51 protein-coding genes and 1 pseudogene (2 of these 52 cut by a window edge) are annotated in these 57,671 nt (G+C 68.6%); 21 read left to right on the top strand and 31 right to left on the bottom strand.

Annotated elements, in window-relative coordinates; all coding sequences use genetic code 11:
• Together B141_RS0108285 and B141_RS0108280 are read left to right on the top strand one after the other, a co-directional pair.
• Positions 1–103 carry the end of a hypothetical protein gene (locus B141_RS0108285; protein ID WP_020574692.1) on the top strand. Its footprint begins 875 nt before the window's first position, so only the last 103 of its 978 coding nucleotides appear in the window; the start codon falls outside the window, past its left edge; its stop codon occupies positions 101–103.
• A gap of 100 nt (positions 104–203) precedes the next feature.
• Positions 204–1,094, top strand: coding sequence for a carbohydrate kinase family protein (locus B141_RS0108280; protein WP_020574691.1), 891 nt, complete (start codon positions 204–206; stop codon positions 1,092–1,094).
• Between the two features lie 25 nt (positions 1,095–1,119).
• On the opposite strand, the gene B141_RS0108275 is transcribed toward B141_RS0108280, so the two are convergent.
• Entirely contained in the window at positions 1,120–2,199 is a 1,080-nt protein-coding gene (locus B141_RS0108275) for an aldo/keto reductase (protein ID WP_020574690.1), read from the bottom strand.
• A 262-nt stretch (positions 2,200–2,461) separates the two neighbouring features.
• Between B141_RS0108275 and B141_RS0108270 the strand changes: the two genes are divergently transcribed.
• Positions 2,462–3,859: an Nramp family divalent metal transporter gene (locus tag B141_RS0108270; protein ID WP_020574689.1), complete on the top strand. Its 1,398-nt coding sequence runs from the start codon at positions 2,462–2,464 to the stop codon at positions 3,857–3,859.
• A 350-nt stretch (positions 3,860–4,209) separates the two neighbouring features.
• Here B141_RS0108270 and B141_RS0108265 read toward each other — a convergent pair whose 3' ends face one another.
• Entirely contained in the window at positions 4,210–4,866 is a 657-nt protein-coding gene (locus B141_RS0108265) for a class I SAM-dependent methyltransferase (protein WP_020574688.1), read from the bottom strand.
• A gap of 216 nt (positions 4,867–5,082) precedes the next feature.
• Here B141_RS0108265 and B141_RS0108260 point away from each other — a divergent pair, with 216 nt between their 5' ends.
• A complete protein-coding gene (locus B141_RS0108260; RefSeq protein ID WP_020574687.1) occupies positions 5,083–7,308 on the top strand; it encodes an anthranilate synthase component I in 2,226 nt (741 codons plus the stop codon).
• Positions 7,309–7,511: 203 nt separating this feature from the next.
• On the opposite strand, the gene B141_RS0108255 is transcribed toward B141_RS0108260, so the two are convergent.
• Positions 7,512–8,474: an ornithine cyclodeaminase family protein gene (locus B141_RS0108255; protein WP_020574686.1), complete on the bottom strand. Its 963-nt coding sequence runs from the start codon at positions 8,472–8,474 to the stop codon at positions 7,512–7,514.
• A 14-nt stretch (positions 8,475–8,488) separates the two neighbouring features.
• On the opposite strand from B141_RS0108255, the gene B141_RS0108250 reads away from it, so the two are divergent.
• The 3 genes from B141_RS0108250 (at position 8,489) to B141_RS39545 (ending at position 13,178) form a co-directional block, all read left to right on the top strand.
• Positions 8,489–11,497: an FAD-binding and (Fe-S)-binding domain-containing protein gene (locus B141_RS0108250; protein WP_020574685.1), complete on the top strand. Its 3,009-nt coding sequence runs from the start codon at positions 8,489–8,491 to the stop codon at positions 11,495–11,497.
• Positions 11,498–11,571: 74 nt separating this feature from the next.
• Complete coding sequence (locus B141_RS0108245; RefSeq protein WP_020574684.1) at positions 11,572–12,522, top strand: phosphotransferase enzyme family protein; 951 nt, start codon at positions 11,572–11,574, stop codon at positions 12,520–12,522.
• Positions 12,523–12,650: 128 nt separating this feature from the next.
• Complete coding sequence (locus tag B141_RS39545; protein ID WP_020574683.1) at positions 12,651–13,178, top strand: hypothetical protein; 528 nt, start codon at positions 12,651–12,653, stop codon at positions 13,176–13,178.
• A gap of 29 nt (positions 13,179–13,207) precedes the next feature.
• On the opposite strand, the gene B141_RS45385 is transcribed toward B141_RS39545, so the two are convergent.
• Positions 13,208–13,762 (bottom strand): Uma2 family endonuclease, encoded by a 555-nt coding sequence (locus B141_RS45385; RefSeq protein WP_020574682.1) that lies wholly within the window; start codon positions 13,760–13,762, stop codon positions 13,208–13,210.
• Complete coding sequence (locus B141_RS0108230; protein WP_020574681.1) at positions 13,759–17,100, bottom strand: S41 family peptidase; 3,342 nt, start codon at positions 17,098–17,100, stop codon at positions 13,759–13,761. Before B141_RS0108230 ends, B141_RS45385 begins: the two co-directional genes overlap by 4 nt.
• A 104-nt stretch (positions 17,101–17,204) precedes the next feature.
• Here B141_RS0108230 and B141_RS0108220 point away from each other — a divergent pair, with 104 nt between their 5' ends.
• Positions 17,205–18,335, top strand: a complete 1,131-nt coding sequence (locus B141_RS0108220) for an amidase (protein ID WP_020574680.1) — start codon at positions 17,205–17,207, stop codon at positions 18,333–18,335.
• A 15-nt stretch (positions 18,336–18,350) separates the two neighbouring features.
• Here B141_RS0108220 and B141_RS0108215 read toward each other — a convergent pair whose 3' ends face one another.
• Genes B141_RS0108215 through B141_RS0108205 form a run of 3 tightly spaced genes read right to left on the bottom strand, consistent with a single transcriptional unit; the run spans position 18,351 to position 20,309 of the window.
• Entirely contained in the window at positions 18,351–19,172 is an 822-nt protein-coding gene (locus B141_RS0108215; protein ID WP_084678172.1) for an SGNH/GDSL hydrolase family protein, read from the bottom strand.
• A gap of 28 nt (positions 19,173–19,200) precedes the next feature.
• Positions 19,201–19,620, bottom strand: a complete 420-nt coding sequence (locus B141_RS39535; protein ID WP_020574678.1) for an ester cyclase — start codon at positions 19,618–19,620, stop codon at positions 19,201–19,203.
• Positions 19,621–19,673: 53 nt separating this feature from the next.
• On the bottom strand, positions 19,674–20,309 hold the full coding sequence (locus tag B141_RS0108205) for an NAD(P)-dependent oxidoreductase (RefSeq protein ID WP_020574677.1): 636 nt from the start codon (positions 20,307–20,309) through the stop codon (positions 19,674–19,676).
• 137 nt (positions 20,310–20,446) lie between these two features.
• On the opposite strand from B141_RS0108205, the gene B141_RS0108200 reads away from it, so the two are divergent.
• The gene (locus B141_RS0108200) at positions 20,447–21,085 is read left to right on the top strand and encodes a TetR/AcrR family transcriptional regulator (RefSeq protein ID WP_051114007.1); all 639 of its coding nucleotides are present in this window, start codon (positions 20,447–20,449) and stop codon (positions 21,083–21,085) included.
• A 35-nt stretch (positions 21,086–21,120) separates the two neighbouring features.
• On the opposite strand, the gene B141_RS0108195 is transcribed toward B141_RS0108200, so the two are convergent.
• Entirely contained in the window at positions 21,121–21,867 is a 747-nt protein-coding gene (locus B141_RS0108195) for a GntR family transcriptional regulator (RefSeq protein WP_020574675.1), read from the bottom strand.
• A gap of 72 nt (positions 21,868–21,939) precedes the next feature.
• Complete coding sequence (locus B141_RS39530; protein WP_020574674.1) at positions 21,940–23,178, bottom strand: RNA-guided endonuclease InsQ/TnpB family protein; 1,239 nt, start codon at positions 23,176–23,178, stop codon at positions 21,940–21,942.
• Between the two features lie 82 nt (positions 23,179–23,260).
• Here B141_RS39530 and tnpA point away from each other — a divergent pair.
• Positions 23,261–23,608 (top strand): annotated as a pseudogene (gene tnpA, locus B141_RS51340) (IS200/IS605 family transposase); the annotation flags it as partial.
• Between the two features lie 69 nt (positions 23,609–23,677).
• Here the strand turns inward: tnpA and B141_RS0108185 are convergent.
• Genes B141_RS0108185 through B141_RS0108175 form a run of 3 tightly spaced genes read right to left on the bottom strand, consistent with a single transcriptional unit; the run spans position 23,678 to position 26,877 of the window.
• Positions 23,678–24,739: an N-acetylglucosamine kinase gene (locus B141_RS0108185; RefSeq protein ID WP_020574673.1), complete on the bottom strand. Its 1,062-nt coding sequence runs from the start codon at positions 24,737–24,739 to the stop codon at positions 23,678–23,680.
• Positions 24,740–26,041, bottom strand: coding sequence for a family 4 glycosyl hydrolase (locus B141_RS0108180; RefSeq protein WP_020574672.1), 1,302 nt, complete (start codon positions 26,039–26,041; stop codon positions 24,740–24,742).
• Positions 26,042–26,052: 11 nt separating this feature from the next.
• Positions 26,053–26,877: a 6-phosphogluconolactonase gene (locus B141_RS0108175; RefSeq protein WP_020574671.1), complete on the bottom strand. Its 825-nt coding sequence runs from the start codon at positions 26,875–26,877 to the stop codon at positions 26,053–26,055.
• Positions 26,878–27,042: 165 nt separating this feature from the next.
• Here B141_RS0108175 and B141_RS0108170 point away from each other — a divergent pair, with 165 nt between their 5' ends.
• Positions 27,043–28,278 (top strand): acyltransferase family protein, encoded by a 1,236-nt coding sequence (locus tag B141_RS0108170; protein WP_084678171.1) that lies wholly within the window; start codon positions 27,043–27,045, stop codon positions 28,276–28,278.
• Positions 28,279–28,295: 17 nt separating this feature from the next.
• Here the strand turns inward: B141_RS0108170 and B141_RS0108165 are convergent, their stop codons facing one another.
• The 3 genes from B141_RS0108165 to B141_RS0108155 all read right to left on the bottom strand — a co-directional run bounded on the left by B141_RS0108165 (position 28,296) and on the right by B141_RS0108155 (position 29,579).
• The gene (locus B141_RS0108165; protein WP_020574669.1) at positions 28,296–28,703 is read right to left on the bottom strand and encodes a VOC family protein; all 408 of its coding nucleotides are present in this window, start codon (positions 28,701–28,703) and stop codon (positions 28,296–28,298) included.
• 62 nt (positions 28,704–28,765) lie between these two features.
• Positions 28,766–29,107, bottom strand: a complete 342-nt coding sequence (locus tag B141_RS0108160) for an ArsR/SmtB family transcription factor (RefSeq protein ID WP_020574668.1) — start codon at positions 29,105–29,107, stop codon at positions 28,766–28,768.
• 25 nt (positions 29,108–29,132) lie between these two features.
• Positions 29,133–29,579, bottom strand: a complete 447-nt coding sequence (locus tag B141_RS0108155; RefSeq protein WP_020574667.1) for an SRPBCC family protein — start codon at positions 29,577–29,579, stop codon at positions 29,133–29,135.
• A 126-nt stretch (positions 29,580–29,705) separates the two neighbouring features.
• Here B141_RS0108155 and B141_RS0108150 point away from each other — a divergent pair, with 126 nt between their 5' ends.
• Both B141_RS0108150 and B141_RS0108145 read left to right on the top strand, forming a co-directional pair.
• On the top strand, positions 29,706–30,104 hold the full coding sequence (locus B141_RS0108150; RefSeq protein ID WP_020574666.1) for a YccF domain-containing protein: 399 nt from the start codon (positions 29,706–29,708) through the stop codon (positions 30,102–30,104).
• 96 nt (positions 30,105–30,200) lie between these two features.
• Entirely contained in the window at positions 30,201–30,737 is a 537-nt protein-coding gene (locus tag B141_RS0108145; protein WP_020574665.1) for a DUF6886 family protein, read from the top strand.
• A gap of 51 nt (positions 30,738–30,788) precedes the next feature.
• Here the strand turns inward: B141_RS0108145 and B141_RS0108140 are convergent, their stop codons facing one another.
• From B141_RS0108140 to dnaB, 4 genes are read right to left on the bottom strand one after another with little or no spacing between them, the layout of a single operon-like run.
• Positions 30,789–32,024 carry an MFS transporter gene (locus tag B141_RS0108140; RefSeq protein ID WP_020574664.1) on the bottom strand — a complete coding sequence of 412 codons (1,236 nt, stop codon included), beginning with the start codon at positions 32,022–32,024 and terminating at the stop codon, positions 30,789–30,791.
• The gene (locus B141_RS0108135) at positions 32,021–33,079 is read right to left on the bottom strand and encodes a DNA polymerase III subunit beta family protein (RefSeq protein WP_157180876.1); all 1,059 of its coding nucleotides are present in this window, start codon (positions 33,077–33,079) and stop codon (positions 32,021–32,023) included. The genes B141_RS0108140 and B141_RS0108135 overlap by 4 nt, the downstream gene beginning before the upstream one ends.
• Positions 33,080–33,113: 34 nt before the next feature.
• Positions 33,114–33,542 carry an NUDIX domain-containing protein gene (locus B141_RS0108130; protein ID WP_020574662.1) on the bottom strand — a complete coding sequence of 143 codons (429 nt, stop codon included), beginning with the start codon at positions 33,540–33,542 and terminating at the stop codon, positions 33,114–33,116.
• A 30-nt stretch (positions 33,543–33,572) separates the two neighbouring features.
• Positions 33,573–36,380: a replicative DNA helicase gene (gene dnaB, locus B141_RS0108125; RefSeq protein ID WP_084678170.1), complete on the bottom strand. Its 2,808-nt coding sequence runs from the start codon at positions 36,378–36,380 to the stop codon at positions 33,573–33,575.
• Positions 36,381–36,862: 482 nt separating this feature from the next.
• On the opposite strand from dnaB, the gene B141_RS0108120 reads away from it, so the two are divergent.
• Positions 36,863–38,209, top strand: coding sequence for an MATE family efflux transporter (locus B141_RS0108120; protein WP_020574660.1), 1,347 nt, complete (start codon positions 36,863–36,865; stop codon positions 38,207–38,209).
• 98 nt (positions 38,210–38,307) lie between these two features.
• Here the strand turns inward: B141_RS0108120 and B141_RS39525 are convergent, their stop codons facing one another.
• The 8 genes from B141_RS39525 to B141_RS0108080 all read right to left on the bottom strand — a co-directional run bounded on the left by B141_RS39525 (position 38,308) and on the right by B141_RS0108080 (position 44,857).
• Positions 38,308–39,705: a serine hydrolase gene (locus tag B141_RS39525; RefSeq protein WP_157180875.1), complete on the bottom strand. Its 1,398-nt coding sequence runs from the start codon at positions 39,703–39,705 to the stop codon at positions 38,308–38,310.
• Between the two features lie 124 nt (positions 39,706–39,829).
• Complete coding sequence (dacB, locus tag B141_RS0108110) at positions 39,830–41,452, bottom strand: D-alanyl-D-alanine carboxypeptidase/D-alanyl-D-alanine endopeptidase (protein ID WP_020574658.1); 1,623 nt, start codon at positions 41,450–41,452, stop codon at positions 39,830–39,832.
• A gap of 348 nt (positions 41,453–41,800) precedes the next feature.
• Positions 41,801–42,247 carry a 50S ribosomal protein L9 gene (gene rplI / locus B141_RS0108105; RefSeq protein ID WP_020574657.1) on the bottom strand — a complete coding sequence of 149 codons (447 nt, stop codon included), beginning with the start codon at positions 42,245–42,247 and terminating at the stop codon, positions 41,801–41,803.
• A gap of 16 nt (positions 42,248–42,263) precedes the next feature.
• The gene (gene rpsR, locus B141_RS0108100; RefSeq protein ID WP_020574656.1) at positions 42,264–42,500 is read right to left on the bottom strand and encodes a 30S ribosomal protein S18; all 237 of its coding nucleotides are present in this window, start codon (positions 42,498–42,500) and stop codon (positions 42,264–42,266) included.
• A gap of 77 nt (positions 42,501–42,577) precedes the next feature.
• Entirely contained in the window at positions 42,578–43,099 is a 522-nt protein-coding gene (locus B141_RS0108095; protein WP_020574655.1) for a single-stranded DNA-binding protein, read from the bottom strand.
• Between the two features lie 17 nt (positions 43,100–43,116).
• On the bottom strand, positions 43,117–43,407 hold the full coding sequence (gene rpsF, locus B141_RS0108090) for a 30S ribosomal protein S6 (RefSeq protein ID WP_026257015.1): 291 nt from the start codon (positions 43,405–43,407) through the stop codon (positions 43,117–43,119).
• A gap of 185 nt (positions 43,408–43,592) precedes the next feature.
• A complete protein-coding gene (locus tag B141_RS0108085) occupies positions 43,593–43,967 on the bottom strand; it encodes a GntR family transcriptional regulator (RefSeq protein WP_020574653.1) in 375 nt (124 codons plus the stop codon).
• Positions 43,967–44,857, bottom strand: a complete 891-nt coding sequence (locus B141_RS0108080; RefSeq protein WP_020574652.1) for a hypothetical protein — start codon at positions 44,855–44,857, stop codon at positions 43,967–43,969. Before B141_RS0108080 ends, B141_RS0108085 begins: the two co-directional genes overlap by 1 nt.
• 170 nt (positions 44,858–45,027) lie before the next feature.
• On the opposite strand from B141_RS0108080, the gene B141_RS0108075 reads away from it, so the two are divergent.
• The 7 genes from B141_RS0108075 (at position 45,028) to tyrS (ending at position 53,025) form a co-directional block, all read left to right on the top strand.
• Positions 45,028–45,834 (top strand): deoxyribonuclease IV, encoded by an 807-nt coding sequence (locus tag B141_RS0108075; protein WP_020574651.1) that lies wholly within the window; start codon positions 45,028–45,030, stop codon positions 45,832–45,834.
• Positions 45,835–46,006: 172 nt separating this feature from the next.
• Positions 46,007–47,134 carry a lipid II:glycine glycyltransferase FemX gene (locus B141_RS0108070; RefSeq protein ID WP_020574650.1) on the top strand — a complete coding sequence of 376 codons (1,128 nt, stop codon included), beginning with the start codon at positions 46,007–46,009 and terminating at the stop codon, positions 47,132–47,134.
• A gap of 9 nt (positions 47,135–47,143) precedes the next feature.
• Positions 47,144–48,208, top strand: a complete 1,065-nt coding sequence (locus tag B141_RS0108065; RefSeq protein WP_020574649.1) for an alanine racemase — start codon at positions 47,144–47,146, stop codon at positions 48,206–48,208.
• A 414-nt stretch (positions 48,209–48,622) separates the two neighbouring features.
• Positions 48,623–49,456, top strand: coding sequence for a hypothetical protein (locus tag B141_RS0108060; RefSeq protein WP_020574648.1), 834 nt, complete (start codon positions 48,623–48,625; stop codon positions 49,454–49,456).
• A 37-nt stretch (positions 49,457–49,493) separates the two neighbouring features.
• Positions 49,494–50,645 (top strand): sensor histidine kinase, encoded by a 1,152-nt coding sequence (locus tag B141_RS0108055; protein ID WP_020574647.1) that lies wholly within the window; start codon positions 49,494–49,496, stop codon positions 50,643–50,645.
• Positions 50,642–51,247, top strand: coding sequence for a response regulator transcription factor (locus B141_RS0108050; RefSeq protein ID WP_020574646.1), 606 nt, complete (start codon positions 50,642–50,644; stop codon positions 51,245–51,247). The genes B141_RS0108055 and B141_RS0108050 overlap by 4 nt, the downstream gene beginning before the upstream one ends.
• A gap of 527 nt (positions 51,248–51,774) precedes the next feature.
• Positions 51,775–53,025, top strand: coding sequence for a tyrosine--tRNA ligase (gene tyrS, locus B141_RS0108045; protein WP_020574645.1), 1,251 nt, complete (start codon positions 51,775–51,777; stop codon positions 53,023–53,025).
• An 18-nt stretch (positions 53,026–53,043) separates the two neighbouring features.
• Here the strand turns inward: tyrS and B141_RS51335 are convergent, their stop codons facing one another.
• The 3 genes from B141_RS51335 to B141_RS39515 all read right to left on the bottom strand — a co-directional run.
• Positions 53,044–55,356 (bottom strand): mannosyltransferase family protein, encoded by a 2,313-nt coding sequence (locus B141_RS51335; protein ID WP_237742647.1) that lies wholly within the window; start codon positions 55,354–55,356, stop codon positions 53,044–53,046.
• 156 nt (positions 55,357–55,512) lie between these two features.
• Positions 55,513–56,886, bottom strand: a complete 1,374-nt coding sequence (locus B141_RS39520; RefSeq protein ID WP_020574643.1) for a glycosyltransferase family 87 protein — start codon at positions 56,884–56,886, stop codon at positions 55,513–55,515.
• Positions 56,887–57,181: 295 nt separating this feature from the next.
• On the bottom strand, positions 57,182–57,671 hold the end of the coding sequence (locus B141_RS39515) for a transglycosylase domain-containing protein (protein WP_020574642.1). The gene runs 1,832 nt beyond the window's last position; the window shows 490 of its 2,322 coding nt (coding positions 1,833–2,322); its start codon lies beyond the right edge, outside the window; the stop codon is at positions 57,182–57,184.

Raw genomic sequence — 57,671 nt, 5'->3', positions numbered from 1 at the left:
CGACCGCGGGCGCACGCTGCGGGACGAGTCGGTCCCCTACCTGCGCGAACTCTCGGCACTCGTGTCCACCAGCGCGCGTCCCTGGACGGAGGTCGGCTCATGAGCGAGCGAATCGTTCAGCACAGCGCCGTGAGCGAGCGCAGCGAGCGCAGCGAGCGAATCCTCAAGCACAGCGCCACGCCCGGAGCGGAGCGAGGACGCTCATGAGCCGACTTGTGTTCGTGGGATCGGTGAACGCCGACACGATCGCCGTCGTACCCCACCTCCCCGCCCCTGACGAGCGTTTCCTCGCCCGCGCCGTCGTCCACGCGGGTGGCGGCAACTCCGCGACCGCCGCGGTGGCCGCCGCCCGGCTCGGTGGTGACGTGGCCTTCATCGGACCCGTGGCCGACGACGAGACCGGCGAGCGCATCCGGGCCGACCTGACCCGTGAAGGCGTCGACCTCTCCGGCGTCGTACCCGTGCCGGCCGGCTCCGGCGGGGCGAGCGTGGTCCTGGTCGACCAGTCGACGGGTACCCGCGCCATCTGCACCCGGCCGATCCCGGCGTTCGACCTCCCCGTTGGCCGCGCCCGGGAGCTGATCGCGGGCGCGGCCTGGGTGCACGCCGACCACATCGGGTGGCCGTTGGTCCACGCCCTCGTGGCCGCGCACCGGGGCCCGCAACTCTCGGTTGACGCGGGCAATCCGATCGACGGCTTCACACCAGCGGGCGTCGATCTCTACGGGCCGACGATCCCGTCGCTGCGCCGGGCGTACGGCGAGCTGCCCGCCCCCGATCTGCTCGCCCGGGCGCTCGCCGACGGTGCCCGCCGCGTGGTCGCGACCGACGGGCCAGACGGAGCGTTCGTCGCCGAGCATGCGGGAACGCACGTGCGGGTGCCGGCGTTCACCGTCGACGTGGTGAGCACGCTCGGTGCCGGGGACGTCTTCCACGGGGCCCTTGTGCTCGCCGTCGACCGAGGGCTCGGGTTGCCCGACGCGGCGAGGTACGCCAATGCGGCGGCTGCGCTCTCCTGCCGCGCCATCGACGGGCGGTCAGGTATCCCGACCGACGATGAGGTCCGCGCTCTGCTCGAGAGTCCGCTGCCCTGAGCCGCGGCGGGGACCCTTTGCGGCCTTACGCGGTCGTCTCGGCAAGCAATTCGGGTGGGATTACCGGCCGCGGACCGATGGTGCGGCTGCGCTGGAAGCTTCCGAAGGCGCCGTACGGATAATCGGCGGCCGCCGGCTCGCTCACGCTGTCGAGGCGAGCCGTCTCCTCGGGGTCGAGATGGAGTTCGGCGGCGCGGAGGTTCTGGTCAAGCTGGTCGAGCGTCCGCGCGCCCACGATCACCGCGGAGACGCCGGGCCGGTCGGCCACCCACGCCAGCGCGACCTCGGCCGGTGTGACCCCGCGTTCCGCGGCGACCTCGCGCAGCGTGCCGAGGATCGTCCAGGTTCGTTCGTCACCGCTGTAGGAACGGAAGTAGCTGCCGAACCCCGACGCCGCCTCAGCGGCGAAGCGGGTCCCCTGCGCGGGAGCGACCGATTGTTCGTACTTCCCCGTCAACAGGCCGCCCGCGAGCGGTGACCACGGCAGCAGCCCGAGCCCCGCGTCCGTGGCGGACGGCGTGATCTCCCACTCGACCTGGCGAGCCAGCAGGTTGTACTGCAGCTGCAGGGTCACCGGACGTTCCAGCTCTGACCCGGCGGCCCGCTCGACGGTCTTCTGCAGCTGCCACCCGGTGAAGTTCGAGAGACCGTAATAGCGGATCTTGCCCTGGCGTACCGCGGCGTCCAGGAACGCCAGAGTCTCCTCCAGCGGTGTCAGCGGATCCCAGGCGTGCGCCTGGTAGAGGTCGATGGTCTCGACTCCGAGGCGGCGCAACGATGCGTCCAACGCACGCGAGAGATGCTGGCGCGACAGGCCACCGGCGGCGGGGTCGTTGGCGGCCCACGACGGATACCGGCCTTTGGTGGCGATCGTGAGGCGGGTCGTCACGTCAGCTGGTCGGCTGGCGAGCCAGCGACCCACGACCTGCTCGGACCGGCCGTCGCCGTAGACGTCCGCGGTGTCGACCAGCGTGCCGCCAGCGGCGACGAACCCGTCGAGCAGGGCGAAGGCCGTCTCCTCGTCGGGGTCGTCACCAAACCCCATGGCACCCAGGCCGAATCTCGACACCACGGCGCCGCTTCGCCCCAGCAGTTCGTACTCCACGACTGACCTCCCTCAATGGCGCGCGCAGTCGGCGCCGCGACGTTCGTCCTTGACGAGGAGTGTCAAGCTACTTGACGCGATGTGTCAAGTAGTAGCTTGAGCGGGCGAGTCCGGATGGCGGGAACCCCGCAGCTCCGTCCAGGCTGGTGACCAACCCCGGTCGTCAGACGTGCAGACGTCGGAGGTGCTCACCTAACGTCGTTGGTCACGTCAGGGCAAAGCCGCGGCAAAGGCAGTGTTGTCTTCCGAGCGGAGGCTTTCCATGGCCATCGACACCCGGCCCGCCGCCGATCCGTACCACCTCACGGCCGACGGGATCAAGGAACCGCCGAAGGGCTGGGGAGCGAGCCTGCGGTACCTCGGACCCGGCCTGATCGTCAGCGCCTCGATCGTCGGATCAGGTGAGCTGATCGCCACCACGACGCTCGGAGCCCAAGCAGGCTTCGCACTTTTGTGGATGGTCATCGTCTCCACCACCGTCAAGGTGGCCGTGCAGATCGAGCTTGCCCGCTGGACGATCTCCACCGGACAGCCCGCACTCACCGGCTACAACCGGATCCCGCCGCGCTTCGGCCGAGTCGGGTGGGTCAACCTGCTGTGGATCCTGCTGGCGCTGTCGAAAGTCCTGCAACTTGGCGGCATCATCGGCGGCGTCGCGGTCGCGTGCAGCGTGCTCCTGCCGTTCGGCGAACCATTGGGCGCGACGTCTCTGGCCATCTGGACCGCCATCATCGTGGTGGGCAGCATCGCGATGCTGTACTCCAGCCGCTACAGCCTGATCGAACGCGGCGCCTTCGTCATGGTGGTGATCTTCTCCGTCCTCACGGTGGCGATCGCGTTCGGGCTGCCGTTCACGCCGTTCGCCTATGAGGGCGGGGATCTGCTCGAAGGGCTCGCCCTGGGGATTCCGGTCGGCGCCTTGGGCGCGGCGGTCGCGATGTTCGGGATCACCGGAGTCGGCGCCGACGAAATCACCTTCTACACCTACTGGTGCGTGGAGAAAGGCTATGCCCGCTGGGTCGGACCGCCGGACGGCAGCGACGCGTGGGTACGCCGGGCCAACGGCTGGATCCGGGTGATGTACAAGGACGCCTTAGTTTCCTGGGTGATCTACACCTTCTCGACGCTGGCGTTCTTCATCATGGGCGCGGCCGTGCTGCATCCGCAGGGGCTCAAGCCTCAGGGCAATGAGATGTTGACAACGCTCTCGCGGATGTACACCGACACCCTCGGCGAATGGGCCACCGTGACGTTCCTGATCGGCGCGATCGCCGTGCTCGGATCCACGCTGTGGGCGGCCATCCCAAGCTGGTCACGGATGTACGTCAATGTGCTCGCGACCTTCGGCGTCCTTGACTGGTCTGACCCGCAGGCTCGGGAGCGGCGGATCAAGCGGTTCATCGTCGGCCTGCCGCTGATCTGGGGTGCGGCGTACCTGCTGATCAGCTCTCCTGTCGTGATGGTGCAGATCGGTGGGGTGATGACGGGGATCTTCCTGCTCGCGGTGGCAGTCGCGGTGTGGTATTTGCGGCGGACCGAGGTGGATTCGCGGTTGTACGGGGGTAGGGCGTTCAACGTGCTGCTGGTGATCAGCACCATTGCCATCGGCCTGCTTGGCGCGTACACGTTCGTGAACGTCTTCGGCTTCGCCATCGGCTGAAGCTAGCGCGTGAAGGCAATGATCACGTAAACGTGATCATTGCCTGCCTCACGTGGTGTCGGTGCCATGCAAGGCAGGCACGAGCCACGTATACGTGATCATTTGGATCCTTACGACCTGGCTGTATCGGATAGTGAGAAGGTCAGGCTTCTGTCTCACATTGTGTACACCCTTTGGCGGACCTCACGCGGCAAGTCCTCACCTCACTAGGCATATTTGCCTTGCCTGGTGGGAACATGCCCTGCCTCGTACCGCAGAAGACGTACACAATGTGAGACGCCGCCCGCAGCACGCCCGACCTGGCGCAGGTGGGTCGACAAAAGCCCGCGACACCAAGCGCACAGACCAGCTCAGATGCTGCCGCCGGGCTTGCGGACCAGGAGGTAAGCCTGCCTGGTCTTCTCGGGTGGGATGCGTTCGCGGAGCACGCGGGTGTGCAGGGCAAACCCGGCCTGCGTCGCCAGGTCGGCGATGCGGTCGGGTGACAGCCGATAGGCGTCGAGGGAGAGCGAGTGGCCGTACGCCTGCTCCAGGTGCACCACCTCGTCGCCGGCCTGGAACGCAAGCTGCAGGTAACCGCCAGGCCGGAGCACCCGGTGGAACTCGGCAAAGATCACCGGCAGTCGCTCCGGCGGGGTGTGGATGATGGAGTACCACGCGACGACGCCGCCAAGCTGGCCGTCGGCCAGGTCCAGCGCAATCATCGAGCCTTCGTCGAACCGCAGCGCTGGATATGTTTCGCGCGCGACCGCGATCATCCCCGGCGACAGGTCGATCCCGAAGACTTCCAGCCCGAGCGAGTGCAGGTGTGCCGCCACCCGGCCGGGTCCACAACCGATGTCGGCGACCGGACCGGCACCGTCGGCCAGCACGAGTTCGGCGAAGGTGCCAAGCTGTGCGCGGTCGACTGGCTTGGCGGCGAGTTCGTCGCGCAGCAGTTTGGCGTAGTCGACGGCCACGGTGTCATAGGCCAGGCGGGCCGCGGTCACGTACGAAGGCTCGGTCATGCCGACGAACCGTACTTCCCGGCTCCGGCACCACCGGGCTATGCTGCCGCCCATGCGTACGCGCCCTCAGCTTCAGTGGTGGCGCCGCCTCTAGGCGGCCGCCCTCTCGCGTACCCCACGCTTCGACAATGCGACCGCCCTCACCGGCGGTCGCTTTCTGTCGTACGACGGCACGAATCCTCCGGTGCGGGCTTGACCCAAGGAAGGCTCACCGAGATGGACAGCACGGCACGCTATCTGACCGCCGGCGGCATCAGCATCCTCCGCACGACCACGTCGACGGACGAGACGGAACTCCAGGCCATGGCCGCTGACATCGACGGCCGGCGGGGCGGGATCCTGAGTTCCGGCGTCGACTATCCGGGCCGCTACAGCCGCTGGCATCTGGCGTACCTCAACCCACCCATCGAGATCGTCGCCCGCGGCCGGCGAGTCGAGGCGGTCGCGCTCAACGCCCGTGGTCGGGTCCTTCTTCCCACGATCAGCGCGGTGATGACGAAAACTGGCGAAATCATCGCGAGCGGTCCGGAGCGTACGGAGGTGTTCGTCCCCCCATCCGAGGAGACCTTCGCGGAGGAGGATCGAAGCCGGCAGCCGACGGTCTTCACCACGCTGCGGGCGATCGTCGGGTTGTTCGCCAGCGCTGAGGATCCGCACCTCGGGTTGTACGGCGCCTATGGCTACGACCTGGCTTTTCAGTTCGAGCCGCTGCGCCCGCACCACGATCGCACGACCGATCCGTTACGGGATTTCGTCCTTCACCTCCCTGACGAGATTCTGGTCCTCGACCGCAAGCGGGAGACGTGTCTGCGGCACTCGTACGACTTCGAGATCCCCGACCACGAACCGGCCACGGCGGCCACGACACGTACCACCGGATTGGCGCGCACCACCGCACCCACCCCGGCCCCCACCGCCCGACCGCTCCCACCCGCGCCGACACCGGGCCAGTACGCGCAGGTGGTCAGGGAAGCCCGGGAATACTTCCGTCGCGGCGATCTCTTCGAGGTCACACCCAGCCACCTCGTCTCCGGACCGTGCGACTCACCGGCCGCGTTCTACGAACGCCTGCGTACCAGCAACCCCGCGCCGTACGAATTCGTCTTCAACCTTGGCGCGGGCGAATACCTGGTCGGCGCGTCGCCGGAAATGTACGTGCGGGTCACCGGCGACCGAGTGGAGACCTGCCCCATCGCCGGCACGATCCGGCGGGGCGCTGATCCGCTGGAGGACGCGCGGCAGATCCAGACGCTGCTGAACTCCTCCAAGGACGAGTCCGAGCTCACCATGTGCACCGACGTCGACCGCAACGACAAGTCGCGGGTATGCGTACCAGGCTCTGTGCGGGTGATCGGGCGGCGTCAAATCGAGCTTTACAGTCGCCTCATCCACACGGTCGACCACATCGAGGGCAAGCTGTTGCCGGGCCGGGACGCGTTCGACGCTTTCCTCACCCACATGTGGGCGGTGACGGTGACGGGTGCGCCGAAGCAGTGGGCGATGCGGTTCATCGAGGAGCACGAAGACGCGCCGCGGCGGTGGTACGGCGGAGCGGTGGGCTTCGTCGGTTTCGACGGCTCGATGAACACCGGGCTGAGCTTGCGGACGGCGCAGGTCGAAGACGGCATCGCGGCCGTACGCGTCGGCGCCACCTTGTTGTACGACTCCGACCCGGAGGAGGAGGAACGCGAAACCCTGCTCAAGGCGCAAGCTCTCCTTGACGCACTGTCCACCCCGTCCACGCCGTCCGTCGAGTCGGGAACAGCCGGCCACGGGCGGGCGTACGCCGCCGCTTCCCTCTCGGCAGAATCCCTTCCTGGCAACGGCCTTCGGGTCCTGCTGGTCGACCACCAGGATTCGTTCGTCCACACGCTCGGGGACTACTTCCGGCAGCAGGGTGCGGCGGTGACGACGCTGCGGTTCGGGTTCGCCGAACGCCTCCTCGACGAGCTGGCGCCCGATCTCGTCGTCCTCTCACCCGGGCCAGGGCGGCCGTCCGACTTCGACTGCGCGGGGCTTTTGCGGGCGGTGGAGGCGCGGTCGCTGCCGATGTTCGGGGTGTGCCTCGGCCTGCAGGCGATGGTGGAGTACGACGGCGGCCAGCTCGAGGTCCTGCCTTATCCCGCTCATGGCCGGCCGGGCGAGGTCCGCGTCCTGAACGGGAGCGGTCTGCTGGCCGGGCTCGGGGAGGAGTTCGTGGCCGGGCGCTACCACTCGCTCTACGCCACGCCCGACCAGGTGTCCGGCTTCGAGGTGACCGGCGTGCTGCTTGATCCGAGTGGCGCGGAGGTCGCGATGACGATCGAGGATCCGGTACGCCGGCGGTGGGCGGTGCAGTTCCACCCCGAGTCGATCCTCAGCGCGGGCGGCCGAGCCGGCCACCGGGTCGTGGCGAACGCGCTCGCGTTGAGTCGTACGAAGGCCCCGGTCTCGCTGCGCTGACGGCCCAACGGTCCCGCCGAGTTGATCAACGGTCCCCGAATCGGGCAGCCCCCGCCTGAGCTGTCCGAATACGGGACCGTTGATCAACAACTCCCGGCGGCCGGGCTGACTCAGCGCATCGGTCGTGATCGCGTCAACGAGACGCTAGAACCTCGACCGGACTTGAGGTCAAGTTTGCGAGGGCGTGCGCGGCCGGGGACGCGCTAACCGAGCCAGTCGTACGGCGTACCGATGTCCAGCTCGCGGGCACGTTGGTACGCCACCCACGACACCGCGAGGTCCTGCCACGGCAGCCCCACCGGCGCGTACACCGTGATGTCGTGCGGGCTGACCCGTCCCGCGAGCCGGCCGGCGATCAGGTCGGCCATCGTGCCGGTGGCGTGCTCAGGCCCGAGGCCGGCGTTGCCCAGAGCACCGGCGGCGGCCGCGAGATGCACGTCGTCCACGATCACCCGCGACGACCGGAGGAGGTCCGCTGCCAACTCCACCTTGCCTGGCTCGTCCGCACCAAGGGAGGTGAGGTGGCGGCCGGCGGGCACCTCGCTCCGCGACAGCAGCGGCGTACGTGACCAGGTGGCGAGGACGACGATCCCGCACTCGGCCGCCACCGCGGCCGGCTCCGCACGCACCTCCGCACGCACCTCCGCGTGGAGGTCAGCTGGCAGCCCGGGCGCCCCGAAGGTCCGGGCGCGTTCGCCGTCCAGGTCACACACCACCAACCGGCGGATCGTCCGCAGCCGCGCCAGCCCGCGCACGACGAGACTCGCCTGGGCACCGGCGCCGATCACGCCCACCTGGTCGGCGTCCGGCCTGGCCAGCAGGTCGGTGCCGAGCGCGGCGGCCAGGCCGGTACGCCAGGCGGTCACCGTCGCGGAGTCGAGGACGGCGAGCAGCTCACCGGACCCGAGATCGTGCAGGCAGACCACGCCGCGCAGTGCCGGCTTCGCCGCGGGAAACTTCGCGTTGACCTTCACCGTGTAGGCGGGTACGCCGTCGACCAGGCCCGGGATCAACGTGGTCGCGGTACCCGGACCCGGCAGGTTGGTACGCACCCGTTGCGGCGATATGGCGGGTTGGTTCGCCGCGAATCCTCGCCGCAGAGCGTCCAGGCAGACCTCCACGTCGAGCACCCACGCAAGGTCAGAGCGGTTGAGGAGAAGCGTCACCGCAGAAGTGGACCATGCCGTCACCGGGCCGCGAAGCCGGCACCGCCACCCGCCTCGAGCACCCCGGCCCGCCGCATGCAAGGCTCGGAGCCGTGCAGAGCGCCACCAAGGCCGAGGCCGCCCAGACCCAGCCGCTGCGGGACGAACTCGCGAAGGTCGTCCGGGGAGCCGTGCGGTTCGACTCGGCGAGCCGCGCGATGTATGCCGCGGACGCCTCCAACTACCGCCACCCGCCGATCGGTGTCGTCCAACCCCGCGACGTCGAGGACGTACTCGCCACACTTGACGTCTGCCATCGGCTCGGCGTACCCATCCTGCCGCGCGGCGCCGGCACCAGCATCGGCGGCCAGGCCATCAACACCGCGGTCGTGCTCGACTTCAGCCGGCACCTCAACAACGTCCTCGCCATCGATCCCGAGAGCCGGCGCGCTCGGGTCCAACCCGGCGTCGTCCTGGACGATCTGCGGAAGGCGGCCGGTGCGCACGGGCTGACGTTTGGTCCGGATCCGTCGACCCACAACCGCTGCACCCTCGGCGGGATGATCGGCAACAACGCCTGCGGCTCACACTCGGTGGCCTGGGGCAAGACCGTCGACAACGTCGCCTCGCTGGACGTGGTGCTCACCGACGGTACGCGGCTCACCGCCGGACCCACGCCCGAGGACGAGCTGGCACGACTTTGCGACGATCCCGGACGGATCGGCCGGCTGTACCGCGACCTGCGGGCACTCCGCGACCGCTACGCCTCCCTGGTGGAAACGACCTTCCCGGACCTGACTCGCCGCGTCTCCGGCTACAACCTCGACCAACTGCTCCCGGCGCAGGGGTTCGACCTGGCGAAGGCACTGGTCGGCACCGAAGGCACCTGCGCCACGTTGCTCGAAGCCGAGGTCCAGCTGGTCGAAGCGCCAGCGGCCCGGGCGCTTGCGGTGTTGGGATTCCCTGACCAGTTCATCGCCGCCGACAACGTCGTACCCCTGCTCGACCTGCACCCGCTCACCATCGAGAGCGTGGACGCGGAGATCGTCAGCATCGTGCGTTCCCGCAACCCCGCCAACCCGGTGCTCGAGTCGCTCCCGCCGGGCGGCGCGTGGCTGTACGTCGAAACCGGCGGTGACACGCTCGCCGAGGCCGAACAAGGCGCGCAGACCGTGGCCCGGGTGATGCGGTCGCACGGCGCCACCAGCCTGGTGGTCAGCGACCCCGCCCACATGAAGGCGCTGTGGCGGGTCCGCGAGGAGGGTGCCGGGAGTACGACGAGACTGCCGGACGGCAGCGAGGCCTACCCCGGTTGGGAGGACGCGGCGGTCCCGCCGCAGCGGCTCGGTGCGTACCTCCGCGGTTTCGACGGGCTGCTGAAGGAGCACGGCCGGAAGGGCATCTACTACGGGCACTTCGGCGACGGCTGCATCCACGTGCGGATCGACTTCGACCTGCTGTCAGAGAAGGGGGTCCAGGGATTCCGGCGGTTCATGGAGGACGCCGCGGATCTCGTCACCTCACACGGCGGGTCATTGTCCGGCGAGCACGGTGACGGGCAGGCCCGGTCGGAGCTGCTCGACCGGATGTACCCGCCGGAGATCCTCACCGCGTTCCGGGAGTTCAAGGCCGCCTGGGATCCCGGCGACCTGATGAACCCCCGGCGCATCGTCGAACCCGCCAAGCTCGACGAGGACCTGCGCGTTTTCGTCGCGCCGCCGACGATCCAGGCCGGCACGACGCTCGCGTTCGCCCACGACAAGGACGGCTTCTTCGGCGCGACCCGGCGTTGCATGGGCGTCGGGAAGTGCGTCTCCGCAGAGGGCGGCGTGATGTGTCCGAGCTATCGCGCGACCCGTGAGGAGATGCACTCCACGCGGGGGCGGGCGCGGTTGCTGTTCGAGATGGCGAACGGCGAGGTCATCAAGGATGGCTGGCGTTCGCCGGAGGTGCGGGAGGCGCTCGACCTCTGCCTGTCCTGCAAGGGCTGCAAGACCGACTGTCCAGTCAACGTTGACATGGCCAGCTACAAGGCGGAGTTCCTGAGCAAGCACTACGCGGGACGCGTCCGGCCGGCTTCGCATTACTCGATGGGGTTCTTGCCGCTGTGGCTGCGGTTGGCCGCGCCGTTCGCTCGGCTGATCAACGCCGCGACCCGGGTCCGGCCGCTCGCCGCCCTCGCGAAGAAGCTCGGCGGGATCGCACCGGAGCGCGACATCCCGGCGTTCGCTCCGCGGACGTTCGTACGCTGGTTCCGGCGACGTCCCGCGCCCGCGAAGGTCCTGCCCGCCGACGCTCCGCGGGTGCTGCTCTGGCCCGACTCCTTCACCAACGCCTTCGACCCGGACCTCGGGATGGATGCGGTGGCAGTCCTCGAATCCCTCGGCTACCGGGTCGAGATCCCCGACCGTCCGGTGTGCTGCGGGCTGACCTGGGTGTCGACCGGCCAACTCGGTGTCGCCAAGCGGGTCCTCCGTAGAACTCTGAAGACGCTCAAGCCCTGGCTGGACGCGGGTGTACCCGTCGTCGGGCTGGAGCCGAGCTGCACGGCGTTGTTCCGCGGCGAGCTGACCGAACTCCTTCCCGACGACGCAGACGCGGCGACTCTGAAGCGCCAGACGAAGACGTTCGCCGAACTCCTCGCCGAGCGCGCCGGCGACCTCGACGTACGCCGGCCCGGCCAGCGCGCACTCGTCCAGGTGCACTGCCACCAGCACGCCGACCTCGGCTTCACCGCCGACCGTCGGGTGCTGGCCGCCCTCGGCGTCGAGGCGGAGGTACTCGACTCCGGGTGCTGCGGCCTCGCCGGAAACTTCGGCTTCGAGAAGGGGCACTACGACGTCTCCATGGCGTGCGCGGAACGGGTACTGCTCCCCGCCGTCCGGGCGGCCGACGACGGAACGGTGCTGCTGGCCGACGGGTTCAGTTGCCGTACGCAGGTACGCCAGGCAGGTGAACGCGAGCCGGCCCACCTGGCACAGATCGCCGCGCGGGCCCTCGGCGTCGACGCGGACAGCAGGGAAAGTCGGCCCCCGGCCTCGTGACGGCACCGCGGCCTCTCAGCCTCCTGACAAATCGCGTGGACATCTGCGGGCCGCTTTACCTAGCGTCGGGCGGCATGGTCCACGTCCTGCGTTCGATCCCCCAGCCCGCTGCGATTGGCGACCTCGTACGGAGGGCGTACGGCCTCGACGTACGCGAGTGCCGGCTGCTGCGGTCGTTCGTCAACGACGTCTATGACCTCACCGGCGCGGACGGGCGCTTCGTGCTGAAGGTCTACCACGCCGGCGGCTGGTCGACCGACGAGGTTGCCTGGGAGTTCGACCTCGTCTCCCACCTCGCTGCCTCGGGGATCAGTGTCGCCCGGGTGGTCCCGCTGACCAGCGGCTCTCTCGTCGGTGAATTCGACGCTCCCGAGGGGATCCGCCCCTTCGGTCTGACCGAGTACGTCGACGGAGACAAACCTCGGCCGCCGTTGAACGACGAGCTCTACCACGCGTACGGTGCCCTGCTGGCACGGCTTCACCGCGCGACGGAGGACTTTCGGACGACCCATTCTCGCCGGGCCTTCGGGCTCGAGCTCACCCTCGACGAACCCCTCGCCCAGGTCCTTCCGGAACTCGCCAACCAGCCCGAGGACCAGGCTCTGGTCAAGGAACTCGGCGGACTCGCCCGCCAGCGGATGACCGAACTCGCCGCACTCGGCCTCGACTGGGGTATCCGGCACGGTGACGTGACGCTGGACAACGTACACCTGACTGGCGAGGGCCTGACGATCCACGACTTCGACCTCGCCGCCGTGGGATGGCGCGCGGGCGACCTCACCTCCTGCCTGTCCACGGCGTTCGCCGATGCCTTCGCCGCGGGCTACCGGAGCGTCCGGACGATCGGGTCCGCCGACCTCTCGGCGCTGCCGTGGCTTCGGGTGATCGAGTCCATCGGCAACCTGCGCTTCCACCTTGTCGACAAGCCGGCCTGGCGCGGGACCGAAAGCCTTTCGGAGGGCTGGGCCGAGCAGATCCTCACCGACTTCCGTTCCTCCGCCCGTGACCTTCTGGAGTGCGGCTGAGCGCCCCTTCCGGCGGGTCCTGTCAGGGATCTCCCTGGGGTCGATTGGGTGGCCTGCCGGAGTGACGGTGCTGTACGCCCGGGCGCAGGGTGGACGGTGACAGAACACTTTCCAGTGGAAGGATCATCGTGTCCAGGGCCGTCCCCGCAAGTGTCCAGTGGTCATTCCGACTGTGGATCGCGGCGATCAGCGCGGGCATTGTCGAAACTGTCCTGGTCCTGGTCGACTCGTGGACCAGTCGTTCCTACGGCGACGGGCTGGGCACCAGGGCCGGGCTCTGGCTGATCGTCTTCGCCGCGACGCTGATCCTCGCCGGCGCGATGCGACGCGGCAGTCAGGTGGCCCGGCTCGTGCTCACGCTCATCATCGGCGGCATCGGCACCCTCGCGCTGGTGATCGAGCCGATTTCGTGGCTGGTCGAAGGAACCCCCCAGGGCGCTTTCGAGAACGCCGGGGTGCTCTCGATTCTCTTCGCCCTGAGCCGGGGTGTGCACGTCGCCGCGGTTGTCGGTGCGGTGGCCCTGATGTTCGTGCCGGGGGCGCGGGATCACTTCCGGGCAGTGGTGGGGGCCCACAGCGCACAGGACCAACGACTTGTCCGACAGTTCCCCGCGCACGCGGGTGTCGTTCCTTCGGACAAGTCCGAGACTCCCTGAGGGTCCCTCACAAACCCAGCGGCCACGAGCTAGCGCTTGGGACCGATCCGGCCCAGATCGGGAACGTCGATCCGCACGGGCCACGGCTGACGGGTGGTGAAGATGTCGGTCGCTGGAGAGTGCTCGAGATAGGTGTCTCCTACCAACTCGTACGCGACGAGAGCGAGGGTTCCCCTGGTCTCGATCCGCCAGTACACGGGGATGCCAGCGGCCGCGTACTCCTCCGGCTTGTCGTTACGGTCAGGGCCCTCCGAGCCAGGAGAAACGATTTCGACGATGATCGCGATTTCGGACGGAGGCGTGGGGTTTACATCGAAGCTGGCCTCACGGACGACCGCCATGCCTGGCCGCCTGGTGTGATCATCCGCGAAGATCACATCAAAGTCAGACGTGCATACCCAGCCCTCAGGCAGCTGCGACTCGACCTGATCGATCAGTCGGTGAATGAGAAGCTGATGCCGCTTGCTACGGGCGGGGTTCAGGACGAGGGCACCGTTGACAAGCTCGGCTCGGAACTCGGCCGGGATCTGCTCCAGATCAGCGACCGTCCAGCGTGATCTGTACTCGAGATGCAGAACGGTCACAGGTCCTCCGGGGTGGCGTCGCCAGCTCCCCGGGCTCCAGCCACCCTCGGGCTGAGGGCCGGCTGGGTCAGCGGGATGCGTTCGACGGCCCTGGGGGCGTGCGGCGGGTGGGCGACAAGCTCGGCGAGCGCCACCTCGATCGCCCGGTCGAGCTGCGGGTCGTCTCCGCTGGCGTAGTCCTGCGGCGCGATGTCGACCTCGATGTCAGGGTCAGTGCCGTAGTTTTCGACCCGCCAGCCCACGTCGTCGAACGCGAACGAGAACTCCGGCTGGGTGGTGACCGTGCCGTCGGCGAGGGCGTGCCGCGGCCAGATACCGATCACGCCGCCCCAGGTTCGCTTGCCGATCAGCGGGCCCAGCTTCAGCATCTTGAACGCGTGACAGAAGATGTCGCCGTCGGAGCCGGCCTGCTCGTTGGTGAGGGCGATCAACGGGCCGCGCGGCGACTCCTGAGGGTACGGCTCGGGTTGCGTCCACCGGGAGAAGTCGTATCCCAGCCGCCGCCGCGCCAGCTTCTCCAGCAGCAGGGCCGAGACGTTGCCGCCGCCGTTGAAGCGAACGTCGATGATCAGCGACTCGTGGTCGAACTCGCGGAGGAATCCCCGGTGGAACTCCGCGAACCCCCGCGTACCCATGTCGGGGATATGGAGGTAGCCCACCCGGCCGCCAGTGCGGTCGGCGACGTACGCGCGGTTGGCCTCCACCCAGTCGCGGTAGCGTCCGGCCATCTCCGCACCAACTGCCCGCGCGCTCACCGTGCGCGGGTCGCCGTCGCCGCGGACGACCGTCAGCTGCACCTCCTCGTCGGCCTGGTTGACCAGCGGCTCACCCGGCGGAAGGTGCGAGCCGTCGGATGCGGTCCCGATCGGCTGGCCGTTGATCGCGAGAACGACGTCGCCCACCGCGATATCGACACCGGGACGGTTCAGAGGCGAGGTGGCCTCGGGGTCCCAGCGGTCGCCGCCCACGATCCGGCCGATCCGGTAGCGACCGCTCTCGGCATCGAAAGCCCAGTCGACACCCAGGAACCCCTGCCGGTAGTGGGGTCCCTGGCGATACGCCCCGCCTATCTCGTAGGCGTGTGACGTGCCGAGCTCGCCCTGCAGCTCCCAGATGAGGTCAGACAGCTCCGACCTGGTGGACACCCGATCCACGAGCGGGAGATAGCGCGCGTAGATCTGGTCCCACGCGACACCCGACATGTCCTCGACCCAGAAGTGATCGCGCTGCAGCCGCCACGTCTCGCGGAACATCTGACGCCATTCGGCGCCCGGCCGGACCGAGACCTTCACCCTGCCGAGATCGATCCAACCGGTCGCGCGGCGGGGGTCGTCACCGTCGTCCGACGCCTTCTCGCCCGCCTTGAGCACCCGCAGCCGCTCGCCCGCCTGATAGAGGAGGGTCTGGCCGCGGCGGTCGAGCCAGAAGTCGGAGATGCCGTCGATCAGGCGTTCCTTCCGCTGGGTCTCGAAGTCGTAGACGTCAAGGACGGCCCTGGCCGGGTGGACTTCGTACGCCGCGTCGTCAAGGCTCCCTTGCACCGGCCAGCCGGAGAACAACGCCTTGCCCTGAACGCCGACGATCCGCTGGTAGCGGCCTTCGGAAACGGGGAACGCCAGGATCCGGTCGGTGATCCCGTCGATGTCGATCTCGACCGGCGTGGGCCGCTCCGGCTCGCCCTCGGGCTTGTGCTCCTCTTCGGTCTTGCGTTCCTCTTCCGCCTTGTTTTCCTCCTCGCCCTTCTTCTGGGCGGCGGCGGCCTCACTCACCAGCGGACGGGGCTCCGGAACGAACGGCGAACCCAGGTCGCGCCGCAGCGTCACGACGTATGGTCGGGAGCCGAGCGGGAAGCCGGCCCCGAACTGCAGCGCGTCGTGGACCGGGTTGAAGTCGCGCTGGCCGAGGAAGTAGAGGTACTTGCCCTCCGGGTCGAAGCTCGGCGAGTAGTCACGCAGGACCGGGCGGGACACCGGCCAGGTCTCGCCCGTCTCGACCCGGCAGATCGTGATCCCCCGGGTCTGTGCGGTGTCGGGCCGCGCGTAGGCCAGCCAACGACCATCGGGCGCCCAGATCACCTCGCCGATCGCGGCGTACGCACTGTGGTCGAGGCGGCGGACCGCGGGCTCCTCGGCGCCGAGGTCGACCAGGAGGAGTTCGTGCCGGTGGTTGGTCAGCGCTATCTCGTCGGAGTGCGGCGAGACGGCCAACTCGACCACCCGCCCGACGTCGAGGTCGTCGAGCCACCGCGGCGACGCGGTGCCGTCCGCGGTCAGGACGACGAGGCGTTCCTCCTCCCGATCGTCACTCGCCGCCGCGACCAACCGCTCGTGGTCGCCGAGCCAGGTCAGGAGGCGGTAGCGCACACCGTCGGGTTCGCCGTGCTGGCGGACGGCGCCCTCCCAGTGAGCGAACGAGAACGCCTTGCCGCGTGCGGTGATCGCCAGGTCGCTCCCGTCAGGACCAAGGGTGGCGGAGTCGAGGTAGTCGCCCGCAGAGACGAACTGCCGGTTGCGCTGGGTGCGCGAGCTACCGACCCAGACCGGGATCTGCCTGGGCTCGTCCTCAGCCGGATCAAGGAGGTAGATGTCGCCCGCGCAGTGATAGACGAGTCGGGTGCCGTCGGTGGCGAGGTTGCGCGCGTAGTAGTCCTCGTGGTCGGAGTGCCGGCGTAGGTCGTCGCCTTCCGGCGTACAGGAGTAGACGTTGCCGACGCCCTCGTGATCGGACAGGAAGAAGATCCGCTCCCCCACCCAGCAGGGACTCGCGAGGTTGCCGTCGAGGGCGACCAGCCGGCGGAACTCCCCCGCGCCCGTCGGGTCGACCCACAGATCGCCGGCGGTGCCGCCGCGGTAGCGCTTCCACCTCGCCGGATCGCTGGTGTTGCGCCCGAGAACGACCCCACCGCCGGGGCCGTAGGAGATCGACTGCGCCTGGCCGACCGGCAGCTCCTCGGACGGACCGCCGTGCACGCTCACGCGGCGCAACCGGAAGTCGCCCCGGATGGGCCGGCCGGCGGTGGTGGCGTACGCGATCGTGTCGTTGTCAATCCATCCGGCGACCGTGCTGATCGCCGCCTCGAACGTCAGCCGCCGGGCCGTGCCGCCGGTCGCCGGCATCACGTAGATCTCGCCCGGGCCCTCCTCCTCGCCGACGAACGCGATCGAACTCCCGTCCGGTGAAAGCCGCGGCCGGCGCGCCTCGGCGACGCCGGCGGTCAGCCGCCAGGCGCGGCCACCGTCGACCGAGGTGCTCCACAGGTCGTCATCGGTGACAAACACCACGCTGTCACCACAGATGGTCGGAAATCGCAGGTAGCTCGGCTCGTCGGGCGCGACCATACGTTGGGTTCCCCTCCCTGTAACGCGCGTGGGGTGAGCCTAGTCCGATCCCACGACATCCAGCGCTCCCGACCAGACCTGTCGCGGACCGGTCAGGAACCGGCATGATCGGCCCGGTGAACGCCACCTGGTTGCTCCGCTTCGACACCACCGGCGACGGCCCGCGCATCGCCGTGAAGGACTGCATCGACGTCGCTGGTACGCCGACGACCGTCGGATGCCGAGCTATCGCGGAGGACGCCGAACCCGCCACCCAGGACGCGCCCGTCGTCGTCCACGCCCGCCGTCAAGGTGCCCGCATCGTCGGCAAGACCAACCTCGTCGAACTCTGCCGGCACGCCGACGGCATCAATCCGTGGACGGGCACTCCCGCCAACCCGCTGGACCCGACCCGTATCCCCGGTGGTTCCTCCAGCGGATCGGCCGTCGCCGTCGCCGTCGACGAGGCGGACGTGGGATACGGCACCGACACGGGCGGGTCGGTACGCGTGCCCGCCGCCTGCTGCGGGATCGTCGGTCTCAAGACGACCGCGGGCCGGATTCCTACCCATGGCGTCTTTGAGTTCTCCCGCACTCTCGACACGGTGGGCCCGCTCGCCCGCGACGTGGCCGGCGCGGTCGTAGGGATGCGGATGCTCGAGCCGGGCTTCACCCCGGCCGGGCGGGATGGCGTTCCACTGACGGCTGCGCGGATACGGCTGCCGGGCGTCGACCCCAGCATCGACGCCGCGGTCGACCGGGCGCTCGCGGCCGCCGGCTTCGTCAGCACGGACGTCGAGTTGCCAGACTGGTCCACCTGGCTCCAAGCCGCCTACGACCTCGCGGGGGCCGAGGGGCACTGGGCGCACCGCCACCTCCTCGACCGCGCCGACCGGCTCGAGGAGCGGAACGCCACCGACATCAGGAACGACAGCGGGATCCCGGCCGCCCGCGTGGTCGCCTGCCGACGGATCGGCCGGGCCGCCACCGCTCGGCTCGACGGGATCCTCGCCGCGCACAGCGTGCTGGCCCTGCCGACAATGGCGGTGGAGCCGCCGCGACTCGGCGAACGCGCCGGGAAGACCTACCTCACCGTGCCGTTCAACCTCACCGGCCTTCCCGCGCTGGCGCTGCCCGTACCCCGCGCCGACGGAGCGCTGCCCGCCTCACTACAGCTGGTCGGCGCGGCGTACGCCGAAGAGGAGCTGCTCGCGCTGGGCGCCCAGGTCGAAGCAGCCCTCGTCTCCGAGCCCTAGCCCAAGGGGATACTGCTACTCCTCCTTCGCCAGCAGCCAATCCGTAACCAGGTCACCGACCACCCGAGCGCCCCGATCGCTCAGGTGGATGTTGTCGGTGAGCACCAGGAGGCTGTGCTGTGCGGCGATCTCGTCCCAACTCTGGCGGAGTAGATAGCGCCGGAACGCGTTACCCACCAGGACGCTGAACCGTAGCTGGTAAGGCTCGCCCGGCTGCGTGCGTTCGGCTCGGAGTATTTCGGTCAGGCGCTCGTTGAGCGGGAGGTACGCCGCACCGTGCTTCTTCGCGATGTCGGCGAGGACCTTGTTGTGGCGCACAACCGCTTGGTTGAGGGCGCTGTCGGAATCCTCGCCAAGCGGCGGGACCGACAACACGGCAAGCCGGGCCTTCGTTTCGGCCCGCAGCCGGCCGAGAACCCGATCCAGGCCCGCGCGGAACACCGCTGGCGTCTTTTCGTCCGGGTCGAGTATGCGCAGGTCGTTGGCGCCGATAAGGAGAACAACCTGGTCAGGCTTGGCGTCGACGATGTCGTCCAGGCGCCCGAGCAGGTCCGCCACGGTGTTCCCGTTGGCTCCCGCATTGACGAACTCGTATCCCTTGCTGTCCAGGTCGTTCTTGAGCATTGCCACAAAGTCGGCGCTCAGCGTTCCATGGGTCAGGCTGTCGCCCGCCACCACGACCACCTGCGCGGCGGGATCCCGGTGGTTCTGGTCCAAGAACTCCCGCAGAGAACTGTCTGGAGGGCGCAGCAGCGCCTGATAGGCAACGGTGCCAGAGATAGCCAGCCCCACCGCCACAGCCGCGACAATCGACCACACGACAGTCCTGCGCCGCATCACACTCGCCTTTCGCCCGCGCTGATCACTACGATGCGACCGCGGGTGCTTCGAGCTGGCGGCGCAGGCTGGGGTGGTCGACGAGCGGCCACAGCTCTGTCAACTGGCCATTGACGACCCGGAAGATCACGATGGCGTGCAGGTCGATGGACCGCCCGGTCGCCGGGATCCCGAAGTAGTCACCGGTGTGCGTGGCTTCCATCGTCCAACGCACGGCTACCCGGTCGCCTTCGGCAACCAGATCATCGATCGTGAAGCGTAGGTCAGCGAACCCGGACCGCAGCATCCGGCCGGTCGCCTTCAAGGCCTCGGGACCGGTGGCCTGGTTGGGCAGACCGCCGTGCACCACGAAGTCGGGCGCGACGATCTCGTCAGCGACCTCGGGCTTGTCATGGTTGAGTACCTCGTCGTAGAAGCGCCGGACAACGCTCCTGTTACTGATCGTCATGTGAGTCTCTTTCCGTTTCAGTCATCGATGACGGGTCTCGAGACGTTCTCCGCTCAGTAGGCGATCCCGACTGTCGTGCCGATGGTCTGGGGATCCTTCAACGAGCGCAGCATTTCCGCGGCCAGGTCGGCCCGGGAGATGAAGTAGCCGCCAGGTAGGTTGCGGCCCAGGGCCGTGCGATATCGGCCGGATGCCGGCTTGTCGTTGAGGGCGGGCGGCCGCACGATCGTCCAGTCCAGGCCGCTGCGCCGCGCTTCGTCCTCCATCCGCGCCATGTCGGCGTACGCGTCCTTCAACAGCGCGCGCAGGATCTTCTTGGCAGTGAGGCGGTAGAGCAGCCGGTCGCCCGGATCGTGGACCGGGACCGGCGCGGCGCTGATGCCGACGAACCGGCGGATGCCGGCGGACGTCATCGCGGCCAGGATGTTGGCGACGCCAGGACCGCAGACCGGTGGGTCCTTCCGAGAACGCGGCCCGAGCGCCGACAACACGGCGTCCGCCCCCTTCACCGCGGCCTCGACCGACGCGGAGTCGAGGACGTCACCGCGCACGACCCGCAAGTGTTCGTTGACGAGTGGGAAGTTCTCGGGCTTCCGGGCGACCGCTGTCACCTCGTGGCCGTCCGCCAGGGCGCGTTCGACCAACTGCCGGCCGGTGCCGCCCGTCGCGCCGAAGATCGTGAGGCGCACCCTTGACCTCCTCGGGTTGGTGAGTGCTTACTCACCACTAGGGTGAGTGAACACTCACCACCCTGTCAAGGCATCCTGGTCACAGGAGTCGCGCGACTATTGAGCATCCGGAGGAAGGGGACGGGACCGCCCGAACCATGACCACACCAAGACACCCCCAGCCCCAGAGCCCCTCTCGACCGCCGACCAGAGACCGGATCGTGGCCGCGGCGGCCGAGGTGATGGCGACCCGCGGGCTCGCCCACACGACGACCAAGGAGATCGCCCGCGCCGCCGGCTATTCCGAAGCCACGCTCTACAAGCATTTCCGCGACAAGGAAGAACTCTTCTTCTGTGTCATGCGTGAACGCCTGCCGTCGGGCTTCATCGAGACCCTCGCCGACCTTCCGGCACGCGCGGGACACGGCAGCGTCCGCGCCACTCTGGAGGACATCGCGCGGAAGGCGGTGCCGTTCTACGAGCAGAGCATTCCCATGATGGCGTCGGTGTTCTCCGAGCCGGTGTTGCTCGCGCGGCACCGGGACGGGCTTCGCGCCGCTGGCCTGGGCCCGCACCTCGCCAACACCGCGCTGGCGGGATACCTCCGGGCGGAGCAGCGGCTGGGGCGGATCTCCAGGTCCGTACGCCCGGAAGCCGGCGCGGCGCTCCTGCTCGGCGCTTGCTTCCAGCACGCCTTCCTGGCCCAATTCGTCGGCGAGCACGCGGTGGAGCAGTCGGTTGAGCGGTTTGCCAGAGACCTGGTCCGGAGCCTGCTCAGCGGCGCCGCGCCGGGTTGACCGCCAGCGAGCGCGGGCCGTGAGCCAGGATCTACTCAGACGCCGCGCAGCGGACGGTAAAGGTCAGCCTGGAAGCGGTACGCGTCGCCGCGATACACCGTCGTACTCGTCAACACCGGCACCTCGGCGCTGTCGTAGGTGACCTCCTGCCCGACCAGCACCGGGGATCCCTCCGCGACCTGGAGCAGGCGGGCGGACCGCCGGTCGGCCGCCCGCGCCTGGACGGCGTACGAACTCCGTGCGACCACCACGCCGCACACGGCTTCCAGGGCTTCGTACAGGGAACGGTCCTCCAGGTCGGCGTCGACCAGGCCCCCGACCCGCGCCGCGACCAGCACCGTGGTGTCGACGCAGACCGGTACCGCGTCCATGCCGCGTACCCGGTGGATCTCGAGCACCGTCGAGGACGGAGCGATCCGCAGCCGGTCCGCCTCGTCGAACGTCGCCGGCCGGGTGGACCGCGCCAGGATGTGCGACGAGGGACGCAGACCACGCGCCCGCGCCATCTCACTGAAACTCTGCAGCACACTCGGCGGCTCGCCTACGACCCGCCGGGGAACGAACCACCCGCGCTGAGACGACCGCTCCAGCTGCCCTTCGTCGGCGAGCCGGCCGAGCGCCTGGCGCAGCGTCGTACGGCTCACACCCAGGTGGGCCGCGAGGTCACGCTCACCCGGAAGCCGGGTGCCGTTGCCGTAAACGCCGCGCCGCAGCGCGTCCGCGAGCTGGGAGTACGCCAGCTGGGCGGCCGTGCCGGAGCCCGTCTCCGTTCCCGTCCTCACGCCGGTGACGCTAGCAAGCGAGTGGCTCATTTGACGTGCTCCCCGGTCTGAAGTCCGGGGATTCCGGTGCGGCTACGCCGCTTGTGGTGCGGTCGTGCCTCGCGGCTTTCCGCTGCTTCCTGCTTCATCACCGACCGCCACCTTGGGTGTAGGTGGTCTTACGTCGGTTCCACAGGCGTTTTCCCTCTCCGCACGCCCTGCGGCGAGGATGTTGAGTGCTGCGTTGTAGTCCCGGTCGTGCAGGACGCCGCAGGCGGGGCAGGTCCACTCGCGGATCTGCAACGGCATGGATTCCATGAGGTGTCCGCACTGGCTGCACGTCTTCGAGGACGGCAGCCACCGAGACACCTTCTGTACCGACCGGCCGTAGTGGTTGGCCTTCTCGGTGATAAGCCGGAGGAACTGTGCCCACCCGGCATCGTGAATGGCGCGGGCCAGTCGCCGATTGGCGACCATCCCGGTGATGTTGAGGTCCTCGACATGGATCACTTGGTTCTCGCGAACCAGATCGAGGGCCCGCTTGTGGTGATAGTCCCGACGTGCGCGGGCGACCTTGGCGTGCTGGACGGCGACCTTGCGCCGGGTCTTGTCCCGGTTCGCCGACCCCTTCACCCGGCGCGACTTCTCCCGCTCCAGCCGCGCGAGTTTGCGCTGCTTCCGCCTCAGATGCTTCGGGTTCACGATGTCGATGCGTCCACCATTCGTGTCCGCCGTGGTCGCCAGCCGGGTGAGACCGACATCCACACCACTCTCCTGATCCAATGCTGAGAGTGGCTCCGCAGACCGTTCTACGACGAACGAGGCGTAGTAGTGGCCGTCGGGCTCCCGGATGATCGTGACCGACGACGCAGCGCACGGCAGGTCCCTGGACCAGCGCACCCGCACCTCGCCGACCTTCGCCAGGAACAAGGTTCCGTTCGGGTGGAGACTGAACCCGTTGCGGGTGAGTCGGAACGACTGCCGGTTGTCCTTGCGGGACTTCAACCGCGGCCGACCCACCAGGCCGCCCTTGCGACGCTTCGCCATGGAGTCGAACCAGTTGCGGTAGGCACGGTGGGAATCCTGCACGGACTGCACCAGCGCCACCGACGGCACCTGCGCCAGCCACTCCCGCTCCGCAGTCCGCTTCGCCAGGGTGATCACCCGACGCTGCACCTCGGTGTTCGAGACCTTCTCCCCGGCCTTGTGGGCGTCGTCGCGGCAGCGGATGGCGTCGTTGAACACCGTCCGGGCGCACCCGAAGATCCGAGCCAACATCGCCCGCTGCTGGGCTGTCGGCTCGATCCGGTACCTGTACCTGGCCAGCGCCACATGACCACGCTAGACGGAGACACCGACAACCGTGCGGAACAACAACGCCGACTACCACTCCACTCGGCACAGTGTGTAGCTGTTGTACGCCCACCTCGTGTTCGTGACCAAGTACCGCAGGCGCGTGCTCGACAACGCGATGCTGCGCGACTGCGAGACCACCATCCGTGAGGTGTGCGACGTACTGGGGGCAGAGTTGGTGGAGTTCAACGGCGAAGCCGACCACGTGCACCTCCTCATCCGGTACCCACCCGCCCTCGCGATCAGCGCGCTCGTGCGCCGGTTGAAGGCGCGTCCGCCCGCAGAATGCGCGGGGACTACACAGGGCGCTGCAACAGAGCACGGACGCTTCTGGACTCCCTCCTACTTCGCCATCTCCGCTGGAGGGGCACCCCTGTCGATCATCAAGCAGTACATCGAAACCAAACACGATCGCTCTAACGAGCGGGTCCGGCTAACCCCGGGACTGAAGTCCGGGGCCTGCGCCGAAAGGAGTGGTTCATGTCAGAAGAAAGTCGGGCGGTGGTGCGGTGTCGACGAGCCGATCGAGCACGCCCGGGGTGAGGGGTACGCCGCCCTCGGCAAGCGCGTCGAGGGCGGCACCCGAGACCGGCGAGAGCCGGGCCAGTCGCGGCGACGCCTCCGGAAAGCGCGCGGCGAGCGCGGCGACCAGGGCCGCCGCCACCGGCGACTTCTCGGCACATAGGACCGAGCCGGCGAGCACGACGGGTACGCCGTCGACGCCGGGGCGGAAGCCGACCCGCTGGGCGGTGACCCGGGCATAGTCCGCGAGGTGTTCACCGTGCGCGTGCACGATGGCGAGGGCGACCTCATCACCGTCGAGGGCGGCGCCTGCGACCTGGCGCGCGGCGGAGGCCTGCTGGTAGCCGGCCCCGCCTTCCCGGCGGGTCAAGGCGTGCAGCATCGCCTCAACGTCGCCCTGCCCGAAGAAGGTGAGCAGCCGGGCGGTGAGACTGGTGGGTGGAGCGAGGCCGAGTTCGGCGCGATAGACGGCACGCAGCGCGGCGGAGACCAGGCCCCCGGCACCGTGCGCGTCCTGGATCCAGAAGCTCATGCTCCACTCGGCGCCCTCCGGTCCGCGTCCCGCCACCGCCGAGCCGGTGCCGTCCACGACCGCGACACCGATCCCGCTGGGTTCACCGCACCGGATGGCGGCGAACCCGTCGTTGGCGATCGAGATCCGGCCGAGGTCGGGGAGGTGGGGGTGGGCCCTGCGGGCGAAGCCCGTGGGGGCCGGATCCACCTGGTGGGGGTGGGCCCTGCGGGCGAGCGCCTTCACCCAGAACGCGTGATCCTCCGGCCAGTCCACGCCGGCGAGCCGGAAGGCCGCGCTGACCACCTCGGCGCCCGGTGCGCCCGCCATCGTCAAGGCAGACTTGACAGCGCCGAGGACCGCCTCGACGGCCGCCTCCGCAGACGCGGCGCCGTAGATGTCACCGTTGCCGGTGCGGGCGTACCCCACCACCTGCCCCGCCCGGTCGCAGACGAGCGCCACCGTCTTGCTGTTGCCGGCGTCGACCCCGAGATAGAGCTCGCTCATCTACGGGAGAAGCCGGCTCGGCAGGTAGGCCGCGTGGGCGTAGGCCAGCTCGGTGTACAGCTCCTCGGCCACCGGCAAAGAGGGCACCAGCGGATGGGCCGCGAGCGCCCGGATGCCGTCGTGCTTGTCGCCTTCCCAGGCGGCCTTCGCGGCGAGGACCTGATGCTCGGCGAGTGCCTGGACGAGTCCGCGGACCGCGTGCGGCAGGGGCTGCTGCGGTAGGGCGGTGAAGCCGGTCGCGTCCACCCGGGTCGGCACTTCGACCACGACGTCGTCGTCGAAGCCGGGCAGGGCGCCACCGGTGTTCGGCAGGTTGACGGGGAGGACTTCGCCGGTGTCGTTGTAGAACGCGTTCATGGCGTCGATGGCGAGTTCGAGTTCGTGGATGCCCCCACGGGAGCGGGCCGGGTCGAGCTCCGGTGCCTCCGACGCCGCCTGCTCGGTGTAGTGCTGCCAGTACCCCGGGACCTCCGCCATGATGTCCTCGGCGCGGGTGCGCGGGCTGGCCTGCAGCCGGCGCAGGACCTCGTCGCGGAAGTAGTAGTTGAGGAAGTAGTACGACGGCACCGACTCCATCGTGACCGCGAGCCGCAGGAGGCGCCGGGTTTCCTCGCTCATGGACGGGTCGCCACGGCGTGCCTCGTAGGCGTCCCGCAGCAACGGAATCAGATCCTTGCCGTCATAGGTGTGTGCGGTCGTCCAGCAGTTGTGGTTGATGCCGACCATGGTCGTGTCGAGCAGGTCCGGGTCGAGTCCGGCACCTTCGGCGACGATCCGCGGGAAGATGATCGGCCCCTCGCACAGCGAGACGATCGGGATGTCGGTGTAGGTCGTCATCGCCTGCGCCACGATGTTGACCGGGTTGGTGTAGTTGAAGATCCTCGCCCCGGGCGCGACGGCGGCGAGGTCCTCGGCCACGTCCCGCATGACGGCGATCGAACGTAACGCCATGAAGAAGCCGCCCGGCCCCTGGGTCTCCTGGCCGATCACGCCGTGCTTCAGCGGAATGCGTTCGTCGAGGGCACGGGCCTCGAAACCGCCGGGCCGGAAACTGGAGAGCACCGCGTCACAGTCGCGTAGGCCCTCCCGACGGTCGGTGGTCGCGGTGACGACCAGGTCCAGTCCGGCCCGGGCAGCCAACTTGTCGGCGAGCTTCTTGATCAGGGCCAGGCGGTCGGCGTCCAGGTCGATCAGCACGACCTCCGAGCCGTCGAACTCCGCGCCGTGATGAACGAACGACGCCATCGTGCCGGCGGCGCGCGTCGAGCCGCCACCCAGGTAGGCCAGCTTGATCCGGGCCATCGATCTCCTCCTCAGGACCTGGTGATGTCGGGTGATTCGCTTCCGCCCGGTGCGGCCGCCGCGTCGACGAACAACTCCGGCTGCGCACACTCGGTGAACACTGTCGCGGGCCAGTCCCGGTCGTAACCCTCCGCGCCGGCGAGCCGGGCGGCCGCCGTCCGCTTGTCGGCGCCGTGGACGATCATGACCGCGCGTTTGGAGTGCCGGCGGATCGTGTCGACGCCGACCGTCACGCCGTGCCTTGGCACCCGGTCGACCGTCTCGAGGTGCGGGAACGTCGCGAGGTTGTCCCGCCGGGTGCTCTCCACCAGCGGCACCACCCTGGTCGTCGAGTCCGCCGGAGTGCCCGGCGGGTTGAAGGCGACGTGCCCGTCGGAGGCGCCTGACGCGAGGATGAAGAGGTCGACGCCGCCAACCGCCGCGAGCGCGCGGTCGTACGCCTGTGGATCAGCCGGGTCGGGCACCCACAGGTGTTCGGTGGCGATGCCCCGGCCTGGCCCCGCGGCCGCGGAGAGCGGCGCCGCGATGATCTCCCGGCCGAACCCTCGGCAGCTGTGCTGGAGGTGGTCCGCGATCGGCGCGAATGTCCCCGACGCCTCGTCGAGGTCGACGTACTCGTCCATCATCGCGATCACGAGCCCGGACAGGTCGAGCCGGCGGTGGATGACGAGGCTGGCGAGGCCGGCATACGTCGTCATCGCGCTACGCCCGCCAGGGCAGCCGAGGACGTACCGGCGCCCCTCGCTCGTCGCAGCCTCGATGCCGTCCGCGATCCGGGTCGCCAGGGCGTGACCGAGCGCGAACTGGTCCGGGAACACCGTCGGTCGTACGCGCACCAACCCACCTCCACGGCAATAGGGACCACCTGGACCGTTGGGACCATATCTGGTCCAACTGGTTTGCTACAAGCGACCCGTCCGGACGGGGACGGAGCGGAGGTTCAGGTTCTTTTCAGGTTCGTCTCGGGTTGCGTACAGACTCGGTTGGCACGGTCGGACGCGATGAGCTCTGCCCCCGCGACACCGCCAGCCCTGACCGCCTCAAGACCGCACATCACGCACACCACACCGGCAACGACCGGGCCGCCCGTACTCACCCGGGACGAGCGCGGGGGCGAGGAGCAGCGGAGAAACACCGCGCGCCCGCCGCACGCCCCAGGTCGTACGCCGAGCCTCGACGGCCTCCGCGCGGTGGCCGCGTCGACCGTGGTGATCTACCACCTGTATCCGGACGCCATCCCGGGCGGCTCGGTCGGGGTGGACGTGTTCTTCGGGATCAGCGGGTTCGTGATCACCCAACTCCTGCTCGCGGAGTTCAGCCAGACTGGCTCCGTGGCGTTCGGGCGCTTCTATGCCCGACGATTCCTGCGGCTCATGCCGGCGCTGCTGGTCCTGTGCGGGGTCATCGCCGTCCTCGCGCTCGCGACTCCCGTCGACGCCTTCGAAGGACAATGGCTCGCCGCGTTACTCGCCGCGACGTACGTCGTCAACATCGTCCGTGCCGCCCAACCCGGTCAGTACTCCGACGTCACAGGGTCTCTGCCGCACACCTGGTCGCTCGCGATCGAGGAGCAGTTCTATCTCGGATGGCCGCTGCTGCTGCGCGCCCTGCTCACCCGGCTGCGGTCCGGCACGGTCCTCGGCGTCGTCGCGGGACTGTGCGTGCTGCCGACGGTGATCCGGGTGATTCTGTGGGACGAGAACGCCGCCCATCGGATCTACAACGGTCTCGACACCCGGGCGGACCAGCTGCTGCTCGGCTGCGCCCTGGCCCTCCTGCTGTGGCATCTGCGGGACGCTCCGACGCTGCTCGACCGGATACGTCTCTGGTCACGGTGGCTGGCCTGGCCGGCCGCCGGCATCCTCGCCCTGGTGGTGTGGAAGATGCCGGTCACCGGCTGGCGGGACGGCTGGACCCAGGCGTGGTACACGATCGGGTTCGCGGGCGTGGGCGTGCTCACCGTGACGGTACTGGCCGCGCTCGTGCTGGACCACCGGCATCCCCTTGCCCAGTTGCTCGCCCTGAAGCCGCTGGCGTGGGTGGGCCAGCGGCTCAGTTATGGGGCCTACCTGTGGCACTACCCGATCCTGGCGTTCGTGGGTGGGCTCGGGCTCGTGCCGCAGATACGCGACATGCTGGTCGTGGGAGGGACGCTGATCCTTGCGTTCCTGTCGTACCGCTTCGTGGAGCGGCCGTTCCTGCGCCGGAAGGCGCGGCACTCCACCGTCTCGACCTGACGGCCAGTTGGTGCTTCTCACTGCCCCGGGGTCGCGGACATGTCCATGTAGATGAACGACCACTGGTGGCCGTCGAGGTCACGGAACCCCCGCATGTACATGAACCCCTGATCCTGGGCTTCGCCCAGGGCCTGCCCGCCGGCCGCGACCACCTTGTTGACCAGGGCGTCGACCTCCTCGCGGCTCTCGGCTGACAGGCCCACGATCACCTCCGCGCTCTTCGACGTGTCGGTGAGGTCCTTCCCGGTGAACTCCTTGAAGGACGGCTCCACGTGCAGCATCGCGTAGGCGTCCTCGCTGATGATCAGGCAGGCGGTCTGTGGGCTCGTGAACTGCTGGTTGAACGAGAACCCAAGTGCGTTGAAGAACTCGATCGTCTTCGCCAGGTCTTTCACGGGCAGGTTGACGAAGGTCTTTCTGGACATCGTGACCCTCTTTTCGTCGGTCGGAGCCTTCTCCTCCTACCGACCGGGGATCACGCCGAAACTCATCGTTCGGCGAGACGCTTGATCCCCGCCAGCCGGGCCTCCCACTTCGCCGCGAGCCCAGCCATCCACCGGGCAGTGGCGTCGAGCCGGTCCGGGCGTACGGCGTACAGAACCTCGCGGCCCTGCCGGCGGCCTTGAACCAGGCCGGACCGGTCGAGGACCGCGAGGTGTTTGACGACGGCCTGACGCGACACGGGGAGCTCAGCCGCGAGCGTGGTCGCGGTCGCCTCACCATGCGCCGCGATGACGTCGAGGATGCGCCGCCGGGTGGGGTCTGCCAGGGCGACGATCACCTCGTCGACCTCGGCGGCCCTGCCGGACTCGTCAGCCCTGTCGGTCATCACGCCTCCGTCCTCGTGCGGGGGGTCAGTGTGTCAGCTGTTCGGCGTACGCCTGAAGTTCGTTGAGCTCCAGGAACCAGCCCTCGGTGTTGCCGGCAACCCGGCTGGCCTGGTCTTCCTCCGAGACGGGTAGATCGCGGAATCCGCTCTCGACCACCCGGAGGCGGGTTCCGTCACCTTCGGGGCTCAGGCCGAACTCCACCAGCGTGGAGTTGTCCGCGGTCGGCTCCGGGCCACCACTGGTCCACCGCCAGGAGAAGAAGTGCGGCGGGTCAACCTTCTCGATGACCGCTGGCGCCCGGCCGTACTCCTTCCAGGTCATGATCATCTTGCCGCCAGGGCGAAGCTCGTCAAGCTCCGCGCCCGCGTCGCCGAACCACCCCGCAATGTGCTCCGCCTCCGTGATCACCGCCCACACTCGCTCGACGGGTGCCGCGATGACGATCTCTCGCTCGATCTTTTCCGGGATCATGGTGCGATTCCTCTCGTTGACGTGCTACCTCATGGTTGCACATCACTCCGTCGATGCGCAACTATTGAGTTGCGCGTACGTCGCGATCGCTGATGGATCACGGCCAGGGCGGCTACGGTGGAAGTTGTGCGGCTGCTTCTGAACGTGATCTGGCTCGTCTTCGGCGGCTTCTGGCTCGCGGTCGGCTACGCCGTCGCCGGACTGGTGCTCTGCATCCTGATCATCACCATCCCGTTCGGCGTGGCGGCGTTCCGGATGGCGAACTTCGCGCTGTGGCCGTTCGGGCGCAGGCTGGTGAACAAGCCGGGCAGCGGAGCCGGCTCCTTGCTGGGCAACATCCTGTGGGTGATCCTCGCCGGCTGGTGGCTCGCCCTCGCGCACATCCTGACCGGGATCGCGCAGTGCCTCACCATCATCGGAATCCCGCTCGGGCTGGCCAATTTCAAGCTGGTTCCGGTGTCGCTCTTCCCGCTCGGCAAGGAGATCGTGGACGCCGACGATCCGATGGCGTTCGCGCGCCGCTGACCGGCTGGAGGCTTGATCGGCGAGGAGGCCGGCCGGGCTGGCGCCCTTCCCGCTCAGGTCTGGCGGTGCGCTGCCTGGTGTCGATAGACAGGGAGCATGCGACCAAAGCCCACGGAGGTGTTGCATTTCTCCGAAGACCCGACGATCACCAGGTTCGTTCCCCGCGTCGCCCCCTCCTCCCAGCGATCTGGGGCGTACGTCTGGGCGGTCGACGACCCCCGGGCGCCTGACTACTGGTTTCCCCGGCAATGCCCCCGCGCGATGGCCTGGGCCAGCGCCCGGACCTCGGCTGACGACCGTGACCGCATCATCGGCGTGGGGTGCGGCGAACGTGTCCATGCGATTGAGTACGACTGGCTCGAGGGATTGCAGACGGTGGAGCTTTATGCCTATCGCTTCTCGGCCGCGGATTTCCGCCCGATCGGCGAGCCACTTCCGCATGCGGTCGTCTCGACGGTGCCTGTTGAGCCCCTTGGCCCGCCCGAGCGAGTCGGTAACCTGCTCCAACTCCATCAGAAGGCCGGCATACAGTTGCGGATACTCGACAATCTCTGGGAATTCTGGGACGCCGTCATCACCAGCACCCTCGAATTCAGCGGCATTCGCCTCCGCAACGCGAAACCCCGCGCGTAATAGCTGAGGCGATTTGATCGACATCAACCAACGCCTGAACCGGACCTAGCGTCAGGTCGGAATTCGAGCGGTGCGAATGCTCGCCAATGATGCTGCGCCTACACCTGTGATGGCCGAGACAACGCCGCAGAACAGGATGGCAACCTGTGGACCGAGGTGGTCCGCCGCCCTGCCGAGGAGGTTCAGCGTGACCGGCAACGGCAGGGTTTGGACGAGGACGAGCACTGCCTGGACCCGGGCCACATGGCTGGCCGGCGCGGATGCGAGAACGAGCGGGCCCAGATGCGTACCAAAGGTCCCTACTGATACACCGGCGACGAATGCCGCCCCGGCCACCACCCAGAAGTCTGGTGCGACAGCCATTCCACAGGTCGCAATGCCTGCGCAGGCAAGCCCAAGCGCGGACACGACACCCGGTCTCGGCAGACATCCGCGAAGCATCACCACAACCGCGACCACGCCGGCTCCGCTTGCCTGCAGCCCCACAATCTGACCAGCTGAGACGGCAGACCAGCCGTGTGCGCGTACCAGTAGTGGCGTGAGGACCGACGTCACCGGCAGCAACACAGCGGCCGCGGCGAGGGTAAGCATCAGGAGGGAGCGCAGGAGCGGGTCACGGGCGCAGATACGCAGACCGTCCAGAGCCTGACGTATGAACCTCGGCGCTTCGTGCGAATCGCTCGACGGTCCGCGCAGCCGGCGACGTAAAGCCCACAACGTAAGAAGTATCAGCGTGAACGAGGCAGCATTCAGCCCGGCAGCAGCGGCCAGCCCCCAGGTGGCGGCGACCGCACCGCCGGCAGCGGGCCCCACAGCGTTGGCGATCTGTCCCACGCTCTGACGGGCTGCCATCGCCCGACCGAGTGACGGCCCTGGAACTAACAGGCGCGGCATCACCCCCGATGCCGGCGTATAGAACGCGTCAGCCACGCCGACAAGACCGGCGATCACGATCAGGAGCCAGGGCGGCGTCCCGGCAACCCAGACAGCAATGGCGAGTCCGGCCGTGGCGAGGAGCATCACCGCATCGGAGGTGATCATGACCCGGAGTGGGCCCAGGTGGTCGGCCATCGAGCCACCTACCAGAATGAGCACCAACCGTGGCACGGTGAAGGCGGTGAGAACCAACCCTGCCAACGAGCCGCTCGTCGCACCAGCCGTCCAACTGAGTGCCAGCGCCTGGATTTGTGCACCGAGGAGGGAGAAGGCGAGCGCACCGAGCCACCACCAGTAGGTGCGCGGGATGGCTCCCCTTTGATCCTGCTCCGTCGTCAGCCGCTGACTCATGCGATCCGAGTCGGCATGAGCATGGAGAAAGTACGTGGCTCGTCGCTGAAGCGGATCGCGAGCGGAGCGATCGGCGTGGAGAAGTCGAGCTGTAGTTGCTCGCCGGGCCCCGCCTCCACGGCTTGAAGCAGGAACTCGTAGTTGACAACGATGGGCGCCTGGTCCGGGGTAGCCGGCTCGGTGCTCACAAAACCTTCCGGACTGGAATACAAAGTGACGACCCTGGCCTCGGTGTTCTCGGGACCTACGCCTCGAAGGTACGAAGCTGATTCCAGCAGGTCGCGCAGCGAGTCACGATCCATCGTGGCGCTGTGGGCCGGGCTGTCGAGAGAGTTCAGGACTACGTGGTAGTTCGGGAACTCGGCATCAGCGAGGAGCACCGCGAGTGACTCTTCGCCATCCTCAAGGCGCAGCTGATGATCTCCGATCGTGACGTCAAGGTCAGTGACATTGCCGAGGAACGCCAGAACTCCAGCCAGGTCTGACTGGGCCACGGCACATCGAGCCTGAGCGTTCGTTCCACGTGCGAGGGGAACCACCGAGGTCGCGAGCCGGTACCTGTCGGTTGCCACCAACCTGGCCTCATCACCAGACACGTCAATCAGGACGGCTGACAAGCCAGACTCTGGCGCTGCCGGGAGGGCGAACATGACAGACCGAAGGGCGCGCGCCAGGCGCCTGGCATCTGTCATGAAGCGTGCGGCAGAGAAGCCCTCCGGATCCGTGAGGTCGTTCGTCAGCAGAGCAAGCTCGGTACGCGCGGCCTCGAACCCCTCCTCCAACCGCTGAAGGTGCTCGTCGAGCACGGCCTGGATGAGCACCCTGTCATCGATGTCGCAGACGATCGTTCGGATCGAAGCGACGGGTAGGCCTACCCGTCGCAGGCGGGCAACGAGGCGGCCGGTGGCTACCTGGGTACGGCCGTACCGGCGATGGGACGTAGCCGGGTCCACGTGCTCGGGCACAAGCACTCCGACCGAGTCGTAGAAACGCAGGGTGCTGACCGCAAGCCCGGTGGCCCGGGCGAACTCACCGATCGACATCAACGCTGACACGGCTAGAAGTCTGGGACCTCGACCTTGTCGAGGGTCAACTCGACCCGTCGCGTGCCCAGGCGTAGATCAGCGGCGCGATCGGCAGGCCACCGGTCTCTGACCGCACGGACGGCATGGGTACCCAGTCGAGACCGACCATCCGCGGGCATCCGCAGTCGAGGTCGTCGTCAACGCCGAGCACGGGCTCGCCGCCGTCGACATCCACCCAGTAGTAGGCAGTGGTCGTTGACGGATAGGGCAGGTCACGAAGATAGCGAGCCGCGCGGACAGTCAGGCCCACTTCTTCCCTGACCTCCCGGATGAGTGCAGCCTCGACATCCTCGTGCTGCTCGATGCCACCACCCGGCAAGGTCCAGTACTCCGGTCCGTCGTGCCGCCCGGACGGGCCAACTCCGCGTTGACGCACCATGAGAACGCTCTGGTCGCGGACGATAACCGCTCCCACCCTGCGCCGGTCGCTCACGCCCTCACGTCTACTATCCACGACACCGCGTTAACCCTGCGCCATGTCGACGAAACGCTGGTAGTGGCCCTGGAATGCGACCGTGATCTCAGCGGTCGGGCCATTACGGTGCTTGGCCACAATGAAGTCAGCTTCACCCGGGCGCGACGATTCCCGTTCGTACGCATCCTCACGGTGTAAAAGGATGACCATGTCTGCATCTTGTTCAATTGAACCGCTCTCGCGAAGGTCGGAAAGCATTGGGCGTTTGTCGGTGCGCTGCTCCGGACCACGGTTGAGCTGCGACAGCGCGACGACCGGAACTCCGAGTTCCTTGGCCAACAACTTGAGGTTTCGGGAGAATTCCGAGACCTCAACCTGACGGCTTTCGACGCGCTTACCTGACGTCATCAGCTGGAGGTAGTCGAGAATAATCAGCCGGAGATCGTGACGCTGGCGAAGACGCCGGCATTTCGCGCGAATCTCCATCAACGTCATGTTTGGTGAGTCGTCGATATAGAGTGGCGCGCCCGACACCTCCCCCATCTTGCGGGCGAGCCGAGCCCAGTCGTCATCACTCATCGAGCCCTGACGCATGTGCTGCAGCGGCACCCGCGATTCGGCGGAGAGAAGCCGCATCGTGATTTCGGTACGGCCCATTTCCAGCGAGAAGATGACCGACGCGAGGCTATTCTGAATAGAAGCCGCACGGGCGAAGTTCAGAGCAAGGATGGAATTGTGGGTCGGGATCATTGCCCGGCTGGCAAGGTACAGGTGATCTTCATTGTCCACCTGCACACATCGCACGGGAACGCTTGGCACGGGGCGCACATCGACGATGTAACGGGAACTCGATCGCGTGGTGCTACTTGCCCTACGCTGCCTGTGCAAGGTGTTCTTGCGCTTCAGACGGAACACGTCATCACAGGTGCTGAAGGTGAGGATGTAGGCCGTTGACGACGCCTCGTTTCGACCGTTGACGCGCTTCGTCGTCATCGAGCACCTGTATCCGAGACTGACCACCAACTCGTAGGTATCCAAAGCCAACTGCTCGTTGACCACGCTGAACTGGACTTGTCCACCACCGGTCACGGTGCCGTCGGTGTCAAGAAGTCCGGCCAGTAGCGCGCGACGCTGTGCCTCAGACGAACGTAGGTATTCGACCGGTATGTGCTTGTTCCTCAGCAATCCGAGGGTCCGCAGACTAGCTTTCACCGACCCGTGGTGCTTGCTGCACATCCGGCACCGGACCATACCGGATAGGGGCCCACCGCAGTCCGGGCAGCTCACTAGAGCAGACCGAGCCATATTTCTTGAGCGTGCTGCGCAGCCCCAACCGCAGGTCTTTGCCTGGGTGTACTTGGGCCGGAAGGAGTGGCCGCACACGACGCAGAGACGCTCGGCAACAGGCGGCGAAGCAGGAAGGCTGATCGTGTACAGGCGGGGGCCGTTCGGCGTGACCCGTAACCCTTCCTGCTCGATATACGCCACGATCTCAGGATCGTCGGTGGTGAACTGCGCGTTATACGAACTCCCGTCACCGAGCCATGCCCCAAGCATGTAGGGGGGCAGCATGAGTTCTTGCTCCACCAAGGTCAGCGAAGCTGCATTGGCCACCGCATGGTTCAGCCGTCCATTGGCGCAGCGTAGCGATGCGTAGATTTCCTGAGTTGTGACTATCTCCTTGTGCACTGCCGTGGTGGCAGCATTCTTAGGTCGAGTCACCCGCTCGAAGAGCGCCTGCGGCAGGTCCTGTCGGGGGTAGACCTGGGTCTGCCGCAGGAAACTCCGGTTTGCGCCAACAACGATGCTTCGGGGAACCGTCTGCCACCTCAGGCCCGCGCAGACCGTATGGAGGACGTGCTCGAACCCGTCGCCGACCAAGCCCACAGCTTCTCGATGCGAGATGAGGTTGTCCGTCCCTCCAACCGTAGCTTTCTGCGCGTCCTTCACGCGTTTCACTGAAAGGGCTGGCCAGTGCAGCGTGCGCTTGGTCTCTGCTGCCTGCCTGCGGCTCGCTCGCGTTGTGGTTCTCCACTGGTGCTCGGCGTCTGCGATGATCACCGTGCCATCAGAGAACTCAACCTCATAACACGGTCGCCCGAGCATGATGTCAGTGGCCGCGATCACCCTCGTGGGCTTGCCATCCGGGCCCATCAGTTCGTCGCCGACCGCTACCTCTCCCATCGTCGTCCAACCGGTCGGTGTGGGGAGAGGCGTATCCAGGGCGAGCGCCTTGCCAACCCCAGGTCTCGCAGCCACCACGATCAGCTGGCCGGGGTGCAGGCCGTTGGTGAGCGAGTCGAGGTCGGTGAAGCCGGTGGGGACGCCGACCATCTGCCCGCCGCGCGAGCCGATCGCCTCGATCTCGTCGAGCGCGGACTCCATGATCTCGCCGAGCACCGCATAGTCTTCGCTGCTGCGCTTCTCGGTGACGCCGTAGATCTCGGCCTGTGCCCGGTCGACCACGTCGTCGACCTCTCCGTCACCGGCGTAGCCGAGCTGGGTGATCTTGGTGCCCGCCTCGACCAGGCGCCGCAGGATCGCCTTCTCCCGCACAATCGCGGCGTAGTAGCCGGCGTTGGCGGCGGAGGGCACGGACGCGATCAGGGTGTGGATGTATGGTGCACCGCCGATCCGGGCGAGCTCACCCCTGCGCTGCAACTCCGCCGCGACCGTGACCGCATCCGCGGGCTCACCCCGGCCGTAGAGGTCGAGGATCGCCTCATAGACGGTTTCGTGAGCGGGCCGGTAGAAGTCGGGGCCTCGGATCTCTTCGACCACGTCCGCGATCGAGTCCTTCGAGAGGAGCATGCTGCCGAGGACACACTGCTCGGCGGTGAGATCCTGCGGTGGCATCCGATCGGTAACGCCTTCGACCGCACGCGGGCCGGCAAACTCACTCACACTCACTGCCGCAGACCCTCCGTGGTTCCACCCGTCACGAACATCCAATGGACGTTCTAGCGCCGACCACCGACACCTCGCTTCGGCGCGGCCCGATGGAAGGTACGAGGCTACGCGCAGGAGCCGCTGGCAGAGAACTTCGTCGTCCACAACATCTGTGGGTGACTGCCGGAGAACCTGGGGATTCCGTGTGCACAGGCTGGGGATTTCTTTGTGGATGAAGCTTGTGGGTGGGGACAATCTGGCGCCTGACCTGCACATTCGACGTCCCCACACTGTGGACACAAATCTGTGGGGTGCAATTTCTCGCCTGCTGGTCACCGGCTACGTATCCACAGCTGGGGACAAGGCAGGATAGGGCCGGACGCCCCCGGGCCGCCCGTGCTCCGCCCCGCTCCCCTCCGCGACAACCCCGCTCCCCAGGAGCCGCACCTGTGTCATCACGATGGCGACCCCGCCTCCGCAGCCCGCATGACGGCGAGATCCTCCGCCTCGCGGTCCCGGCGTTCGGCGCCCTCGTCGCCGAGCCGCTCTACCTCCTCGCCGACTCCGCCATCGTCGGCCACCTGGGCACACCCCAACTCGCCGGTCTCGCCCTGGCCGGCACCGCCCTCCAGACCCTGGTCGGGCTGTGCGTCTTCCTCGCGTACGCCACCACCGGCGCCGTCGCCCGGCAGGTCGGGGCGGGCGATCGGCGGACCGCGCTTGCGCTCGGTATCGACGGACTCTGGCTCGCCCTCGGCCTCGGTCTCGTCCTCGCGGTCATCGGGCTGGTCGTCGCACCGACTGTGATCTCGGCGTTCGACCCCTCGCCCGCCGTCCACGAGTACGCCGTCACCTACCTGCGCATCGCGGTCCTCGGTATGCCGGCACTCCTGCTCACCTTCGCCGGAACCGGCGTGCTGCGTGGCCTCCAGGACACCAGGACGCCGCTGTGGGTGGCCGGCGCGTCGTACCTCGCGAACGTCGGGCTCAACCTGCTCTTCGTCTACGGGTTCGGGTGGGGCATCGCCGGCTCGGCCTGGGGAACCGTCCTCGCACAGACGGGCGGCGCGATCGCCCTCGTCATCGTGGTGGTCCGCGGCGCACGGCGCAACGGCGCGTCCCTGCGCCCGGACCCGCGAGGCATCCGGGCGTCCGCGCACGCGGGTGCCCCGCTGATCGTCAGGACGCTCACCCTCCGGGTCGCGATCGTGGCCACCGTCTACGTGGCCACGTCGTTCGGGGATTCATCGCTGGCCGCGCACCAGGTTGCCTTCACGATCTGGAACGCCCTCGCGATCGCCCTCGACGCGATCGCCATCGCGGGCCAGGCCATCGTGGGGAGGTATCTCGGCGGCTCAGACGTCACGGGAACCCGCGCGGCCACCCGGCGGATGGTCGAGTGGGGATTCGCGGCGGGAGCGGTCTTCGCCGTCGTTATGGTGGCGACCCAGCCGCTCTACATCCCGTTCTTCACCAGCGACCAGGAGGTGCGAGCCCTCCTCGGGCAGGTGGTGCTGGTCTTCGCGGTGTTCGAGCCCGTCGCCGGCGTCGTGTTCGTCCTCGACGGCGTCCTCATCGGTGCCGGCGACGGCCGCTACCTGGCGTACGCCGGCCTGTGGACGCTCGTCGCGTTCCTCCCGCTGTGCGGGCTGGTGTTCGTCACGAACGCGGGACTGGTCGCACTCTGGTGGGCGTTCGGTGGGTTCATGGTCGCGCGCCTGGTCACCCTCGTCGTACGAGAACGCGGCCACGCCTGGTTGGTCACCGGCGCCTCCGTGGGACGCTCCGCCTCCTGAAGTCCCCCCCCCCCCGGAATGATCACGTATACGTGGTCATTCCGGGTCCCACCGCCACGTTGGTCCAGGCGTACGGTCCAATGCCGTGCCTGCCGGTGTTACCTGAAACCGCGTCGGGTCATGATGTCGTCGATGGTCCGACCCAGCTTTCCGATCCGCTCGGTGTAGGCAACCGGATAGATGCCCGGCGGATCCGCCGGTTTGTACGCGTCACCGAACCGCAGTCCGAGGTTGGTGAAGACCACCACGATGTAGTGGCGCTTCGGCGCCCATGGCAGGGAGTGAACGATCCCAGCGTCGCCGCCAGCTTGGTTCGTCAGCCCGGTCTTGTGGGCGAACGTCACCTCCGCCCGGCGGTTACAGGGCCGCACATCCTGGCCATACACGCGTCCATCGACGGTGACGGTGCCGTCGTCAGGGTTGATCCAGCGGCTGGACACGCGCTGCGGAATTCCCGGTGCGGGGTAGGAGCGTCCACACCAGTTCGTGGTGGACAGCGCGTGATTGAGACCCTGCTCGGCGAGTTTGCCGTAGAAGAACGCCCGCGACGACGAGCTCAGGAGCCCAGCCGTGACGGGCTCGCCCGCCGGGGTTTTCCACAGCTTTCCGGGTGCCCCCGACACGATCAGCAGAAGTCGCGCGGTGTCCAGGGCCGTCATCGACATGCCGACCCAGGTGCCGCCGGTCGTCGGGTTGGTGCCGCGGACCTGCAGCGTGCCCAGCCCGAGTTCACCGAAAGTCGCGTTGAGTTCGTCGACAACATCCAGATCGTGCATCATCTTGATCAACGCGCAGGTCGATCGGTTGTCTGAGTAGGTGATCATCCGGTCGAACCACACCCGGATGGATTCCGTGCCCGCGGCGCCGCAACTGGTGTTGGCCGGCGCATAGGTGTAGTTGTCGTCGAGCCGCACCGTGCCACGATCGACCAGGCGGAGCACGCCGAAACCCACCATCAGCTTGAGAACCGAAGCGGGATAAGGCGACATGACCTCCAAAGGAGCCTGCTCCCGCCCGGGCAGGACGTCCTCCGAACCTGCCGAACCAGCGTCCCATTCCTCGGTGTTCCAGCGCCGCCAGCGGACGTCGGTGGTGCTGAGGTTCTCGTCGACCGGCACCACCGCGCCATCCGGATAGTCCTTGCTCAGCACGACGTTCGCCACCGCCGTCGGACGCCCCCGCTCGTCCAACTCGATCACCGCGGCGTCCACGTTGGGGGTACGCGCGATGGGTACGGCGGAACTCTCCGGCGCCTGGAACACCTTCTGCTCGAGCCCTGACCGCTCACCCGCGGGCTCTGTCGACACCGCCGGCGGGTCGTAGTCGACCACCTCGGAGAACCTCTGCTCGACCACCGCGGCCCGCAACTCGGCGGCCAGCCGGCCGCCTCGCCGCTCTTCCTCGGTTGCTTGGGCCGGTAAAGCCGCCAGGCCGACAAGAACCGGAACCATCGCGAGTCCGGCCGCAACACGCCGGCCGGTGCCAGGACTTCTCACTGTGCGAACCCCCATGACATGAGCTGGTGACGTGGGCATGCCCTCCCGGAAACGGAGCGCCTACGTGATCAACGGGAATGCGAGTCGACCGGGTTGCCGCCTGCGCACAATTTCTTTCCCGCGCTCAGCACGCCTTGACCCAGGCGCATTCGACGTCGGATGGGCCGTACGCCGTCCGAGGAACGGCGGGAATGCCCCGCACCGTCTTCGTCGCCTTCCGGCTGAACTCCGCGAGCCGGATCGCGATCTGGTCCTCGACCTGCTTGGCGTTCACGTTCAGGTAGTAGTTCTGGAGCACCGAGAAGACGAGAGGCTCACCGTCGGCGGAGGTGACGTACCCGGACAGGCCACTCACGGCCGTGAGCGATCCCGTCTTGGCGTGGACGTTGCCGGCCGCCGCGGTGTCGGGCATCCGGCTGCGCAGCGTCCCGCCCACGAACCGGTCGGATTCACCGGCGATCGGCAGCGCGGCGTACCACGTCGGGAACCACGCCTTGCCGCGCGCGCCGATGAGCAGGTTGGTGATCTGCTGCGGCGCCACGAAGTCCTGGCGGGACAGGCCAGAACCGTCCACCAGCCGGAGCGAGTTGGTGTTGACGCCCAGCCCGGCGAGCGCCGACGACATCGCCGTGAGGCCCGCCGACCAGGTGCCCTTACCCGAGGCTTTCCGGCCCATCTCCTTGACCAGGACCTCGGCGTGCCCGTTGTTCGACAGCTTCAGGAAGGGCACGAGAAGCTGGGCGAGCGTCATCGACTCGTGCGTTGCCAGGGACCGCGCGCCGGCCGGGGTCGCGGCGTACGACGTGCCACCGAGCACGCGCACGCCGTGCTTCTTGAGGGCGCGGCGGAACACGTCGGCCGCATAGCCGGTCGGCTCCGACACGGTCGCCCAGGTGCGCTTCGCGCTGGCTGTCACCGGGATGGTGCCGGACACGACGATGGTGTTGGTGCCGTGCTCGCGTTCGACCGAGATGTCCGTCGATCCGGACGCGGCGGTGGTCGCCTGGTTGACGATGCGGACGTAGCCGGTGTCCGGCACGACCGTCGTCCGCGCAGGGTCGCCCGCCTTGGCACCAGGCCGGGTTTCGACGATCACCGTGCCCGCGTCGTAGTCCTGGTCGGGCGAAACTGTCAGCGCGGAGATCTGCCCCGAGTAGTAATAGGGCTCGTCGTCCCATCCCCAGGAGTTCCCGAGCCGGGTCGCGTCGTACCACGTGTCGTCGGCGACGAGCTTCCCGGTCACGGTCTGGATTCCGGATGCGGCAACCTTGGCGGCGAGGTCGTCGTAGTCCTTCGCGAGCATGGTCGGGTCGCCCTGGCCGCGCAGGTAGAGATCACCGCGGAGCGACGAGCCCGTCTGGGCGGCGGCCGTGAGCACGCTGGTCGTGAGGCGGTGGTCGGGGCCGAGCACCTCCAGCGCCGCGGCCGAGCTGAAGAGCTTCGCGTTGGACGCGGGAAGCAGGCGTTCGCTGGCCTCGCGTTCGTACAACACCTCGCCGCTGGCCGTGCGGACCTGCACGGACGCATGGCCCTCCGGGACTCCGGGCTGGTTGAGGATCGCGTCGAGGTCGCGGCGTAACCCGTCGATCGGGTCCGCGGCGGTCGCAGACGCGGGCGCGGCGGCGAGGTCGCGCTTCGTCGGCTCGGCCCGAAGGACTGAGGGAACCACCGACGGAGCGACTGAGACACCGAGCAGGCTCAGGGTCGAGACCCCGGCAACAACGAGGTGGCGCGTGGACAGGCGCATAGACAGCGTCTCCTTCGGGGGTACGAGGACGCATGGGTTTCCTCGTAGGTATCACACCCGAAGGGGACCGCGTCAGATGTCCACAGGCATTACCGCCGACCTGTTGAAAAATCTCTGTTTCGGCCGGTCAGCAGCATTGGAGGGCCTGTGGGCAAACCTGTGCACAGCCTGCCCGACGACCCCGCGGGGTCTGGCAGGACCACACTCGTACGACGAGACATCAAGGGAGCATGCGAGCAGTCCGGCGGAGGAGTGTGGTCCTGCCAGACCCCGTCTCGGCGTACGAGAGGCAGCGGGGCGGCCCGAGTGAGAGCCGCCCCCCTGTGTCGTCGTGGTGAGTGCGACCTCTTAGGTCGACACGACCTCGATCGCGAGCGTCGCGCTCAGCTCCGGGTGCAGACGAATCGACACCTGGTGGGAGCCGAGGGTCTTGATCGGCGTACCGATCTCGATCCGGCGCTTGTCGATGTCGGGGCCACCGGAGCTCTTGACCGCCGACACGATGTCGCTGACGGTCACCGAGCCGAACAGCCGGCCGCTCTCGCCGGACCGCGCCGGCAGCTTGACCTTGAGCGACTCGAGCTGACCCTTGACCTCCTTGGCGTACCCGAGGTCACGGATCTCCCGGACGTCGCGCGCCTTGCGGATCGAGGCGACCTGCTTCTCGCCGCCCTTGGTCCAGCGGATGGCGAGGCCGCGCGGGACGAGGTAGTTACGGCCGTAGCCGTCCTTGACCTCGACAATGTCACCGGGGGTGCCGAGGCCCGAGACCTCCTGCGTGAGGATGAGCTTCATCTGTGCGACCTCCTCGTCAGCGCGCGGTGCTGGTGTAGGGCAGCAGAGCAACCTCGCGGGCGTTCTTGATCGCGACCGCGACGTCCCGCTGGTGCTGGGTGCAGTTACCGGTCACTCGGCGCGCGCGGATCTTGCCGCGGTCGGAGATGAACTTCCGCAGCAGGGTCGTGTCTTTGTAGTCGACGAAGGAGATCTTCTCCTTGCAGAAGACACAGACCTTCTTCTTGGGCTTACGGATTGGTGCTTTGGCCATCGTGGTGCTCCTCCAAGAGAGCCCCGCGTGATGCGGGAATGGTCAGATGTACGGACGGGCAGTGGTGTCTCGGCCGGTCAGAACGGCGGTTCGTCCTGCGAGCCGCCGCCGGACTGCTGGCCACCACCACCGCCCCATGGGTCACGACCGCCGGCGGGCGCGCCCTGCGGAGCGCCGCCACCCTGGGCGGGCGTCTGCCACGGATCGTCGCCGCCGAAGCTGCCACCCTGGGACCGGGTGGCCCGGGTGACCTTGGCGGTCGCACTGCGAAGGCTCGGGCCAACTTCTTCGACCTCGACCTCGAAGACGGTGCGTCGCTCACCCTCGCGGGTTTCGTACGACCGTGACTTCAGCCGTCCCTGGACGACAACGCGCATCCCACGCTGCAGCGACTCGGCGACGTTCTCAGCCGCCTGGCGCCACACGTTGCACGTGAGGAAAAGCGTCTCGCCGTCCTTCCACTCACCGCTCTGCCGGTCATAGGTGCGCGGCGTCGACGCGAGTCGGAAGTTGGCTACCGCGGCACCGGACGGGGTGAACCGCAGCTCGGGGTCGTCGACAAGGTTGCCGACAAGGGTGATGACTGTTTCGCCTGCCATGAACGCCTCCCGTGGGGTCAGCGGGCGTCGGGGCGCATGATTTTAGTCCGCAGCACCGACTCGTTCAGAGTGAGCTGGCGGTCGAGCTCCAGAACCGTGGCGGGGTCGCAGGAGAGATCGACGACGGCATAGATGCCTTCGGACTTCTTGTTGATGTCGTACGCCAGCCGGCGCCGACCCCACACGTCGACCTTCTCGACGGCGCCGCCACTTTGGCGGACAAGCGTGAGGTATTGGTCGAGGGACGGGCCAACGGTGCGTTCCTCGAGGTCGGCGTCAAGGATGACCATGACTTCATAACGACGCATGCGGAACTCCACCTCCTCTGGACTTGGGCGGCCACGGTCTCTCCGTGGCAGGAGGGCTTGCGTCAGGATCCGGGTCGTGGCGCGCCATTGGGCACGTGCGATCCACGGGACCAGCGGCCAAGGCTACCAGGGAGTGCTGCGAGCACTGCCGGCGGAGCGATGCGCGCCACGAGGCCGGACGCGCGTCAGGTCGACTGGGCCCTCAGAGCGGCCCGGACGAGGTCGATCGCCGCAGCGGTGTCAAGCCCGGCCTCCCTCGCGGCTGCCGCGAACTTGGCGGCGAGCGCGGCCAGGGCGACGTCGGCGGTGTGCTCACCGGAGGTCACGGTCGTGCCGACCCGCCGCCGGGTCTGGACCAGCCCGGCAGCCTCGAGCTCCTTGTAGGCGCGCGCCACTGTATTGGCCGCGAGACCGAGGTCCGCGGCGAGGGCCCTCACTGTGGGCAGGCGGTCGCCGGGGAGCAGCCGCCCGGTCGCGATGAGCCCGGCGAGCTGCGCCCGCACCTGCTCGAAGGGCGGCTCCGCCGCGTCGAGGTCGACGACGATCCGCGGCTCGTCCATCACGAGGCGACGTCGACCGGTCGGGTCGGCTCCGCCGAATGGGGTACTGCCGGCGCGCTCCAGAGCAGGACCACGAGGGCAGCCACGACAGCGACACAACCGAGCCCGACCAGGCCGATCCCAGCGATCTGCAGCCAGTCGAAGCCGGCTCGCGCGGTGCTCGCGCCGTTGACGCGGAGCGAGTGCGCGACACCGCCGACCGCGGTGCCCATGGTCAACGCCAGTCCGGCCGTCGTCACGAGCACCCCGGCGCCCGACCAGCGCAGGACCCTGACCTGCGAGCCCGCGCGGACGGCCCGGTCGACCTCGACACCCACGTCGTCGAGGGCCGGGCGGGCATCGACCTCGCGCATGGCCCACCACGTTGCGGCCGCGAGCACCGCCAGAGCGAGCACCACCGGGACCGCATAGACCCGCCCGGGATAGGGGCTCGCCGCGGCACCGAGGTCGCCGACGGTGCGGGCGAACGACCGTCCGTCGGGTGCGCTCGTCGGCACCCCGATCGCGAGCAGGCTTGCGGCGCAGAGGAGCCCGACGGCGTACCACCGCTTGAGGGCGCGAGCGCCCGTGCCCTCACGACTGCCGAGGACGGCCACGCGCTGTCGCCGGATCGGTCTCGGCGCGAACCGTTCACCGACCCCGGCGGCGAGGGCACCGACCGCGCCGGCACCGGCCGGTGCCATGGCCAGTCGCACGTCGCCGGCCACGCCAGGCCAGGGCACGGCGAGCGCGCAGAGCACGACGAGCGACCCGACCGCGCTGGTGACCCAGGCACGCCGACGCGCCCGCGCTGCGGCAGGGTCGAGGCTCCTCACTCCGGTGAGGCGCACGGCACTCACCGCAACGACGACGACCAGCGCGACGACGATCCCGACGCGAACTCCACCCATGGCGACCCCACCTGCGGCCCGGACGCGACGGCCGGATACCGACGCATTGTCTCAATGAATTAATCCATTGAGACAAATGCTTGTCAAGAGGCAGTCGCCTGCCTCCACTCCTTCGTTCAGCCCCACCCCGGGCTGTCCCGCTTGTCGGTGGTGCCTCATAAGGTCGGACCATGACCAGGTTGCTGCTCGGTGCCCACGTCGACCAGACGAATCCGATCATCGAGGCGCAGGCGCGGGATGCCGACCTCGTGCAGTTCTTTCTGGGCGATCCGCAGGGCTGGAAGGGCCCGGTGGTCGCCTACGAAGACGGCGCCGCCGGCCTGGCCGCGGCCGCGTGTGACGCCGGCGTTGACCTTTACGTGCACGCGCCGTACGTCATCAACGTCGCGACCACCAACAACCGCATCCGCATCCCGTCCCGCAAGCTGCTGCAGCAGACCGTCAACATGGCCGCCAAGATCGGGGCCCGAGGCGTGATCGTGCACGGCGGGCACGTACTCAAGGACGACGATCCCGAGGTGGGGTTCGACAACTGGCGCAAGTGCATCGACCAGCTCGAGATGCCCTGCCCCGTCCTCATCGAGAACACCGCTGGTGGCGACAACGCGATGGCCCGCCGGCTCGAGCGGCTCGAACGCCTCTGGGCGGCGTTGGGGAAGGCCAACGGCGGCGACACGGTGGGGTTCTGCCTCGACACCTGCCACTTCCACGCCGGTGGTGAGGAGCTGGCGACGGTGGTCGAGCGGGTCAAGGCGATCACCGGCCGGATTGATCTCGTACACGCCAACGACTCTCAGGACGGCTTCGACTCCGGGCGTGACCGGCACGCCAACCTCGGCGCCGGCAAGATCGCCGAGGATGACCTGGTCGCGGTGGTCAAGGCGGCCGGGGCCCCGGTCGTCGTCGAGACGCCGGGCCTGGTCGAAGGACAGGGCGCTGACATCGCCTGGCTGCGGGCCCGCCTCGGCACCGCGTGACCCTGACCGCCGTACGACCCTGACCGCCGTACGACCCTGACCGCCGCGGGCCACCACGCCGTGGCGGGACACTCCGTATCCACCTGCGCGCCGCGTAACGAGTCAGTGGCGGAAGCCCTCGAGCCGCCCGGGCCGGCCGCGAGCCGGGCCCAGGCCCGGTAGCCTCGCGTGCGTGGTCCTGCGCGTTCGTACCCTCACTCCCGAGGAGCATCTGGCGTTCCTCGACACCCGGGAGTCCGCCAGCTTCCTCCAGACCCCCGCATGGGGGGTGGTCAAGAGGGAATGGCGGGCCGAGTCGGTCGGCTGGGTCGATGATGCCGACGGCGGCGAGAAGGTGATCGGCGCCGGGCTGGTGTTGTACCGCCGGCTGCCCAAGATGCGCCGTGCCCTCGCCTATCTGCCTGAGGGGCCGGTGATCGACTGGTCCGACCCTGACCTCGGGCGCTGGCTCGGACCCCTCACTGAGCACGTCAGCAAGCAGGGCGGGTTCGGGATCCGGATGGGTGCGCCGGTGGTGACCCGCCGCTGGTCCGCCGCGACCGTCAAGGCGGCCCTCGCGTCCGGGACCTACCGCACGCTCGGAGAGGTTCCGCCCGACCACACCGACCAGGCGGGCACGGCGGTGATGGAGCGGCTGCGCGCCCTGGGCTGGCGGCCACCGGCCGAGACCACCAACGGGTTCGCCGCCGGCCAGCCACGGCACGTCTTCCAGCTCCCCCTCGACGGCGACGAGGACGCCCTGCTCGCCGGGATGAACCAACTGTGGCGCCGCAACATCAAGAAGGCCGCGAAGGCCGGCGTCGTGGTGACCCGCGGGACCGCCGATGATCTCCCCGCCTTCCACGAGTTGTACGTCCACACCGCGCAGCGCGACCACTTCACGCCGCGACCGCTGTCGTACTTCACGTCGATGTTCCGCGCGCTGTCGGCCGAGGACCCCGACCGGATCCAGCTCTACCTCGCCCACCACGAGGGCGACCTCGTCGCGGCGACAACGGCCGTGCGGGTGGGCAGCCACGTGTGGTACTCAAACGGCGCCTCGTCGACCGCCAAGCGGGACGTCCGTGGGTCCAACGCCATCCAGTGGCAGATGATGCGGGACGCCCTGGCCGGGGGTGCCCGGGTGTACGACCTTCGCGGCATCACCGACACGCTCGACGAATCCGACCCACACATCGGGCTGCTGCAGTTCAAGGTCGGCACCGGCGGTGAGGCAGTGGAGTACGTCGGCGAGTGGGACCTGCCGATCTCCCGGCTCCTCTACTCCGCGTTCGACTTGTACATGCGTCGTCGAGGGTAGGACACACCCATGGCACTCACCCTGCACGTCGACACCGAGCGCTGGCGTACCCAACTCGCCGCGGCCGCCGCGTCGTACCCTCGCGTCGTGACGGTAGTGAAGGGCAGCGGCTACGGCTTTGGTCATGCGCTGCTCGCCGCCGAGGCCGCGCGACTCGGGGCCGACACCCTGGCCGTGGGCACGTACGACGAGCTCGCACTGGTGTCTGACGCGTTCCCCGGTGACCTCCTCGTGCTGGTGCCGTTCCGGACGTTCGACGTCGCGCGAAACGCCGCCCTCGGAGTCGCGCCACCGGGCGAGGACCCACGGCTGATCCACACGGTGAGCCGGCTGGCCGACCTGCAGACACTGGCGGACGGGCCGGGCAAGCCGCGGATCGTCGTCGAGCTGTTCACGTCGATGCGGCGGCACGGGTTCCCACCCGAGGACCTCCCGATGATCACCAAGCAGCTCGATGGTGTGCGGTGTGAGGGGTGGGCACTCCATCTGCCGCTCACCACCACTGGCGCTCACGGCGCGGAGGTGGAGGCGTGGATCCGCCTGCTCGAGGAGGCCGGCGCTCCGCTCGACCGGTTGTTCGTTTCCCACCTCACCCCCGCTGAGCTGGCGGCCCTGAGCTCCGGCCATCCCACCATCGACATCCGACCCCGCATCGGCACCAAGCTGTGGCTGTCTGACCGGGAGGCCTATCAGGCGCGGGCGCATGTGCTCGACGTCCATTCGGTACGCCGGGGCGACCGGTTCGGTTACCGGCAGCGGCGAGTGCCTGGTGACGGTTACCTGCTCGTCGTGAGTGGCGGCACCGCACACGGTGTGGCCCTGGAGGCGCCGAGCCACGTCACCGACCTGCGAACACGGGCGAAGGTCCTGGCTGCGAGCGGGCTCGAAGCCACCGGCCGGGCACTGTCGCCGTTCACCGTGGCGGGGCAGCGGCGGTGGTTCGCCGAACCCCCGCACATGCAGGTCAGTGTGGTGTTCCTGCCCGCGTCGGTGGCTCCGCCCGAGGTCGGCACCGAGCTGCGGGTCAACGTCGGCATGGGGCTTACGAGGTTCGACCAGGTCGTCTTCGACTGACCCGCAACCTTCGGACGAACTCCCGGACACACCGATGTGACCGGGGCCTGGTGATGTAACCGCCCGAGCCTGAGCCGACTTGGCGGAGGTGTCTCGGCTTCTTCGCCGAAACTCCTCCGCCAAGTCGCCGCAACTCGCGAGCGATCTCGCATAGTGGGCGCGTCTCGAACCTGCTCAAGCTGTCCGGTAAGTGAGACCTGAGGCTGCCCCTTCAAAGGATCATGGCTCGCCGCTCCGGCGACGTTTCGGCGATCCGGAACCGCGAAGGCTGGACAAGTTCTTCTTGAATCGGCCGTCAGCTCCCGGGCCAAAGGGTTTTGAGGAAGGCTCATGGGTGAGCCGTGCGAAACGCACGGATGATTCGTGACACCACGCGGATGGGGCTTGGGGGTCAGCGGCCCGAGGCTCAGTGGCATGACTCTTCCGCTGATCGCAGAACCTTCCGCGGCGCCGCGCTGGCGCCATTTCTTCCGCCACGCCGTCGAGATGATCGTGGCGATGGTCGTGGGCATGGTGCTGCTCGCACCGATCTGGAACGCCGTCCTGACCTGGCTCGGGCTCGACCAGGCGCTGGAGCGGCCCGACCTCGCGGGGTTGGTCGCGGCGACCGACATGACCGTGGCGATGACGGTGTGGATGCTCTACCGCGGGCACGGCCGGGCCCGGATCGTGGAGATGGGCGCGGCGATGTTCGTGCCGTACCTCCTGCTGATCGTGCCGTACTGGCTCGGCATCTTCCCGGGCGAGCACATCCTGATGGGCGGCCACGCCCTGATGATGCCGGCGATGGCGGTCGCGATGCTCGCGCATCGTGGGAAGTACGCGCGCCACCACCACAGGCCTCACGCCGTCCATCCGGTCATCGGCGTACTCGGGCACCGGGCTCCCACCTGGATCGCGCTGGCCATAACCCTCGACAACTGGCACTCCCCATTCGTGCCGCCGCCATGGGCTCTGCTGGTGCTGCCGGCCGGGTACCTGTTCTTCGGCGCCGTACGAGGTCGGCTGCGGGATTCGCGGATGCTGGCGCTGCAACTTGCCGGGCTCGCGCTCTACCTCGTGCTGGCGGTGATCGCGGCGAACGCCGATCCCTCGACGGCCGCGTTGGTGATCGCCGCCGGGTGGGGCTTCCACTCGGTGTGGGACTTCGCGCACCACCGGGCCGACGCGGTGGTTCCTCGCTGGTGGTCGGAGTGGTGTGCCGTCTTCGACCTGGTCATCGCCGTCACCATCGTGCTGTTCTGGTGATGGTCGTGGCCGTGCCACGGCGCCTTAGCATCGGCGGGTGACGGTGGACCTCGACACGACCGACGATCCGCGGGTGCGTGGCGCGCGACGGGCCATCCTCGCGTCGGTCGGGGTGCTCTGGGGTGGCTGCCTGATTGTGCCGACGGTCGCGCTGATTGACGAGCCACATGCGGTACACCAGTGGCTCGGCGTGGTCGGCGTCCTGATCCTCGCGGTCTCGTACGCGTCCATCCTCCACACCGTAGCGACGCCATCGGTCCCCGAGCGGAACCGCCGCCTGCTCGCGGGCGGGTTCGCCCTGGCATCCGTACTCTCGATCGTCCTGGTGGCACCCGTCGGCCCGGATGATTGGTACACCTGGGCCTGGATCGGAGGTGCGACCGCGGGGTTCGCCCCGCTCCTACTGGCGGGGTACGCCCGCTGGGTCGGGGCCGGCGGGGCCGTACTGGTGGCAGTCCTCGTGGGCGCAGTGACTGGCGGGTCGCCCCTGGTGCACGGTCTGATCGCCGCCTCCGTGGGCGGCTCCATCGTCGGCATGATCATGCTGCCCCTCCGGCTCTGGAACCTGCTCCTGCAGGCCAGAGCCGGGCGGGAGGCCCTGGCCCGGCTCGCGGTCACGGAGGAACGCCTCAGGTTCGCCCGCGATGTCCACGACCTCCTCGGTCATCGGCTGGCCGTGATCGCGCTCAAGGCCGAACTCGCCGCACGGCTCAGCGGCGTCGATCCCGAACGCTCCGCGCGGGAGGCCGCCGAGGTGCAGAGCTTGTCTGTCGCCGCGCTGGCGGAGGTACGCGAGGCCGTGCACGGCTACCGGGCAGTCGACCTGGGTGACCAACTCCTCGCGGTGGAGGGTGTGCTGCGGGATGCGGGGATTCGCTGCACGGTCCGGCGCGCCGCGGTGGACCTGCCGGCCGAGTCGGCCACGCAGCTCGCTCTGGCCCTGCGGGAAGGCTGTACCAACGTCCTGCGACACAGCACAGCCGGATGGTGCACGATCGAGCTCAGCCAGGACACCACTAGGGAGGTACGCATGACCATCGCGAACGATGGCGCGCGGGCAGCCGCCTCCGACGACCGGAGTTCCGGGTTGCGCGGGGCCGCGGAACGGCTGGCCGGGGTGGGCGGAACACTGCATACCCACCTGGCCGGCGATGTGTTCACGCTCGAGATCACGGTGCCGGCATCGTGATCAGGGTCCTGCTCGCGGACGACGAGGAACTCATCCGCGACGCACTGGCCGCTCTCCTCGACCTCGAGGAGGACCTGGAAGTTGTCGCTCGTACGGCGGACGGCGTGGGCGCGGTCGAGGCTGCCCGCGCCCACCGGCCAGACGTCGCGGTCGTCGACCTGCAGATGCCCGGACTCGACGGGCTGGAGGTCACCGCCGAGCTTGCGCGCGCACTCCCGTCGTGCGCGGTGGTGATCCTCACCGGCCGCGGCCGGCCACCGCACCTGCAGCAGGCTCTCACCGCGGGGGCGAAGGGCTTCCTGCCCAAGGGCTCACCGGGTGGCACGCTTGCCGACGTGATCCGCCGGGTGTACGGCGGCAGCAGGTACGTCGACCCGGCACTCGCCGCCGATGCTCTGACCGCGCCGCCCTGCCCGCTGACCCCGCGTGAGCTGGAGGTGCTGAGGCTCGCGGAGTTCGACACGCCGGTCGCGGTGATCGCCCGGCGTACCAACCTGTCCCCCGGGACCGTGCGCAACCACCTGTCGGCGGTGGTGGCCAAGCTCGGCGTCGCCAGCCGCGCCGAGGCGTTCCGCGTCGCCCGTGACAACGACTGGCTCTGAGCCCTTCGTGATGGTCGACGGACCCGCTTGGGCGTTCACTTTCCGAGGTGTTCATTTTTAGTGAACGTCGCTGTGCAGTGGACGCTATGTCAGATCGAGAGTTGCTGGATGCGGCCATGGCCCACCTCGCCGACGCTGGACTGAACCCACGGCTCGATCTTTTGGAAGCGTCCGACCTGGCTGGAGACGCACCGGTCCGTCTCCAGCCAAGTCGGGCAAAGAACACATCGTCACCATTTTGGTCAAGAGCTACACCACTGAGGCAATCGCCACCGCGGCGCAACTTGCCCGGTCTCAGCTACCAGCGCAGCCAACACTTCCTTGAATGTCAGTCAGCCCATGCGCCCCGGTCAAGGGACGAGGCTGGTCCGGTGAACACGGTGAAGGCGTGGCGGATCCACTGTCGGTGCGCTAGTGTCCCGGGCATGTTCGGGACCGAGTGGCGATATCGGCGCTAACCGCGCCGGTTTCAGTGCTGCCCGCTGTCGGGCGGCTCCGCTGCTCTCCTCCGAAGGATTTTCCCGAACATGTCTGCCATCCAGCTGTCCGACGACGCTGCTGCCCACCTCTTCGCCGACCTCGCACGCACCACGGACCAGGTCGTCGGTGCCTCCGAACTCTCCGCCCTGCTGGCCGGCGGCCGCCCACTCCGAGTGAAGTACGGCGTCGACTGCACCGCGCCGTTCCTCCATCTCGGGCACGCGGTCAACCTGTGGCTGATGCGGCGCCTGCAGGACGCCGGCCACAAGGTCGTCTTCCTGCTGGGCGACGTCACGACCCAGGTCGGAGATCCGACCGGCCGGTCCGAGAGCCGCCCGGTACTCCCACCCGAGGAGATCGAGCGCAACGCGGCCGCGTTCGTCGAGCAGGTGGGACTGGTGCTTCGCACCGATCCCGCGGTGTTCGAGGTACGCCGGAACTCCGAGTGGTACGCCGGCCTCACCACGACCGGGATGCTCGAACTCCTCTCCCACGTCACCCACGCGCAACTGCTCGCCCGGGACATGTTCCGCCGCCGGATCGCGGCCGGGCGCGAGATCGCGATGCACGAGCTGTGCTACCCCGTCCTGCAGGGCTACGACTCCTACGCCGTACGCTCCGACCTCACCATCGTCGGCAGCGACCAGCTGTTCAACGAGATGCTCGGCCGGCACTACCAGCAGCGCCTCGGCGCGCCGCCGCAGGTGGTGATCACCACCAAGATCACGCCCGGGACCGACGGCCGCGAGAAGCAGTCCAAGAGCCTCGGCAACTACGTCGCGCTCACGGATCCGCCGCGGGAGAAGTTCGGCAAGCTGACGCGGCTCCCGGACACGCTCACGCCGGAGTACCTCGAGGTCTACACGACGCTCCCGGACGCGATGGTCGAGGACGCCCGGCAGGCCTTGGAGCGCGGCGGCCGTGCGGTCCGGGACGCCAAGCTCGGTCTCGCCCACGCGGTCGTCGCCCGCTACCACGGCGCCGAGCGGGCGGATGAGGAGCGCGAGTGGTTCCTGGCGACGTTCTCCGAGCGGCGCGAGCCCACGGACGTGCCCGACCTCGTCCTCACCACGCCCCGGGTGACCGTGCTCGACCTCGTCTGCCGGGCCCGGCCGTCAGCCAGCCGGAGTGCGGCCCGCCGCCTCGTGCTGGAGAACGCCGTCCGGCTCGGTGAGCGGGTCCTGTCTGACCCGGACGGCGTTCTCGAGCCTGTTGACGGGGAGCTGCTCCGCGTCGGGCGCCGGGGTTTCTTCCGGCTACGGACGGCCGGGGCCGAGACGCAGGTGCCGGAGACGTAGGAGGACCGGGTTCGGGGCTCAGCCAGACCATCGTCCGGTGAGGTACGCCGCCGCCCACACTCCGAATAACGGCACGGCGAGCACGAGGTAGATCCGCCATACCCAGGTCCAGCGCACCGCCAGCGCGGCGAGTCCCATCCACAGCGGAAACCAGAGGAGAGTCGCCCGGGGTACGGAGAAGAACCAGTACGACGTCGAAAACGCGATCACCTGGATGCCCACCCAGGTGGCCTCGCCCCAGCGTTGCAACGCGAGCAGGGTCACGGTGACCACCAGGCCGACGAGCATCGCGACCAGTTCGGCGCGGAACATCCACTCCCAGTTCGCCCGTACGGCCTCGCTCACGTCTCCGAAGGTGGTCTGGCCGGTCGCGGCGTCCACCGTGTTGAGCAGCGATTCGACGGGGAACGTCGCGCCGCGGTACCACTCCTGCGACTGCGCGTGGTACCACCGCATCCAGTCGCCGGTGTTGACGCGAAGGTATGCCATGTAGCCGAGAAGCGGCACGAGCGGGAGCGCGAGCCAGGCACCCTGCACCCAGTCACGACGCTTGCGGGACGTCAGGAACTCCACAACCAGCGCGGCGATCAGGAACACACCCGAAACCCGGACCGTCGACGCGCCCGCGGCGAGCAGCCCAGCGACCCACCAGTGTCCGCGGCGGGCAGCCAGCCAGGCCGGGATCGCGAACCCGAGGAACAACGACTCGGTGTACGGCGCCGCGAGAAAGATCGCCGGCGGTGCGAGCATCCACATGGCGGCGGCCCGGCGGCCGGCACCCTGGCCCCACTCGGCGTCCGCGAGCCGTCCCAGGGCGATCGCGGCGATCGCACCGGCGACGAACGACACGCAGAGTCCGGCCACCGCCGTCGGCAGGCCGATCGCGTGGCCCACGGACAGCAACGCTGGAAAGCCCGGGAAGAACGCCTCGACCGGGGTGTCCCAGCCCTTGGCGAAGTAGCCGTGGGTGGCGATCCGGTCGAAGTGCCAGAAGTCCCACTGCTGCCAACGGTCGAGGAAGCCCGGAACCTTACTCTCAGTGAGGAAGAGCCACGGACCGGCGAGTGCCACCAGGAGGATCCCGATCCTGGTGAACGTCCACCACGCGAGGACCTCGAGGTCATTCCGGCTCAGCCGTGCCCAGGACGGCAGTCGGGACCACAGCCCGGTCGGGGGTACTGGAGTGGCTGAGCCTGCGCGGGCGGTGCTGGGATCGGTGTCGGGGAAGGCGGCGCCGCGGGTTTGCATGGCCGTACCGGCGCCACCACCCTCGCCCGGGATGCCCTGGCCAGGGGTTGGTGTCGGTGTCGGCAGCGCGAGATCAGCCGCAAGCGGCGCGAGGCCAGGCGGCATCGGGGGCTCCGGCGCTGCCTGCGCACCGGAGGCAGCGGTATTCGGCGGATCCGTGATGGTGAGGTCCCGCCAGCTCTGCGTGTCGTCCCACCGCCGGTTATCGTCAGCCGACTGGGGCCCCTGCCGCCAGTCGGCGTTCGCGTCGGCCTCGTCGTACCCCAGCGAACCCGGACCCGACCACCCGGTGCTGGTCCTCGTCACGGGATCGTCGGCGGCCTCGCGATGGGATGTGGTCCAGGTACCCCGATCAGCCGCCTCCACGTCGTTCGCGCCGTACCAGCCGGTGTCGGTGACGGGTCCGGTCGTGGGCGTCCGGGAACCCAGTGCATCGCTGGACCAGGTCTGCTCAGCTGACCACTCGGGTGGAACGGCATGCCGGCCGGTGCTTTCGCGGGGCGACGCGGGATTTCCCCAGGCCGGCCCGCCCGGCTGTGACGGGTCGACGCCGCGGGTCGGATCGGTGAAGGCCGCCGTCTCGTCTCGGAGCGGGGACGCGTGCGGCCACCGTGCATCGGCTTCCCACGAGGAGGGTTCCTCCCGCGCGGGCTGGCGCCCGGTGGACGGGCGCCCCGTGGTCGGGTCGGATGCCGGACGGCTGCCCCACGCGGCTCCGGTGTCCCAGCTGGGTTGCTGGCCCCGGGCGGTGGTCTGATCCCCCGAGTCCGGCCAGCCTGTCGAAGGTTGAGCGGGCGACGTGCCCGGGTCCGCCGGCGTTCTGTCCGGCGGGACGGGGGCTCCCGGCCAAACCGCTGTGTGGTCGGACAACCCCGGGTCGACGTATCCGCGCCGGCCAGCGGGCGGCGGCTCGACTGCTGGGCGCGGATCGGGCGACGGGGGTACGTCGCCCCAGCTGGGAAGGTCCCCTCTGCGCCGGGCGCGGACGCTTGGCAGCTGGTCCTCGCCCCACGTCTGAGGAGGATCTCGCCGATCGGGCTCCTCAGGAGGTGGTTCCGTACCCCATCTGCGTCTCTTGCTCATGCCCGTCCTCGCTTCGCTGCGGGCGCGCATGAGGCACCAATGGCGCTGTGTCTGATGATTCGCGCGCTGCGCTCGCTCATGCCCGTCCTCGCTTCGCTGCGGGCGCGCATGAGGCACCAATGGCGCTGTGTTTGATGATTCGCGCGCTGCGCTTGCTCATGGCGTCACGCCCTCCTGCAGGGGTGGCCGACCCGGCCGACGGGCACCGAGGAGTCGCCGGCACCAACGGGCGTCAGCCGCCTGGTCGAACGGACCGCCGGTCGGATCGTCGACGAGTCCGCGCTCGCGGACCACGTCTGCCGACGGAACGAGGATGTCGCGAACGACGACCGCGCACAGGTAGAGCGTGGCCGCGATCCGGATACCAACCGCCGCCCAGTAGAGGCGGTCAGGCGCGTCGTTGGCCGGCGCCAGGATGCCGGCCAGGTGGAGCCAGATTGCCACCCAGTAGATCAACTCGCCGACCTGCCACACCGCCCAGTCCCGCCACCGAGGGCGGGCGAGGGCCACGAACGGCAGGAGCCACAGGACGTACTGCGGCGAGTACACCTTGTTGACCAGCAGGAACGCGGCAACGGTCAGGAACACGAGCGACGCGAGCCGGGGTCGCCTGGGTGCCAGGATGGCCAGGCTTGCGATCCCGAGGCAGGCCAGTGCGAAGAGGCCGAGCGACACCGCGTTGACCCCGGGCACCGGATGCTCCGCGAGCTTGAGGACGTACCAGATCGAGCCGAAGTCGCCGTCGCGGCCGGTGTTGAACGACCAGAACACCTTCCAGCTGTCCTGCGCCAGGACGATCAACGGCAGGTTGACCGCGAGCCAGGCGGCGCTGGCGGAGAGCATCGTGACCCCCCACAGGCGCAGCTTCCCCGACCGCAGTGCCAGCACGAGCAGGGGTCCGAGCAGCAACAGCGGATAGAACTTCGCCGCCGCTCCGAGACCGATCAGGACACCGGTGGCGAATGGCCGGGACCGTGACCAGGTCAGAAGGGCGCAGGCGGTGAGCGCGACCGCCACGAGATCCCAGTTGATCGTGCCGGCAAGGGCGAGGGTCGGCGCCGCCGCGAAGAACATCGCGTCGTACGGGCGATGCGGGGCGATCCGGCTCAGCGACCACACGGCGAGCAGGGCGAACAGGAACAGCACGACGACGGTGAGGTCGAAGAAGAGCACACTCTCGGCGACGGCCGCGCCATTGCCGAACGCCTGCGTGACCCAGGCGGTGATCTGCATGACGAGGCCGGTCAGGACGGGGTACTCGAGCGCGGGGTAGTTGCCGCTGTCGAGGTAGGCGATGCTGCCCTGAGCGAAGCCGCGCTCGCGGTAGAGGTACGCCACGTCGCTGTAGCAGAGCCGGCTGAAGGCGTACCCGGTCTCGCGGGGCCAACCTTCGATGTGGCACGGCGCCTTCTGGATCACGCCGATGACGAACATCGCGGTGGTGACCAGGATGACGACCGCGAGCGGTGACCAACGGGAAGCGCTGAGGCGGGCGTAGTAGCCGATGGGACCGCCGAGCCACGTGGTCATTACGCGGGCCAGTGAATCGTCCCGCGACGGGCTCCTGGTCACCACGCCTCCGTGCCTTCTGGTTCGCACCGCCGCACCCAGACGTGGTTCGGCCCCACGCCTCCGGGTGTCACGGCCGCTTCTCGTCGTACAAGCTGTCCGCCCACGGACGGCTCCAGCCAGTGGCATGGATCCGTCCGCGCCGTTCCGGGCCCCATCGTGCCCTATCCGGGCCGTTCTGTCGGCACCTGCCGGGGGTCCCCTCCCCGATCCCGGCGGAAATGGAACCTACGGACATGCGGGGGGAGGACCTCGCTCAGCCCGGGGGCGGTGGCGCCGTGGGCAGGTCGGTCGACCGTGGGAACGGCTTCGTCCTGGTCGGAGATGGCTGCGGCTTCGGATCCTTGGTGCGGGTCGGCCCGGGCCTCGGTCCCGGCGTTGGTGGCAACGGCGTGTAGGTGGGCTTCGGCCGCGGCCGCTGCGGAGTGAACGTCGGCTCGGGCGTCGTCGGCAGGGGGGCCGGCGTCGTGGGACCAAGGGTCGGTGTCGGCGTGGTGGTACGAGTCGGCGCCGGGTTGACGTCGGTACCAATCTTGGCCGGCGGTGGGAACTGCTGGACCGGCTGACCGTCGAGCGCCTCAGCCATGAACGCGGTCCAGATCCTGGCGGGGTAGCCACCGCCGAAGAAGGTGTTCATGCCGCCCACGTCGTCCAGCGACTCCTTCACGCCGTCGCCGTTAGCGTCCTTGTAGAACGCGACCGAGGCCGACATCTGCGGGGTGTATCCGACGAACCACGCGGTCTGG

This window comes from Actinopolymorpha alba DSM 45243 (assembly GCF_000373925.1).
Taxonomy (GTDB): domain Bacteria; phylum Actinomycetota; class Actinomycetes; order Propionibacteriales; family Actinopolymorphaceae; genus Actinopolymorpha; species Actinopolymorpha alba.
Note: the sequence above shows the minus strand (reverse complement) of the source record. Positions and strands in the feature narration are given on the sequence as shown.

Bases quoted from the DNA above. Each gene is read 5' to 3' on its own strand.
- B141_RS0108270 (WP_020574689.1), top strand. From the start codon at position 2,462: ATGGCCATCGACACCCGGCCCGCCGCCGATCCGTACCACCTCACGGCC.
- rpsR (WP_020574656.1), bottom strand. From the start codon at position 42,500: ATGGCCAAAGCACCAATCCGTAAGCCCAAGAAGAAGGTCTGTGTCTTC.
- B141_RS0108265 (WP_020574688.1), bottom strand. From the start codon at position 4,866: ATGACCGAGCCTTCGTACGTGACCGCGGCCCGCCTGGCCTATGACACC.
- B141_RS0108200 (WP_051114007.1), top strand. From the start codon at position 20,447: ATGACCACACCAAGACACCCCCAGCCCCAGAGCCCCTCTCGACCGCCG.
- B141_RS0108095 (WP_020574655.1), bottom strand. From the start codon at position 43,099: ATGGCAGGCGAAACAGTCATCACCCTTGTCGGCAACCTTGTCGACGAC.
- B141_RS51335 (WP_237742647.1), bottom strand. From the start codon at position 55,356: ATGAGCAAGAGACGCAGATGGGGTACGGAACCACCTCCTGAGGAGCCC.
- B141_RS0108160 (WP_020574668.1), bottom strand. From the start codon at position 29,107: ATGACCGACAGGGCTGACGAGTCCGGCAGGGCCGCCGAGGTCGACGAG.
- B141_RS0108180 (WP_020574672.1), bottom strand. From the start codon at position 26,041: ATGGCCCGGATCAAGCTGGCCTACCTGGGTGGCGGCTCGACGCGCGCC.
- tyrS (WP_020574645.1), top strand. From the start codon at position 51,775: ATGTCTGCCATCCAGCTGTCCGACGACGCTGCTGCCCACCTCTTCGCC.
- B141_RS0108065 (WP_020574649.1), top strand. From the start codon at position 47,144: ATGGCACTCACCCTGCACGTCGACACCGAGCGCTGGCGTACCCAACTC.
- rpsF (WP_026257015.1), bottom strand. From the start codon at position 43,407: ATGCGTCGTTATGAAGTCATGGTCATCCTTGACGCCGACCTCGAGGAA.
- dnaB (WP_084678170.1), bottom strand. From the start codon at position 36,380: ATGCCACCGCAGGATCTCACCGCCGAGCAGTGTGTCCTCGGCAGCATG.
- B141_RS39535 (WP_020574678.1), bottom strand. From the start codon at position 19,620: ATGACGATCAGTAACAGGAGCGTTGTCCGGCGCTTCTACGACGAGGTA.
- B141_RS0108280 (WP_020574691.1), top strand. From the start codon at position 204: ATGAGCCGACTTGTGTTCGTGGGATCGGTGAACGCCGACACGATCGCC.
- B141_RS0108075 (WP_020574651.1), top strand. From the start codon at position 45,028: ATGACCAGGTTGCTGCTCGGTGCCCACGTCGACCAGACGAATCCGATC.
- B141_RS0108220 (WP_020574680.1), top strand. From the start codon at position 17,205: ATGATCGGCCCGGTGAACGCCACCTGGTTGCTCCGCTTCGACACCACC.
- dacB (WP_020574658.1), bottom strand. From the start codon at position 41,452: ATGCGCCTGTCCACGCGCCACCTCGTTGTTGCCGGGGTCTCGACCCTG.
- rplI (WP_020574657.1), bottom strand. From the start codon at position 42,247: ATGAAGCTCATCCTCACGCAGGAGGTCTCGGGCCTCGGCACCCCCGGT.
- B141_RS0108185 (WP_020574673.1), bottom strand. From the start codon at position 24,739: ATGAGCGAGCTCTATCTCGGGGTCGACGCCGGCAACAGCAAGACGGTG.
- B141_RS0108245 (WP_020574684.1), top strand. From the start codon at position 11,572: ATGGTCCACGTCCTGCGTTCGATCCCCCAGCCCGCTGCGATTGGCGAC.
- B141_RS0108060 (WP_020574648.1), top strand. From the start codon at position 48,623: ATGACTCTTCCGCTGATCGCAGAACCTTCCGCGGCGCCGCGCTGGCGC.
- B141_RS0108085 (WP_020574653.1), bottom strand. From the start codon at position 43,967: ATGGACGAGCCGCGGATCGTCGTCGACCTCGACGCGGCGGAGCCGCCC.
- B141_RS0108170 (WP_084678171.1), top strand. From the start codon at position 27,043: ATGAGCTCTGCCCCCGCGACACCGCCAGCCCTGACCGCCTCAAGACCG.
- B141_RS0108155 (WP_020574667.1), bottom strand. From the start codon at position 29,579: ATGATCCCGGAAAAGATCGAGCGAGAGATCGTCATCGCGGCACCCGTC.
- B141_RS0108215 (WP_084678172.1), bottom strand. From the start codon at position 19,172: ATGCGGCGCAGGACTGTCGTGTGGTCGATTGTCGCGGCTGTGGCGGTG.
- B141_RS0108140 (WP_020574664.1), bottom strand. From the start codon at position 32,024: ATGAGTCAGCGGCTGACGACGGAGCAGGATCAAAGGGGAGCCATCCCG.
- B141_RS0108080 (WP_020574652.1), bottom strand. From the start codon at position 44,857: ATGGGTGGAGTTCGCGTCGGGATCGTCGTCGCGCTGGTCGTCGTCGTT.
- B141_RS0108165 (WP_020574669.1), bottom strand. From the start codon at position 28,703: ATGTCCAGAAAGACCTTCGTCAACCTGCCCGTGAAAGACCTGGCGAAG.
- B141_RS0108260 (WP_020574687.1), top strand. From the start codon at position 5,083: ATGGACAGCACGGCACGCTATCTGACCGCCGGCGGCATCAGCATCCTC.
- B141_RS0108145 (WP_020574665.1), top strand. From the start codon at position 30,201: ATGCGACCAAAGCCCACGGAGGTGTTGCATTTCTCCGAAGACCCGACG.
- B141_RS0108230 (WP_020574681.1), bottom strand. From the start codon at position 17,100: ATGGTCGCGCCCGACGAGCCGAGCTACCTGCGATTTCCGACCATCTGT.
- B141_RS0108250 (WP_020574685.1), top strand. From the start codon at position 8,489: ATGCCGTCACCGGGCCGCGAAGCCGGCACCGCCACCCGCCTCGAGCAC.
- B141_RS39520 (WP_020574643.1), bottom strand. From the start codon at position 56,886: ATGACCACGTGGCTCGGCGGTCCCATCGGCTACTACGCCCGCCTCAGC.